The organism is Gramella sp. MAR_2010_147 (assembly GCF_900105135.1).
In the GTDB taxonomy this organism is placed as follows: domain Bacteria; phylum Bacteroidota; class Bacteroidia; order Flavobacteriales; family Flavobacteriaceae; genus Christiangramia.
The window spans coordinates 2,878,015-2,935,567 of record NZ_LT629741.1 but is presented as its reverse complement, the minus strand read 5'-3'; the positions used below and the strand labels follow the sequence as shown (position 1 = coordinate 2,935,567).

60 protein-coding genes and 2 tRNA genes (2 of these 62 running past the window's edge) are annotated in these 57,553 nt (G+C 36.7%); 38 read left to right on the top strand and 24 right to left on the bottom strand.

All coding sequences use genetic code 11. From position 1 onward, the window contains the following. Positions 1–462: the 5' portion of an NUDIX domain-containing protein gene (locus BLT95_RS13285; protein WP_089666633.1), read on the bottom strand. It extends 162 nt beyond the left edge of the window; the window shows 462 of its 624 coding nt (coding positions 1–462); the start codon lies at positions 460–462; its stop codon lies off the left edge, out of view. An 8-nt stretch (positions 463–470) separates the two neighbouring features. Between BLT95_RS13285 and pyrE the strand changes: the two genes are divergently transcribed. Continuing rightward, positions 471–1,112 (top strand): orotate phosphoribosyltransferase, encoded by a 642-nt coding sequence (gene pyrE / locus BLT95_RS13280; RefSeq protein WP_089666632.1) that lies wholly within the window; start codon positions 471–473, stop codon positions 1,110–1,112. Position 1,113: 1 nt separating this feature from the next. After that, entirely contained in the window at positions 1,114–1,506 is a 393-nt protein-coding gene (locus tag BLT95_RS13275) for an orotate phosphoribosyltransferase (RefSeq protein WP_089666631.1), read from the top strand. Between the two features lie 150 nt (positions 1,507–1,656). On the opposite strand, the gene BLT95_RS13270 is transcribed toward BLT95_RS13275, so the two are convergent. Next, the gene (locus tag BLT95_RS13270; protein WP_089666630.1) at positions 1,657–2,388 is read right to left on the bottom strand and encodes a biotin--[acetyl-CoA-carboxylase] ligase; all 732 of its coding nucleotides are present in this window, start codon (positions 2,386–2,388) and stop codon (positions 1,657–1,659) included. Positions 2,389–2,481: 93 nt separating this feature from the next. On the opposite strand from BLT95_RS13270, the gene rsfS reads away from it, so the two are divergent. The 6 genes from rsfS to BLT95_RS13240 all read left to right on the top strand — a co-directional run bounded on the left by rsfS (position 2,482) and on the right by BLT95_RS13240 (position 7,391). Further along, positions 2,482–2,853 carry a ribosome silencing factor gene (gene rsfS, locus BLT95_RS13265; protein ID WP_089666629.1) on the top strand — a complete coding sequence of 124 codons (372 nt, stop codon included), beginning with the start codon at positions 2,482–2,484 and terminating at the stop codon, positions 2,851–2,853. Positions 2,854–2,879: 26 nt separating this feature from the next. Further along, positions 2,880–4,940, top strand: a complete 2,061-nt coding sequence (gene ftsH, locus BLT95_RS13260) for an ATP-dependent zinc metalloprotease FtsH (RefSeq protein ID WP_089666628.1) — start codon at positions 2,880–2,882, stop codon at positions 4,938–4,940. A 96-nt stretch (positions 4,941–5,036) separates the two neighbouring features. Next, entirely contained in the window at positions 5,037–5,648 is a 612-nt protein-coding gene (locus BLT95_RS13255; RefSeq protein ID WP_089666627.1) for an LUD domain-containing protein, read from the top strand. A gap of 3 nt (positions 5,649–5,651) precedes the next feature. Further along, positions 5,652–6,455: a phosphatidate cytidylyltransferase gene (locus tag BLT95_RS13250; RefSeq protein WP_089666626.1), complete on the top strand. Its 804-nt coding sequence runs from the start codon at positions 5,652–5,654 to the stop codon at positions 6,453–6,455. Further along, entirely contained in the window at positions 6,445–7,101 is a 657-nt protein-coding gene (locus BLT95_RS13245) for a phosphatidylserine decarboxylase family protein (protein WP_089666625.1), read from the top strand. Before BLT95_RS13250 ends, BLT95_RS13245 begins: the two co-directional genes overlap by 11 nt. Before the next feature lie 5 nt (positions 7,102–7,106). Then, positions 7,107–7,391, top strand: coding sequence for an acyl-CoA-binding protein (locus BLT95_RS13240; protein ID WP_089666624.1), 285 nt, complete (start codon positions 7,107–7,109; stop codon positions 7,389–7,391). Between the two features lie 74 nt (positions 7,392–7,465). On the opposite strand, the gene BLT95_RS13235 is transcribed toward BLT95_RS13240, so the two are convergent. Continuing rightward, positions 7,466–10,096 (bottom strand): valine--tRNA ligase, encoded by a 2,631-nt coding sequence (locus BLT95_RS13235; RefSeq protein WP_089666623.1) that lies wholly within the window; start codon positions 10,094–10,096, stop codon positions 7,466–7,468. A gap of 136 nt (positions 10,097–10,232) precedes the next feature. On the opposite strand from BLT95_RS13235, the gene BLT95_RS13230 reads away from it, so the two are divergent. Continuing rightward, positions 10,233–10,625: a DUF1573 domain-containing protein gene (locus BLT95_RS13230; RefSeq protein ID WP_089666622.1), complete on the top strand. Its 393-nt coding sequence runs from the start codon at positions 10,233–10,235 to the stop codon at positions 10,623–10,625. Positions 10,626–10,680: 55 nt separating this feature from the next. Here BLT95_RS13230 and BLT95_RS13225 read toward each other — a convergent pair whose 3' ends face one another. Further along, the gene (locus tag BLT95_RS13225; RefSeq protein ID WP_172822596.1) at positions 10,681–11,976 is read right to left on the bottom strand and encodes an aspartyl protease family protein; all 1,296 of its coding nucleotides are present in this window, start codon (positions 11,974–11,976) and stop codon (positions 10,681–10,683) included. A 148-nt stretch (positions 11,977–12,124) separates the two neighbouring features. On the opposite strand from BLT95_RS13225, the gene BLT95_RS13220 reads away from it, so the two are divergent. Both BLT95_RS13220 and murB read left to right on the top strand, forming a co-directional pair. Next, on the top strand, positions 12,125–13,321 hold the full coding sequence (locus BLT95_RS13220; RefSeq protein ID WP_089666620.1) for a pyridoxal phosphate-dependent aminotransferase: 1,197 nt from the start codon (positions 12,125–12,127) through the stop codon (positions 13,319–13,321). Beyond that, on the top strand, positions 13,321–14,334 hold the full coding sequence (gene murB, locus BLT95_RS13215) for a UDP-N-acetylmuramate dehydrogenase (protein ID WP_089666619.1): 1,014 nt from the start codon (positions 13,321–13,323) through the stop codon (positions 14,332–14,334). Before BLT95_RS13220 ends, murB begins: the two co-directional genes overlap by 1 nt. Positions 14,335–14,386: 52 nt before the next feature. On the opposite strand, the gene BLT95_RS13210 is transcribed toward murB, so the two are convergent. Further along, a complete protein-coding gene (locus BLT95_RS13210) occupies positions 14,387–15,007 on the bottom strand; it encodes a fasciclin domain-containing protein (protein ID WP_089666618.1) in 621 nt (206 codons plus the stop codon). Between the two features lie 166 nt (positions 15,008–15,173). Between BLT95_RS13210 and BLT95_RS13205 the strand changes: the two genes are divergently transcribed. The 6 genes from BLT95_RS13205 to BLT95_RS13180 all read left to right on the top strand — a co-directional run bounded on the left by BLT95_RS13205 (position 15,174) and on the right by BLT95_RS13180 (position 21,300). Continuing rightward, positions 15,174–15,380 (top strand): membrane or secreted protein, encoded by a 207-nt coding sequence (locus tag BLT95_RS13205; RefSeq protein WP_089666617.1) that lies wholly within the window; start codon positions 15,174–15,176, stop codon positions 15,378–15,380. 5 nt (positions 15,381–15,385) lie between these two features. Then, on the top strand, positions 15,386–16,489 hold the full coding sequence (locus BLT95_RS13200; RefSeq protein ID WP_089666616.1) for a glycosyltransferase: 1,104 nt from the start codon (positions 15,386–15,388) through the stop codon (positions 16,487–16,489). Further along, the gene (locus BLT95_RS13195) at positions 16,480–17,049 is read left to right on the top strand and encodes a sigma-70 family RNA polymerase sigma factor (protein WP_172822595.1); all 570 of its coding nucleotides are present in this window, start codon (positions 16,480–16,482) and stop codon (positions 17,047–17,049) included. Before BLT95_RS13200 ends, BLT95_RS13195 begins: the two co-directional genes overlap by 10 nt. A gap of 78 nt (positions 17,050–17,127) precedes the next feature. After that, entirely contained in the window at positions 17,128–18,009 is an 882-nt protein-coding gene (gene lipA, locus BLT95_RS13190; protein WP_089666614.1) for a lipoyl synthase, read from the top strand. A gap of 7 nt (positions 18,010–18,016) precedes the next feature. Then, positions 18,017–19,024: a type I glyceraldehyde-3-phosphate dehydrogenase gene (gene gap, locus BLT95_RS13185; RefSeq protein WP_089666613.1), complete on the top strand. Its 1,008-nt coding sequence runs from the start codon at positions 18,017–18,019 to the stop codon at positions 19,022–19,024. 41 nt (positions 19,025–19,065) lie between these two features. Then, positions 19,066–21,300 carry an ATP-binding protein gene (locus tag BLT95_RS13180; RefSeq protein ID WP_089666612.1) on the top strand — a complete coding sequence of 745 codons (2,235 nt, stop codon included), beginning with the start codon at positions 19,066–19,068 and terminating at the stop codon, positions 21,298–21,300. A gap of 106 nt (positions 21,301–21,406) precedes the next feature. Here the strand turns inward: BLT95_RS13180 and lpxK are convergent, their stop codons facing one another. Then, complete coding sequence (gene lpxK / locus BLT95_RS13175; protein WP_089666611.1) at positions 21,407–22,411, bottom strand: tetraacyldisaccharide 4'-kinase; 1,005 nt, start codon at positions 22,409–22,411, stop codon at positions 21,407–21,409. A 113-nt stretch (positions 22,412–22,524) separates the two neighbouring features. Between lpxK and BLT95_RS13170 the strand changes: the two genes are divergently transcribed. From BLT95_RS13170 to msrA, 4 genes are all read left to right on the top strand, one after another. Further along, the gene (locus BLT95_RS13170; RefSeq protein ID WP_089666610.1) at positions 22,525–23,619 is read left to right on the top strand and encodes a Nif3-like dinuclear metal center hexameric protein; all 1,095 of its coding nucleotides are present in this window, start codon (positions 22,525–22,527) and stop codon (positions 23,617–23,619) included. Between the two features lies 1 nt (position 23,620). Then, positions 23,621–24,400 carry a C4-type zinc ribbon domain-containing protein gene (locus tag BLT95_RS13165; RefSeq protein WP_089666609.1) on the top strand — a complete coding sequence of 260 codons (780 nt, stop codon included), beginning with the start codon at positions 23,621–23,623 and terminating at the stop codon, positions 24,398–24,400. Positions 24,401–24,591: 191 nt separating this feature from the next. Beyond that, entirely contained in the window at positions 24,592–25,185 is a 594-nt protein-coding gene (locus tag BLT95_RS13160) for a hypothetical protein (protein WP_089666608.1), read from the top strand. Positions 25,186–25,187: 2 nt separating this feature from the next. Then, positions 25,188–25,850 carry a peptide-methionine (S)-S-oxide reductase MsrA gene (gene msrA, locus BLT95_RS13155; protein WP_089666607.1) on the top strand — a complete coding sequence of 221 codons (663 nt, stop codon included), beginning with the start codon at positions 25,188–25,190 and terminating at the stop codon, positions 25,848–25,850. A gap of 32 nt (positions 25,851–25,882) precedes the next feature. Here the strand turns inward: msrA and BLT95_RS13150 are convergent, their stop codons facing one another. After that, positions 25,883–27,226 carry an NAD(P)/FAD-dependent oxidoreductase gene (locus tag BLT95_RS13150; protein WP_089666606.1) on the bottom strand — a complete coding sequence of 448 codons (1,344 nt, stop codon included), beginning with the start codon at positions 27,224–27,226 and terminating at the stop codon, positions 25,883–25,885. Positions 27,227–27,427: 201 nt separating this feature from the next. Between BLT95_RS13150 and BLT95_RS13145 the strand changes: the two genes are divergently transcribed. From BLT95_RS13145 to BLT95_RS13115, 7 genes are all read left to right on the top strand, one after another. Continuing rightward, entirely contained in the window at positions 27,428–28,540 is a 1,113-nt protein-coding gene (locus BLT95_RS13145; RefSeq protein ID WP_089666605.1) for an alkene reductase, read from the top strand. 90 nt (positions 28,541–28,630) lie between these two features. After that, entirely contained in the window at positions 28,631–28,876 is a 246-nt protein-coding gene (locus BLT95_RS13140; protein ID WP_089666604.1) for a hypothetical protein, read from the top strand. A 74-nt stretch (positions 28,877–28,950) separates the two neighbouring features. Continuing rightward, on the top strand, positions 28,951–29,604 hold the full coding sequence (locus BLT95_RS13135) for a flavin reductase (RefSeq protein ID WP_089666603.1): 654 nt from the start codon (positions 28,951–28,953) through the stop codon (positions 29,602–29,604). After that, positions 29,601–29,753, top strand: coding sequence for a DUF2256 domain-containing protein (locus tag BLT95_RS13130; RefSeq protein ID WP_089666602.1), 153 nt, complete (start codon positions 29,601–29,603; stop codon positions 29,751–29,753). Before BLT95_RS13135 ends, BLT95_RS13130 begins: the two co-directional genes overlap by 4 nt. A 359-nt stretch (positions 29,754–30,112) precedes the next feature. Then, entirely contained in the window at positions 30,113–30,268 is a 156-nt protein-coding gene (locus tag BLT95_RS14345) for a lmo0937 family membrane protein (protein WP_011710576.1), read from the top strand. 80 nt (positions 30,269–30,348) lie between these two features. After that, positions 30,349–31,107 carry an SDR family oxidoreductase gene (locus tag BLT95_RS13120; RefSeq protein ID WP_089666601.1) on the top strand — a complete coding sequence of 253 codons (759 nt, stop codon included), beginning with the start codon at positions 30,349–30,351 and terminating at the stop codon, positions 31,105–31,107. Positions 31,108–31,146: 39 nt separating this feature from the next. Then, positions 31,147–31,818 (top strand): hypothetical protein, encoded by a 672-nt coding sequence (locus tag BLT95_RS13115; protein ID WP_089666600.1) that lies wholly within the window; start codon positions 31,147–31,149, stop codon positions 31,816–31,818. 52 nt (positions 31,819–31,870) lie between these two features. Here BLT95_RS13115 and kynU read toward each other — a convergent pair whose 3' ends face one another. Next, on the bottom strand, positions 31,871–33,148 hold the full coding sequence (gene kynU / locus BLT95_RS13110; protein ID WP_089666599.1) for a kynureninase: 1,278 nt from the start codon (positions 33,146–33,148) through the stop codon (positions 31,871–31,873). A 93-nt stretch (positions 33,149–33,241) separates the two neighbouring features. Here kynU and BLT95_RS13105 point away from each other — a divergent pair, with 93 nt between their 5' ends. Further along, a complete protein-coding gene (locus BLT95_RS13105) occupies positions 33,242–33,883 on the top strand; it encodes an O-methyltransferase (RefSeq protein ID WP_089666598.1) in 642 nt (213 codons plus the stop codon). Here BLT95_RS13105 and BLT95_RS13100 read toward each other — a convergent pair. The 6 genes from BLT95_RS13100 to BLT95_RS13075 form a co-directional block, all read right to left on the bottom strand. Beyond that, positions 33,880–34,437: a phosphatase PAP2 family protein gene (locus BLT95_RS13100; RefSeq protein WP_089666597.1), complete on the bottom strand. Its 558-nt coding sequence runs from the start codon at positions 34,435–34,437 to the stop codon at positions 33,880–33,882. The genes BLT95_RS13105 and BLT95_RS13100 overlap by 4 nt on opposite strands. 12 nt (positions 34,438–34,449) lie before the next feature. Then, positions 34,450–34,731 carry a twin-arginine translocase TatA/TatE family subunit gene (locus BLT95_RS13095; RefSeq protein ID WP_089666596.1) on the bottom strand — a complete coding sequence of 94 codons (282 nt, stop codon included), beginning with the start codon at positions 34,729–34,731 and terminating at the stop codon, positions 34,450–34,452. An 81-nt stretch (positions 34,732–34,812) separates the two neighbouring features. Next, positions 34,813–37,116, bottom strand: a complete 2,304-nt coding sequence (locus BLT95_RS13090) for a M1 family metallopeptidase (protein WP_089666595.1) — start codon at positions 37,114–37,116, stop codon at positions 34,813–34,815. Between the two features lie 63 nt (positions 37,117–37,179). Beyond that, positions 37,180–37,680 carry a DUF6702 family protein gene (locus BLT95_RS13085; protein WP_089666594.1) on the bottom strand — a complete coding sequence of 167 codons (501 nt, stop codon included), beginning with the start codon at positions 37,678–37,680 and terminating at the stop codon, positions 37,180–37,182. 190 nt (positions 37,681–37,870) lie between these two features. Further along, positions 37,871–38,734: a carboxypeptidase-like regulatory domain-containing protein gene (locus BLT95_RS13080; RefSeq protein ID WP_089666593.1), complete on the bottom strand. Its 864-nt coding sequence runs from the start codon at positions 38,732–38,734 to the stop codon at positions 37,871–37,873. A gap of 13 nt (positions 38,735–38,747) precedes the next feature. Continuing rightward, positions 38,748–39,548 (bottom strand): hypothetical protein, encoded by an 801-nt coding sequence (locus BLT95_RS13075; RefSeq protein WP_157718063.1) that lies wholly within the window; start codon positions 39,546–39,548, stop codon positions 38,748–38,750. Positions 39,549–39,632: 84 nt separating this feature from the next. On the opposite strand from BLT95_RS13075, the gene pepE reads away from it, so the two are divergent. Then, complete coding sequence (gene pepE / locus BLT95_RS13070) at positions 39,633–40,340, top strand: dipeptidase PepE (RefSeq protein WP_089666591.1); 708 nt, start codon at positions 39,633–39,635, stop codon at positions 40,338–40,340. 1 nt (position 40,341) lies between these two features. Beyond that, positions 40,342–41,256, top strand: coding sequence for a glutaminase (locus tag BLT95_RS13065; RefSeq protein WP_089666590.1), 915 nt, complete (start codon positions 40,342–40,344; stop codon positions 41,254–41,256). 124 nt (positions 41,257–41,380) lie between these two features. Here BLT95_RS13065 and rpsT read toward each other — a convergent pair whose 3' ends face one another. From rpsT to proS, 4 genes are all read right to left on the bottom strand, one after another. Continuing rightward, a complete protein-coding gene (gene rpsT, locus BLT95_RS13060; protein WP_089666589.1) occupies positions 41,381–41,629 on the bottom strand; it encodes a 30S ribosomal protein S20 in 249 nt (82 codons plus the stop codon). 30 nt (positions 41,630–41,659) lie between these two features. Next, positions 41,660–41,731: transfer RNA gene (locus tag BLT95_RS13055), tRNA-Glu, on the bottom strand. Positions 41,732–41,801: 70 nt separating this feature from the next. After that, a tRNA-Glu gene (locus BLT95_RS13050) sits at positions 41,802–41,873 on the bottom strand. Positions 41,874–41,951: 78 nt separating this feature from the next. Beyond that, the gene (gene proS / locus BLT95_RS13045) at positions 41,952–43,430 is read right to left on the bottom strand and encodes a proline--tRNA ligase (RefSeq protein ID WP_089666588.1); all 1,479 of its coding nucleotides are present in this window, start codon (positions 43,428–43,430) and stop codon (positions 41,952–41,954) included. A 105-nt stretch (positions 43,431–43,535) separates the two neighbouring features. Here proS and BLT95_RS13040 point away from each other — a divergent pair, with 105 nt between their 5' ends. Both BLT95_RS13040 and BLT95_RS13035 read left to right on the top strand, forming a co-directional pair. Beyond that, on the top strand, positions 43,536–44,630 hold the full coding sequence (locus BLT95_RS13040; protein WP_089666587.1) for a hypothetical protein: 1,095 nt from the start codon (positions 43,536–43,538) through the stop codon (positions 44,628–44,630). A 69-nt stretch (positions 44,631–44,699) separates the two neighbouring features. Beyond that, complete coding sequence (locus BLT95_RS13035; protein WP_089666586.1) at positions 44,700–46,205, top strand: outer membrane protein transport protein; 1,506 nt, start codon at positions 44,700–44,702, stop codon at positions 46,203–46,205. Positions 46,206–46,310: 105 nt separating this feature from the next. On the opposite strand, the gene BLT95_RS13030 is transcribed toward BLT95_RS13035, so the two are convergent. Continuing rightward, positions 46,311–48,149, bottom strand: coding sequence for a T9SS type B sorting domain-containing protein (locus tag BLT95_RS13030; RefSeq protein ID WP_157718062.1), 1,839 nt, complete (start codon positions 48,147–48,149; stop codon positions 46,311–46,313). A gap of 147 nt (positions 48,150–48,296) precedes the next feature. Between BLT95_RS13030 and folE the strand changes: the two genes are divergently transcribed. Genes folE through BLT95_RS13005 form a run of 5 tightly spaced genes read left to right on the top strand, consistent with a single transcriptional unit; the run spans position 48,297 to position 52,105 of the window. Next, complete coding sequence (gene folE / locus BLT95_RS13025; RefSeq protein ID WP_089666584.1) at positions 48,297–48,974, top strand: GTP cyclohydrolase I FolE; 678 nt, start codon at positions 48,297–48,299, stop codon at positions 48,972–48,974. Positions 48,975–48,996: 22 nt separating this feature from the next. Beyond that, complete coding sequence (gene cysS / locus BLT95_RS13020; RefSeq protein ID WP_089666583.1) at positions 48,997–50,481, top strand: cysteine--tRNA ligase; 1,485 nt, start codon at positions 48,997–48,999, stop codon at positions 50,479–50,481. A gap of 8 nt (positions 50,482–50,489) precedes the next feature. Beyond that, a complete protein-coding gene (gene yidD / locus BLT95_RS13015) occupies positions 50,490–50,738 on the top strand; it encodes a membrane protein insertion efficiency factor YidD (RefSeq protein ID WP_089666582.1) in 249 nt (82 codons plus the stop codon). A gap of 45 nt (positions 50,739–50,783) precedes the next feature. After that, positions 50,784–51,608 carry a prolipoprotein diacylglyceryl transferase gene (gene lgt / locus BLT95_RS13010; protein ID WP_172822594.1) on the top strand — a complete coding sequence of 275 codons (825 nt, stop codon included), beginning with the start codon at positions 50,784–50,786 and terminating at the stop codon, positions 51,606–51,608. Continuing rightward, positions 51,605–52,105: a DUF192 domain-containing protein gene (locus BLT95_RS13005; protein WP_089666580.1), complete on the top strand. Its 501-nt coding sequence runs from the start codon at positions 51,605–51,607 to the stop codon at positions 52,103–52,105. The genes lgt and BLT95_RS13005 overlap by 4 nt, the downstream gene beginning before the upstream one ends. A gap of 3 nt (positions 52,106–52,108) precedes the next feature. On the opposite strand, the gene BLT95_RS13000 is transcribed toward BLT95_RS13005, so the two are convergent. From BLT95_RS13000 to BLT95_RS12980, 5 genes are all read right to left on the bottom strand, one after another. After that, the gene (locus BLT95_RS13000; RefSeq protein WP_089666579.1) at positions 52,109–52,432 is read right to left on the bottom strand and encodes a hypothetical protein; all 324 of its coding nucleotides are present in this window, start codon (positions 52,430–52,432) and stop codon (positions 52,109–52,111) included. 91 nt (positions 52,433–52,523) lie between these two features. Continuing rightward, complete coding sequence (locus BLT95_RS12995; RefSeq protein ID WP_089666578.1) at positions 52,524–52,805, bottom strand: hypothetical protein; 282 nt, start codon at positions 52,803–52,805, stop codon at positions 52,524–52,526. A gap of 87 nt (positions 52,806–52,892) precedes the next feature. Next, positions 52,893–55,895 carry a protein translocase subunit SecDF gene (secDF, locus tag BLT95_RS12990; protein ID WP_089666577.1) on the bottom strand — a complete coding sequence of 1,001 codons (3,003 nt, stop codon included), beginning with the start codon at positions 55,893–55,895 and terminating at the stop codon, positions 52,893–52,895. A 168-nt stretch (positions 55,896–56,063) separates the two neighbouring features. Continuing rightward, positions 56,064–56,990, bottom strand: a complete 927-nt coding sequence (gene mdh, locus BLT95_RS12985; protein WP_089666576.1) for a malate dehydrogenase — start codon at positions 56,988–56,990, stop codon at positions 56,064–56,066. 94 nt (positions 56,991–57,084) lie between these two features. After that, positions 57,085–57,553: the 3' end of a DUF6588 family protein gene (locus tag BLT95_RS12980; protein ID WP_157718061.1), read on the bottom strand. 506 nt of this gene lie beyond the right edge of the window; 469 of the gene's 975 nt are visible here — the last part of the coding sequence; the start codon falls outside the window, past its right edge; it ends in the stop codon at positions 57,085–57,087.

Sequence of the window (57,553 nt, the reverse complement as noted above, 5' to 3'; positions counted from 1 at the left end):
TTCGGTATACATTTCATACCAGTAAGTCTCCTTTAACCTGAGTTTTCCCTTACGCTTAAAAACATGATAGGTACGTGTAATGAACCGGGTAATCTCCAATCCCTCTACGCCGGTCTCTTCTTCAACTTCTCTAATCGCTGAATCTTCAATAGTTTCATTTTTCTCTGTCTTCCCTTTTGGAAGGTCCCATCGATGATTGCGGTAAATAAAAAGGATTTCCTTTTTCGGATTTACCACCATTCCTCCTGCTGCAGTGATCACTTTCATTTTCTTTAATAGCAGCTTTAGAAGCTTTGTTTCATCCTCGTGATAAAGGTTTACATAATGTAGTTTCCCTTTAAGGATTTTTCTTATCACTTTTTTAAGTCGAACTGTTTTTAAAGGGAAAGAAGTGTAATTTTCCCCAATTTCTTTCTTTGTAGAAACAATTATAGGAATATCATTCACAAAAACTTTATACATTTGCAGCTATGATTTTGAATAAAGAAACAGCAAAAAAGACCGCTGAGCTTTTGTTGCAAATTAAAGCAATAAAATTAGAACCACAAGAGCCTTTTACTTGGGCCAGCGGCTGGAAGTCACCAATATATTGTGATAACAGGATCATTCTGTCATACCCGATGATAAGAAACTACGTTCGGGAAAACTTTGCCAGACAAATTGAGGAGAAGTATGGTAAACCAGATGTGATCGCTGCCGTTGCAACAGGAGCAATAGGAATTGGTATGCTGGTTGCTGAATATTTAAGCCTGCCTTTCGCGTATGTGAGACCAGAACCTAAGGGCCATGGGAGACAAAACCAGATAGAAGGTAATCTTGAAGAAGGACAAACAGTAGTTGTTATTGAAGATCTTATTAGTACCGGGAACAGCAGTCTAAATGCCGTAAAAGCTTTAAAGGAAGCTGGAGCCAATGTAAAGGGAATGTTCGCTATCTTTACCTACGGATTTTCAACTTCCGTGAAGAATTTTGAAACTGCAGCTATAGAACTTCACACGCTTAGCGACTATGAAAATCTTATAGAAACGGCTCAGAACACAAATTATATTAATATTGAAGAAGCAGGAATACTTCGCAAATGGAGAGAGGATCCTGCTAACTGGAAACCATAATATGAAATTAGAAAGCCAAAAAGTAACTGCTAATAAACGTCAGCAGGAAATGTTCCAGTTTTTAACCAACGTTAAGAACTACGAACAGATAATGCCCGAAAGCAAAGAGAAATTTGAAGTAATTTCTGACGATACCTTCCATTTCCAATTAAAAGGAATGCCAGAAATACGATTAAAGATCATTGAGACCCAGGAACCCAATTTAGTAGTACTTGGATCTACTGCTGAAAAATTTCCTTTTAGACTGAAAACTCATATTGCTGATGCAGGAGTAGAGAAGAGTGAAGTAAATATGGATTTTGAAGGTGAATTTAACGCAATGATGAGCATGATGATCAAAAGTCCGTTAAAGAAATTCATCAATGCACTTACCGAGAACATCGGTAAATTATAAGTTTTTATTATATAACTCTTAAATGGGCTGTCTAAAATAATAGTCAGGCTGCAATTGTTTCAAATCTTAGTTTGAATTGCTTATAGACAATTTATTATGATGCTGAAATAACTTCAGATTGACGATATTATCACTTTTAGACAGCTTTTTTTAATAAAGCAGCTGGATTTCTTTAAGATCATAAGTTTTAAAAACTGCATCTTCAATTTCCAGATTTAGCTTCCCTTCGGTTGTAACACCTCGAATTATACCGTTAAACCTCTCGCCTTCTTTAGAAACAAAAGTGGAGACCACATTCAGCCTAAACATATTTTCAGCATATTTTTCAAGAATATCAATACTTCTCTTATTGGGTAAACTTTTTAGTTCCTTTTCAATGGCAACAATAAAAAGTTCAAGAATCTCATCAAGGTCAAATTTTTGATTTGTAATACTCCTAAGGGAACCCGCATTAGGTAGATTTTTAAAATCTTTCTGGTTCACATTTATCCCTATTCCTATAACGCTAGCCACAATCCCTTCGGTTTTTACAATATTTTCAATGAGGATGCCACCCAGCTTTTGTTTTGCTGACAGAATGTCGTTAGGCCATTTCACCTTTATATCCGGAATTTTCATCTGTCTTAAAACTTCCAGCACAGCGAGTGAAATTGAAGCACTTAATAGAAAATGTCGGGAAACATTCAATTTATTCTGGGGATACAGAATACTGAAAGTGAGGTTTTCGCCTGCTTTAGACTCCCAATGAGCACCTCGCTGTCCTCGCCCTGCGGTTTGGGAGATCGCTCGCACGCAAACCGGTTCAAAATTAGTATCGCCCTCGTAAAATTTACGAACGAAGGAATTGGTGGAGTCAATGGCATTAACTTTGATTGTACGCATATATAAGTATAAGAGATTAAGGCGTTAAAATCTTCTTTAACAATCTCTTTAAAAGAGCAAAAAATGATAAATTTGCGTAAATAAATTAATTTAATGTCAAAAAAGGAAAAAAACAGCGATCAACTTATTGCACATATTATAAAAGGGATAGAGGAAGTTAAAGGTAATGATATTGATATCCTGGACCTTAGAGAAATAGAAAATACAGTTTGTGATTATTTTATAATCTGTAATGGTACTTCAAACACACAGGTTAACGCCATAGTAAATTCCATACAAAAAACAGTTAGTAAAAACCTGAAAGACAAACCCTGGCATATCGAAGGGAGTGAAAATGCTGAATGGGTACTTATGGACTACGTAAATGTAGTTGTACATGTATTCCAGAAGCATATCAGGGAATTTTACGATATTGAAAGCCTATGGGGTGATGCAAAGATCACTTCCATAGAAAGCAGTTATTAAATCTAAATTATTAGAAGAAGCATAGAATGGCGAATCAAAAACCGAAGAAAAAATTAGATCCCAAAAAACCTAAATTTAGTGCCTACTGGATTTACGCGGCGATCATTATTATATTTTTAGGCCTCAACCTTTTTGGTGATGGAGGGTTTTCAGAACCTGCCAAAACCAATCCTGCAGAATTTAAAGAATATCTTAGCAATGGCGATGTTAAGAAAGTAGAGATTATCAACCGTAATCAGGCACGAGTATATTTAACGGCCGAAGCAAAAGAAAAGGAAATACACAAGAAGAATATAGATCCAGATCTTTTTCCTACCGGCGAATCTCCGGTTTATACATTTCAATTTGGAGATCTGCAGAATTTTGAAAATGATATTAACGAGATCAAGAATGAAAAGAATCTTGATACAGTTGTAACCTACGATACTTCAAGCGATGTGCTTGGTGATCTATTTTGGGCCCTACTCCCTTTCATTCTTATTATCGGAGTTTGGATCTTTATTATGAGAAAGATGAGTTCTGGAGCCGGAGGAGGCGCCGGAGGTCAGATCTTCAATATTGGTAAATCCAAAGCAAAATTATTTGATCAGAATACCGATGTAAAAACATCTTTTAAAGATGTTGCGGGTCTTGAAGGTGCTAAAGAAGAAGTACAGGAAATTGTAGACTTCCTGAAACAACCGGAAAAATATACTGCTCTGGGTGGTAAAATCCCAAAAGGAGCTTTACTTGTAGGACCTCCCGGAACCGGTAAAACATTATTAGCAAAAGCCGTTGCTGGTGAGGCGAAGGTTCCTTTCTTTTCTTTATCAGGTTCAGACTTCGTGGAAATGTTTGTAGGTGTAGGAGCCTCCAGGGTACGTGACTTGTTCAAACAGGCAAAAGAGAAATCACCATCGATCATTTTTATTGATGAAATTGATGCTATTGGTAGAGCAAGAGGAAAAAGTAATTTCTCTGGATCTAACGATGAACGAGAAAATACGTTAAACCAGCTATTGACTGAAATGGACGGTTTTGGCACCAATACAAACGTAATTGTTATTGCGGCAACCAACCGTGCAGATGTACTGGATAAAGCATTAATGCGTGCAGGACGTTTTGACAGGCAGATTTACGTAGACCTTCCTGATCTGAACGAAAGAAAAGAAATATTCGATGTTCATTTAAAACCACTAAAAAAGGTTGCAGATGAATTAGACACCGATTTCCTGGCCAAGCAAACTCCAGGTTTTTCAGGGGCAGACATCGCGAATGTTTGTAATGAAGCAGCTTTAATCGCTGCAAGAAAAGGTAACAAGGCTGTTGGTAAACAAGATTTTCTGGACGCCGTAGACCGTATTGTTGGTGGTCTTGAGAAAAAGAATAAAATTATTACCCCAAGTGAGAAAAAAGCAATTGCTTTTCACGAAGCAGGTCACGCAACCGTTAGCTGGATGCTGGAACATGCCGCTCCACTGGTAAAAGTTACTATCGTACCCCGTGGACAGTCTTTAGGAGCCGCGTGGTATTTACCTGAAGAGCGATTAATTGTAAGACCAGAGCAAATGCTGGATGAAATGTGTGCTGCGCTTGGTGGTCGTGCTGCTGAGAAAGTGATCTTTAACAAAATTTCTACCGGTGCACTTAGTGATCTTGAAAAAGTTACAAAACAGGCAAGAGCTATGGTTACCATTTATGGCTTAAATGAAGCTGTAGGGAATTTAACCTATTACGATTCATCTGGACAAAGTGAATATAATTTCACTAAACCATATAGTGAAAAGACTTCAGAATTGATCGATAAAGAGATCTCCAATCTAATCGAAGATCAGTACAAGCGGGCCCTGGACTTACTAGAGCACAATAAGGACAAATTATCTGAACTTGCTGAAATACTTCTTGACAAAGAAGTCATTTTCAAAGATGACCTTGAAAAGATCTTTGGAAAGCGCCCTTTTGAAAAAGAGGAAAGAGAAAGCAAATCTTCAAAGGAGAAAAAAGCTCGTGCAAAAGAAAAAGAGAATACACTAAATCCTGAAGATTCTAAAGGTGAAGATAAAGACGAAGAAGGAAAATTAACAGAAGATAATTCGGTTAATAAGTAGTGTAGAAGTAGAAGTAAAAAATCTGAATTTAACCACTGGTTAAATTCAGATTTTTTAACTTTGATAAAATGACTGTAAGAATCATACCCAAACTCTATGAATCTATTCAAGAGGTTTCTTAATCCCAAGTCCAAAGCAGACCAGGAGCAGGATATCCCTGAGAATGCAGACAGAGGGAAATACATGCCGGAGGTAAAATTACCTACCGATGAGCGTTTTATGCTCAATTTTAAAAATAACGGGGGGAAGTTCTTATATTGTGTAAATGACACTGAAGTTCAGGAGGCTTTCGATAACATTCTTATGGAGAATGACTGGTATGAAAAGCAATGTTGCTGTTTTGATGAGAAACTTATGAGCAAGTTTAGAAACTTCAATCTTGAATTTAATAAATCTGCAAATGCAGAATTTTATTTATCAACATGCGAGTTTCTAGTGGCAAATGATGGTTCCATTTTAATTTCATCCAACCAGATCAAGGAAAGAAAACTTCATGATCTTCCTGCAAATTTCATTATATTATCCTCTACCAGTCAGTTAATTGACACTATTGGTGAAGGTTTAAGAGGCATTAAGTTTAAGAACAAACAGCAGATCCCTTCCAATATCACTACCATCAAAAATTTTGAGACTCAAAAAGAAGGTGATTTTATGAGTTACGGAAGTAGCACAAAAAACCTATATTTGCTGCTGCTGGAAGATCTGTAATTTATGAGGGAAACCATTATTCGTGCTGTTTCAGGATTGTTGTATACATCCATACTGGTTGCATCTATCCTATCCTCAGAAGTGATCTTTATTATTCTCTTTTATCTTTTAAGCCTGGTTTGCTTAGTAGAAATGCAAAAGCTTTTGCGATTAAAAAGCTACGCGCTTTATTTTTTACAAGCCATCCTTTTTTATCTTTTCAGTTTTTTAAAGTTCAACCAGGATGCCACCATATTACTGCTCCTTATAACGGTATTTGTAAATCTATTCCTGGTAAAAGATCTTCTTGTAGTGAAAAAAATTCCGGTGTTTGAAAAGAAGAAATATATCATCATTATATTTTATCTTATATCATCTACAATATTCCTGACGCTTATTCCAACCATAGAAGGGATTTTTATACCAAAACTGGTTATTGGAATATTCTTTTTAATCTGGACCAATGACACTTTCGCGTATCTCGTAGGTAAAAATTTCGGAAAACATAAATTATACGAAAAGATCTCACCGAACAAAACCATTGAAGGCTTCCTTGGAGGACTCGTATTTAGTGTTCTAATGAGTTATGCTATTTGGTATTATACGCATTTCCTAACCATGTGGACATGGGTGGGAATGGCAATAATCTTAAGTATTTTTGGCACCTTAGGAGATCTTATCCAATCAAAATTTAAGAGACAGGCTGGTGTTAAAGATAGTGGAAAATTAATGCCAGGTCACGGCGGATTGTTTGATCGGCTAGATAGTATTATCTTTGCAAGCCCATTTATTTATGCTTATTTATATATATTAAACTATGTTTCATAAAGAAGGATATAAAATAATGACTATTACTGCGATTATCCTTATCGCAATAAATATCATTACATACAGTTTAATTAATGTATACTGGATAAAATTTGGAATTTTTGCAATCTCCATTTTCTTTTTCTTATTGATCATTCAGTTTTTTAGAAATCCAAAAAGAACAACCAGTTTAAGCAATGAACATATCATAGCGCCGGTAGACGGAAAAGTAGTTGCTATTGAAGAGGTTTATGAAAAAGAATATTTTAAAGATAATAGATTACAAATATCCATTTTCATGTCTCCTATAAATGTGCATGTCACACGTCATCCTGTAGGCGGAAAAGTGACCTACAGCAAGTATCATCCCGGAAAGTTCCTGGTGGCCTGGCATCCAAAATCCAGTGAAGAAAATGAAAGGACTACGGTAGTTGTGAAAAATGAGACTGCAGGAGAAATCCTTTATCGCCAAATTGCCGGAGCTCTGGCAAAAAGGATCGTTAATTACGCAGAAGTAGACACAGAAGTAGTTCAGGGAAGCGACAGCGGATTTATAAAATTTGGAAGTCGTGTTGATGTATTTGTTCCTGTTGGAACAAAAGTGAATGTTGAGATCAATCAAAAAGTAAAGGGTGGCGTTAGTGTAATCGCTGATGTAGCTTCTTAAATATTATGATGGCAGAAGAAAACGCGAAGTTTCTAAAAGCCTATGAAATGGCAAGTAGCACAGATCAGCAATTTCCACCTGATGTGCTTTTACACTTCTATGCTCTTTACAAGCGGGCTACAGAAAGAAATGGATTCTACATCCCTCCAACAAATCAGGGAGACCTTAGAAGTGCTTTTAAGATAAATGCACTTGTACAGGTAAAGGACCTGAGTAAGAAGGAAGCAGAAGAAAAATATATTGAATTGGTAGAATTTCACATAGGAGATATACCTAAAATAACAGAATAGAAGCCATTAATACAAACTAAAAAAAGAGGACGAAACGTCCTCTTTTTTTTAGTTTCAAAGATCAAAATTATTTTTTAACCTAAGCTTTTCAGACTTGCCCTCAAAGCTTCAATCTTAGCTTCGGCATCCGTTTTCTTAGCTTTTTCAATCGCAACTACCTTCTCTGGCGCATTGTTAACAAAGCGCTCATTAGATAATTTTTTATCTACAGATTTTAAGAAACCTTCGGTATAATTCAATTCCTCCTGTATTTTTTCCCTTTCCGCTTCAATATCTATAGCGCCTACAATTGGAATAAAATATTCGTTAGATCTTACTCTAAAGGAAAGTGCTCCATCTACAGACCCGGTTACATATTCAAGATTAGAAATATTTCCCATTTTCGAAATCACACCATCGAAAGTTTTGGAAGTATTCTCATTATTAAGAATATTAAAATCTATTTCATTTTTAAAGGAAATATTCTTGTCTTTTCTAATTTTTCTCACACCGGCAATTACTTCAGCAGCATGAGAAAATTCTTTAATAATTGTCTCATCAAATTCCTTCTCTTCGGGCCATTTTGCAATAATTAAAGCATTTTCCGGAGTTCTTTCGGTAATTTCCTGCCAGATTTCCTCAGTAACAAAAGGCATAAATGGATGAAGAATCTTCAGATTATCCTCTAAAATGGATATTATCTCCTTATACGTCTTAGCGTCCATAGGCTGGCCAAAGCCCGGTTTTACCATTTCCAGAAACCAGCTACAGTAATCATCCCAAATCAACTTATAGGTAGACATCAAAGCATCACTAATTCTATATTTAGAATAATGATCTTCTATCTCCCTGATCGTCTTTTGGAACTTCGCCTTATACCAGTTTATTGCTATTTTTGCTGTTTCAGGTTGTTCTATTTCTTCTGAAACTTCCCATCCCTGAACTAAACGGAAAGCATTCCAGATTTTATTTGAAAAACCACTCCCCTGTTTACAAAGATCTTCATCAAACATTAGATCATTACCGGCAGGTGAGCTTAGTAACATTCCAACACGAACCCCGTCAGCTCCATATTGCTCGATAAGCACGAGAGGATCTGGTGAATTTCCCAGAGATTTTGACATTTTTCTTCTTTGCTTATCCCTGACAATTCCTGTTAAATAAACATTTTTAAAAGGTCTTTCTCCTCTATATTCATACCCGGCCATGATCATTCTGGCGACCCAGAAGAAAAGAATTTCCGGTGCTGTAACTAGGTCATTGGTTGGATAATAATATTGAATTTCTTTATTGTCTGGCTCAAGGATTCCGTTAAAAACGCTCATTGGCCAAAGCCATGAAGAAAACCAGGTATCCAAAGCGTCCTTATCCTGTGTGAGATCTGAAGCCTGTAAATCATTATTACCAGTGACTTCTTTAGCCTTTTCAAGGGCCAAATCCGCACTTTCAGCTACTACAAAATCGTTTTTGCCATTTCCGTAGAAATAGGCGGGAATTTGATGCCCCCACCATAACTGACGAGAAATATTCCAATCGCGAACATTCTCCATCCAGTGACGGTAGGTATTCAGAAATTTTTCCGGAACCAGATTTATATCATCTCCCAGCACCGCTTCAATCGCAGGCTGAGCCATTTCCTTCATTTTTAAAAACCATTGATCGCTTAGCTTTGGTTCTATAACCGCGCCAGTTCGCTCACTGGTTCCCACTTTATTTACGTGATCCTCTACCTTATCTAAAAATCCAGATAATTCCAGTTCTTCTACAATTTCAGCACGAGCCACAAAACGATCTTTTCCTTCATAATGGAGTCCGTAACTATTTAAGGTTGCATCATCGTTAAAAATATCAATGACTTCAAGGTTATGCTTATCACCAAGATTTTTATCATTTTCATCGTGAGCCGGAGTTACTTTTAAGCATCCGGTTCCAAATTCCATATCTACGTACTCATCTTCAATAACAGGAATCGTTCTATTACAGATAGGTACAATTGCTTTTTTACCTTTTAAATGAGAAAATCTCTCATCGTTCGGGTTAATACAAATAGCAGTATCTCCCAAAATCGTTTCAGGTCTGGTGGTAGCGATAGTTAGATAATCTTCACTTCCTTCTATTTTATATTTTAAATGGTAAAGTTTTCCGTTTCTTTCTTCGTAATTCACTTCTTCATCAGAAAGTGTGGTTTTTGCCTGGGGATCCCAGTTTACCATCCGGTAACCACGATACACCAAACCTTTATTATAAAGATCAACGAAAACTTTTATTACTGAGGCAGACATATCCTCATCCATGGTAAATTTGGTACGCTCCCAGTCACATGATGCCCCAAGATGCTTTAATTGCTGAAGAATAATTCCCCCATGTTTGTGTGTCCAATCCCAGGCGTGCTGTAGAAATTCCTCACGACTAAGATCATTTTTATCTATTCCTTCAGCCTTAAGTTTAGCAACTACTTTAGCTTCGGTGGCAATAGAAGCGTGATCTGTTCCAGGAACCCAACAGGCGTTTAAACCTTTTAACCGGGCCCTTCTTACCAACACATCCTGAATAGTATTATTTAGCATATGCCCCATATGCAATACCCCAGTTACATTGGGCGGTGGAATTACAATGGTATATGGCTCTCTCTCATCTACTTCTGAATGAAAGTAATTATTCTTCATCCAGTAGTCGTACCACTTATCCTCTACTTTTTTCGCATTATATTGTGAAGCAATTGCCATTTCTTGGTCTGATTTTTGAAATAATGGCAAAAGTAATTATTAATGTAGGATTATGAAAGTTACTGAAATGATTAAAATTTTTGAGATTTGAACTATTTCAGCTTATCTTTACTTTTCCGCTTAAAAATTTAAAATTATGAAAAAACTAATTGCAATAGCCATATTCGTATGTGTAGGTCTGGCAACAGCCCAGGCTCAGAAAACAGCGAAAATAGAATTTAAGTCTGAAACTATTGATTATGGTGAAATAATGAAAGGCAGCGATGGCCTTAGAGTATTTGAATTTACAAACATAGGTGATGCGCCTTTAGTGATCGAAGATGTAAAATCCAGTTGCGGATGTACGGTACCTAAGAAACCGGAAGAACCTATTATGCCCGGAGAAACCGGGAAAATTGAGGTGAAATATGACACTAAAAGAGTTGGCCCTATCAGAAAAACAGTGACAGTTTATTCAAATGCTGATGAACCAACGAAAGCTTTAAAAATAAAAGGTCTCGTGAAAGACGAAGCTGGAGACAGCAAATAGATTGCTTATATATAAGCTTATTAAAAAAACGCCTTCCTTTTTGGAGGGCGTTTTTTTATAAAATTCTTTCTAAACGAAACTCGACCTCAACAAGCTTCCCATTTCGCATAATTTCAAGTTTAATCTTTTTTCCTTCTTTAGAGGAAAGAACTTGTATTATCTTATGAATATTGAACTTATAGACTGGTCTTCCGTTTAATTTAATAATTTCGTCCCCAATCATAAGTCCGGCAAGAGCAGCAGGTGATTCCGGCCTAATTTCAGCTACTTCGTAACGGGATTCTAGGGAATAAAAAACATTTCTACTGGTAGTATACGCATTAGTTATTCCGTTGGAATCTCTTTCAATTTGAAAATCTGAAGTAGAAGTATCTCCACTTTTCACAATGCGATATCCGTTATATTGAACCACTATACCACTCATATTATATTCAAATGGATCTTTAAAATTTCCATTTGGCTTTAACCTTAAGTTCTTTTTAGAATAATCTACCACCGAATTAAATCGTTTTAAAACCTGCGCACCCACACTTCCATCTCTTTCTTCAAAAGAATTTGCTGCAGAAATAAACAGGCTGTCCGGGAAACTCACGGTAATTTCATCTAAATCATATTTCTTAAGCGACAAACTTGAAATTCTACTTCTAAACCCATAAACACTCCCGGTGATACCAAAACCCAAAAAATCTTCAAAAGATTTATCAGGAATATGAAGGTTGAGCGCTGAATTCTCGAATAACCAAAGCGCATCGCTAGACCCACTATCTACCAGGAGGTCTACTTTTACTGAAACTCCATTATTTAATTCTACATTGGCTTCTATGTAAGGTTTATCCTTATAAAATTTTAAGGGCAAATCAATGCATCTACTACAATTTCTATAATTATAAACTTCATTATTGTAGACTTTCATCAATTTCCTTTTGTAATTAAACTCAATTACAAAATTTTTAAAAAAATCATAACCTAAAATCCCATTTACTGATACACCAATTCGATTGGAAATATTTATAATCCCTCCTTCTATTATATAAACACTATGATCTTCATTAACAGCCTGACCTATTTTAACAGTATTATGATTAGATTTCAATGCCCTTAAGGGCTTGCCAACTCCTAAGCCTTTTAAATAGACAACTTTTGGATTATTTAACAAAGTAGTGTCTGTCTCTGTCAGACTAAATAGAATTGTTGAATTTACGCCCGTATCTAAAAGAAATGAAAGTTCCCTCCCATTTATTTCAACAGGTACAATCACCAGATCATTAGCCAATTCAAATCTTTGTTTAAACTTTCCCTTTTCATCTTCAATTATAAAATCATCTTGCGCAAAAACATTTGTAAAAAACATCGAAAGAAAAATCGAAATGACCCAGAGGTATATATAATTTCCAGATCTCATACCATATTAAATTACGAAAAATCACGGATAATTACCTATAGATTATTATTGATTACTATTTTAATTTTGCAATTTTGCAGCGCAAAAACTTTAAGCTATGCCTAAGATCTCTAACAAAGGGCTTGAAATGCCTGAATCACCCATAAGAAAACTTGTTCCTTTTGCTGAAGCTGCAACTAGAAAAGGACGGACTATTTATCAATTAAATATTGGCCAACCCGATATCAATACTCCGAAAGCTGCACTAGACGCAGTTAGAGAGCATGATATTGAAGTGCTCTCTTATAGTCATTCGGCAGGTTTTGAAAGTTACAGAGAGAAATTAGCAGGCTATTATAAAAAAACATCGCTCCCGGTAAGTAAAGAGGATATTATTATTACCACAGGTGGATCTGAAGCTTTACTTTTTGCTATGGGGAGTATTACAGACCCTGGAGACGAAGTGATTATCCCGGAGCCATTTTATGCAAATTATAATGGTTTTGCTACTGCTTCTGGCGTTCAAATAAAACCTATTCAAGCGAGCATCGAAAACAATTTTGCTTTGCCCCCAATTTCGGAATTCGAGAAGTTAATATCTGAAAAGACCAAAGCAATTATACTTTGTAATCCTGGAAATCCTACCGGCTATCTTTATACGAGGGACGAAGTAAAGCAATTGGCTGATCTTGCTCTAAAGCATGATCTCTTTATAGTTTCAGACGAAGTGTATCGTGAATTTGCTTATGAAGGAGCAGAACATCATTCTATAATGAGTATTCCTGAACTTGCAAATAATGCAATCATGGTAGATTCAGTTTCAAAAAGATATAGTATGTGCGGAGCGAGGATAGGATGTCTTGTCTCAAAAAACAAAGAAGTAATCGCTACAGCCATGAAATTTGCTCAGGCGAGATTGAGTCCACCTACTTTTGCTCAGATTGCCAGTGAAGCGGCTTTAGACACTCCTCAATCATATTTTGATGATGTTATTAAAGAATATACCTTTAGAAGAAATCTTCTTGTAAATGGCCTGGAAAGAATTGAAGGAGTTAAAGTAGCGAAGCCAAAAGGAGCTTTTTATTGTATAGCTGAGCTACCGGTAGAAGACGCCGACGACTTTGCCAGATGGTTGCTGGAAGATTTTGAAGATAATAATGAAACCATTATGGTTGCACCTGCTGCTGGATTCTATTCTACGCCAAACACAGGAAAAAACCAGGTAAGGATTGCTTATGTTTTGAAGAAAGAAAATCTTGAAAGAGCCATAGACATCCTTGAAAAAGCTTTAAAAGAATACAACAAGAAGAATTAATGCGCGTTCTGCGGAATTTTTCCCTTAAAGATCATAATAGCTTTGGCATTGATGTTAGAGCGGATAAGTTTATTTCTATTGAAAATCTGGATAATCTAAAAAGTATACTTCGCAAAAGCTATGCATCAGAATTATTCATACTTGGCGGAGGAAGCAATATGCTGCTAACAGGTGATATACATAAGATGGTACTCCATATTGCCATAAAGGGAAAGAAGGTGGTCTCTGAAACAGACAACCACGTAATTCTAGAAGCCGCAGCGGGTGAAAACTGGCATGAATTTGTTCTATGGACCCTCAAGCAGAATTACGGAGGATTAGAAAATCTCTCCCTCATTCCTGGAAACGTAGGCACTGCACCTATTCAAAATATCGGTGCGTATGGAGTGGAGCTTAAAGATAGCTTTGTTAGCTGCATCGCATTGAATATTCAAACGCTCGAAGAAAAAGAATTCAGCCTTGAAGACTGTAACTTTTCTTATCGAAATTCAATCTTTAAGAATCAGTTAAAAGGCCAGTATATTATCACATCGGTAAAATTTAGATTAACAAAGAACCACCATCAATTAAACATTAATTATGGTTCTATAAGAGCTGAACTTGCTGAAAAAGGAATTAATTCTCCTGAAATTAAAGATATTTCTAATGCTGTCATAGCTATACGACAATCTAAGCTCCCAGATCCAAAGAAAATTGGCAACAGCGGAAGTTTCTTCAAAAATCCTGTTATAGCAAAGGATCAGTTTGAAGAACTCAAAAGAAAATTTCCCGAAATCCCATCTTATGAAGTTTCTGAGGAGGAAATTAAAGTTCCTGCAGGATGGCTAATTGACACCGCTGGATATAAGGGCTATAGGCTTGGCGACGCCGGAGTACACAAAAATCAAGCGCTGGTGTTAGTGAATTATGGAGAAGCTACCGGAGCCGAAATACTGAATCTTTCGAAGACGATACAAAAAGCAATAAAGGATAAATTTGGCATTGACCTGGAAGCTGAGGTAAACATTATATAAAAAAAGGGAACCCAAAATTGAGTTCCCTTTTCTTTACAATTTTTCTAATTTATTATGAAGCTTTCTTCATTACAACTGCATCGATAATATGAACTACTCCGTTAGAGGCATCAACATCTGCCTGAACAACGGTAGCTTTATTACCATTCTCATCAGTCAGGATTACCTTATCACCTTCCAGTGTAGCATCAAGTTTTCCACCACCTACAGTATTGATAGAATATTTCCCATCATTATCATTTATCATTTTCACAAGGTCTGATGCCATTACTTTTTGGTCAACAACATGATATTTCAAAATACCAGCAAGTTTAGCCTGGTTTTCTTCCATCATAAGTTCTTCCATTGTCGTCTCATCTACTTTACTAAATGCAGCATTGTTAGGAGCAAAAACGGTAAATGGACCTTCTTCAGTTTTAAACATTTCTGCAAGTTCCGCAGATTTTAGAGCTTCTACTAAAGTACTTAAAGTATCTGTAGCCATTGCTTTTGCTGCAATACTATTAGACTCCATCTCCATTTTTTCTTTTTCAGCCTGCATTTCAGCCTCTCTTTCGGCTTCCATTTGTTCCATTCGTTCTTTTTCTGCCTCTTCTTTCTTCTTATTGTCTTCACATGATGTGAATATAATAGCTGAAAGAGCTAGAACAGTAAATAACATTTTAATTTTCATAATTGTAGTTTTTCCGTGATTAACAATGCAAGATATTGCGCAAAAGTCAGTTATTATGAAGCTTTCGATTAAAGTTTAGTTAAATAGTGTAAAGATTATACTAATGATTCCCGGGATTTTCAGATACCTTATTTTATTATTATTTTTGTACCAGAATTACAAGAACATGAAACTATTTATTATAAGTATCATTTTACTAGGTCTTGCCTTTGCGGGGATTGCCATAAAGATCTGGGGTAAAAAAGAAGGTAAATTTGCCGGCACCTGTGCCAGCCAGAATCCCTACCTGAATAAATCTGGTGAACCTTGTAGTTTTTGTGGAAAGCTGCCAGATGAAATAGAAAACTGCGATGAAACCTCAACCACCAAATAGATTGAATGGGAACAATATTACTGGGAGTTTTCATTTTTGTAAGCTTAATTAACTTACTCTATTTCTTCTCATTTTTTTCTTTCTCAACTTCTGGACTAAAGAATAAATTACATCCGAATGTTCCAGTATCTGTAATTATATGTGCTAAAAATGAACAGGAAAACCTTAGGAATTTCCTGCCTTCTATTTTGGAACAAGATTATTCTAACTTCGAAATCATTATTATAAACGATGCTTCTTCAGATAACACCCTGCAAGTAATTGAAGAGTTTCAAAAAATAGATGCTCGAATCAAAATTGTAAATGTTCAGAATAATGAAGCTTTTTGGGCAAATAAAAAATATGCACTAACACTCGGCATCAAAAAAGCAAAAAACAAACATTTACTTTTCACCGATGCCGATTGTGCCCCCCAATCCAGAAACTGGATAACCGAAATGTCTCGCAATTTTCAACCGGGTAATACTATAGTTTTAGGCTATGGAGGGTATTTTCAACACACCGGGTCTTTTCTTAATAAATTAATTAGGTTTGAAACGCTTCTTACTGCAATTCAATATTTTTCCTATGCAAGATTAGGCTCTCCTTATATGGGAGTGGGAAGAAATCTCGCCTATACCTCCAGCCAGTTTTACGAATTAAAAGGCTTCGCCAATCATTTACATTTACGATCTGGAGACGATGACCTTTTTGTAAATGAGGCTGCCACAGCTGAAAATACGGCTATTTGTTTTCACCCAGATTCTATTACCAGAAGCGTTCCGAAGCGGAATTTCTCAGAATGGTTTCATCAAAAGAAAAGGCACGTATCTGTTGCTGGTAATTACAAGACGAAGCATAAGGTGCTATTGAGTGCTTTTTATATTTCCAGGGTTTTATTTTGGTTATTATTAGCTAGTCTTTTAATCCTTCAGGTATATCCTAGAATAGTTCTAGCAATTTTAGGAGTTAAGTTGATCACAGAAGCTTTCGTGTACATTAAAGCAGCCCACAAGCTGAATGAAAAGGATGTGATCTGGCTCTTCCCGTTTCTTGATCTATTTTTAATTTTCATGCAATTGGCTATCTTTATCTCCAACCTCATTTCAAAACCAAAACATTGGAAATAAATCCGGAACAACTCCTTAAAAAAATCAGGGATGCAAAGGAAGGAAGCCAAGCGGCTTTCAATTATCTTCTGGATAGATACTGGAATGATGTTTACGGGTTTCAGCTAAAGAAAACCCGAAATGAATATGAATCTGAAGATATTACCATTCAAACTTTTTCAAAAGCTTTCAATAAAATAGACACTTTTGATGAGAATTATTCTTTCACTACCTGGTTAATTGCCATTTCCAAGAATATCCACATAGATCAGGTACGAAAAAAAAATGCTTCCATTTCTTCCAGAACTTCTGTAGACGATGAAGATCGCGTATATGAAATTGTAGACGAAACTCCTGGAATTGAAGATAAGTTGATCAAAGAACAAAACCTGGAACAATTACTTTCAGATATTAAGCAGCTAAAACCGCATTACCAGGAAGTGATCAATCTCAGGTTTTTTCAGGAAAAATCATATAAGGAAATAGCCAATAGCCTTAACGAACCCATGAATAATGTAAAGGTTAAATTACTGAGGGCTAAAAAGTTACTTTCTGAAATTATTGAATCCCGAAAGACTTAAGTAAGGAATTAAATCCTGGCGGGTCTAATTTATGCAGTTCAGCTTATTATTGTATCTTTGAACCACTAGATTTTTGCTATGAATACAGACGTTGCGCCCGTAAAATCAAAAACCGAAAGAAAGCCAAAACCAAAGTGGCTTCGTGTTAAACTTCCTACCGGAAAAAAATATACCGAATTACGAAATCTTGTAGATAAGTATGATCTTCATACGATCTGTACGTCTGGTAGTTGCCCTAATATGGGGGAATGCTGGAGTGAAGGAACTGCTACTTTCATGATCTTAGGAAATGTATGTACAAGATCCTGCGGATTTTGCGGTGTGAAGACCGGAAGACCAGAAACGGTAGACTGGGACGAACCTGAAAAGGTAGCTAGGTCTATTAAACTTATGCAGATCAAACATGCGGTGGTAACCAGCGTAGATCGTGATGATTTAAAAGATATGGGATCTATCATCTGGGCTGAAACTGTAAAGGCCATTAGACGAATGAATCCTGAAACAACTCTGGAAACATTAATTCCAGACTTTCAGGGAAATGAAAGAAATATTGATCGTATTATAGAAGTGGCACCTGAAGTTGTTTCCCATAATATGGAAACAGTGAAAAGGTTAACTCGTGAAGTAAGAATTCAGGCGAAATATGACAGAAGCCTGGCTGTATTAAAATATCTAAAAGACAACGGTATAAGAAGAACCAAATCCGGGATAATGCTTGGCCTGGGAGAACAGGAAGAAGAAGTGATCCAAACGCTTAAGGATCTTCGTGAAGCCGGGGTAGATGTGGTTACAATTGGCCAGTATCTGCAACCGAGTAAAAAACATTTACCGGTGAAACAGTTTATCACTCCAGATCAATTTCAAAAATATGAGAAAATAGGTCTTGAATTAGGATTTAGACACGTAGAAAGTAGTGCACTGGTAAGATCTTCTTATAAAGCTCAGAAACATATTAACTAGTCTGTAAATGGCTAAAACTATTAATATTGCCATTAACGGGTTTGGCAGGATTGGAAGAAATCTTTTTAGAATTCTTCTGGATCACCCTGGCATCAATGTGGTTGCCGTTAATGATCTTCATAATACAGAGAGTCTTGCACATCTCCTTAAATATGATTCAATTCATGGGAGACTTAAAGAGGAGGTTTCATCAACTGATGCTGGAATTGTTATTAATGGCCAGACATTTCCTTTATTAAATTTCAGTAATCCCTCCGATATTCCCTGGAATTTATACAACGTGGATTACGTAATAGAAGCTTCAGGAAAATTCAAAACCCAGGATACACTAGGAGGTCATTTTAAAGAAGGAGTTAAAAAAGTAATATTATCGGTGCCTCCTCAAGATGATTCAATTAAAATGATCGTTCTTGGAGTAAATGAACATATTCTGGATGGTTCTGAAAGAATTATCTCTAATGCTTCCTGTACAACAAATAATGCGGCACCAATGCTCAAGGTGATAAACGATCATCTGGAAGTTAAACAGGCGTATATCACAACCATACATTCTTATACATCAGACCAGAGTTTGCATGATAAACCGCACAAAGACCTAAGAAGGAGTCGTGCCGCCGCACAATCTATCATCCCCACAACCACCGGTGCAGCGAAAGCATTAACCAGTATTTTCCCAAATTTAAGTGATGTGATTGGAGGCTGCGGAATTAGAGTTCCGGTTGCCAATGGTTCTTTGACCGACATGACTTTAAATGTAAAAAAAGACACTTCTATCGCCGAAGTAAATGCGTTATTTAAAGAGGCGTCTCAGGGATCTTTAAAAAGAATTATTGAATACACTGAAGATCCTATAGTTTCTGTAGATATTTTAGACCGTAGCGCCAGTTGTATTTTTGACGCTCAAATGACTTCTGTCATCGGGAACAAGCTGGTGAAATTGATAGGTTGGTATGACAATGAAATAGGATACTCTAATCGTCTTATCGATTTAATTTCACTCATTAACGATAAATAGCTATATTTAACCACATTAACAGCTTCTAGCTATTTTCCCGAATGAAGAACTTAAAGCTTATTGTTTTACTTTTTTGTTGTTTTATCACCTTTGGTTTCCAGGAATCAGGGGAAGATAGCATCAAACCTAAGCCTGAACAGATCAGGGAGTTGTTGGCCAAAGCAGAAAATTCTGTCGATATGATGGATTTTGATAAAGCGCAGCAACAATTAAATAAATCTCTGGAGTACGCCAAGGAAATAGACCATAAACGTTACATAGCACTTACAAGTGGAATCCTTGCAAGGATGTATCAGGTCAGACATAAATACGACGAGGGTATTACCCAGCTGGAGAGGGCTATTTCTATACAACGCGAAATTAACGATCAATCAGGATTAGCTTATTCTTATGTACTCTATTCCAAGATCCTTAATTCTAAAGGTGAAACAGAGCGGGCATTAAAATATCTTGATCTTGCTAAAACCTATTATGAAGCTGAGGAAAACGAGGAACAGTTAGGCATTATTTCTTTAAACAAGGCCGTAATATACCTGAATAAGGACAATTTAAGAAATAGAGCTTTATCTGAGTTAAATAACGCCGAAGTTTACCTTGAGGACAGCGATAACAAATATGAACTTTCAAGACTTTATTATTTCTTAGCCAGGGCTTACTGGTACGAGGGGCTTTTTGAAAAATCTGAAAAAGCTGCATTAAAGGGTTTAGAACTTGCGAAAACTGGCAAGTATACAGGGATGACCATGTATACTTATGGTCTTTTAAGTGAGATTTCTGAAGAAAGAAATAACCATGCTGCAGCTCTGGACTATTTACAAAAAAATAATGAAGTCCGGGAATATGTATTCAATATCAATAAAGAGGCGCTTCAAACAGAAGCAAATGAACGAGCTGGAGTAGATGCCTTAAAAAGCACTCTGGATGAGCTCACTATGCAAAATGCTGAACAGGAAAGAACCCTGAAGGTGAATAAACTTACAACGATTTTAAGTGTTGCGCTTATCACAATTCTCTCTTTATTAACCTTATCACTTTATAAGAATAATAACCTGAGAGCAAGAGCCAATGAGCTGCTTCAAAAGAAAAATTCAGAGTTAATTCTAGCCAAAGAAAACGCAGAAAAAGCCTCCCTTGCTAAAGCTCAATTCTTAACAACCATTACACATGAGCTAAGAACTCCCTTATATGCGGTAACAGGCCTTACGCATCTTCTGCTCGAAGAAAGCCCCACAGAGAGCCAGAAAGAACATCTAAATTCTTTAAAGTTCTCTGGAGAGTATTTATTATCTCTCATCAACAATATTCTGGATCTTAACAAACTTGAAGCAAATAAGGTTGAAATTGTAAAATCTAATTTCGATCTGGAAAAAAGAATGTCTGATGTACTTATTGCTCTAAAAAATTCTGCGGACGAAAAGAATACCAAGATCCATTTCGATTTTGATGAAAAAATTCCAAAGAAACTGGTTGGAGATCCATTAAAAATATCTCAGATCCTTATCAATTTACTAGGAAACTCTATTAAGTTTACTGAGGACGGGGACATATGGATTTCAGTAAAACAAACAAAACAAAGAGATAAGATAGTTTCTCTCTTCTTTGAGATCAAAGATAATGGAGAAGGTATTGGTAAGGAGAAGCAAAAAGCTATTTTCGAGAATTTCACTCAGGGCTCTACTCAGATCAACAGAAAATTTGGCGGGACCGGCTTAGGCCTTTCTATTGTTAAAAATCTGCTAAGTCTTCTTAATAGTGAAATTGAGCTTGAAAGTGAACTGGGTAAAGGCTCCAAATTCACTTTTGAACTTGATTTTGAAGCACCGGAAGCTGAAGCTATAAATACCGTACTACAGGAAACAGCAAAAATTGAAGATCCAAAGCCAACAAATGAGATCATGAAAAACAAGCGAATTCTTGTTGTTGAGGATAACAAGATCAATCAAATGATCACCCGAAAAATTCTTGAAAAGAACAAGGTAATTTGTGATGTGGCTGATAATGGAAGTATTGCTATTGAAAAGGTAAACAATAATGATTTTGATCTAATTCTTATGGATATTCATATGCCTGGAATTAGCGGGATTGAAGCAACCATTGAGATAAGAAAATTTGATACCGAAATCCCTATTATCGCCTTAACGGCGGTAACTCTTGATGATAATCTGGATGAATTCTACCTAAATGGATTTAATGACATTATTCCAAAACCCTATAAGACTGAAGAATTCTTTCACAAGATCAATAAATACTTAGCAGCCAGAGAAACAATGGCTTAGACTATTTGGCACGGGCTTTGTAAACAAAAAGGCTAGTAGAATTATATAGAGAAAAATGAGTATATAGTTTGAATTAGCCAGAAATAAAATGAGGTGTTTTCGCACCTCATTTTTTATTTATAAAGTTTAAAATTTGAGAATTAAAACCTTCCTTATCTTTTAAAAAATTTACCCGTATTGGAAGATAGAACAGGGTTTTAGAAACCAGCTTATCCTTTAATCTCATATAATCCTTTTCTGTAGTAATAATTCCCGGCAGATGCTTGAGTTGCTTTAATTCTTTAGCACTAAAATTATGGTGATCTGGGAATTTTTTATGTTCCAGCTTAATCCTTTTTTCTTCAAGATAGCTTATTAACGGTTTTGGATTTGCAATTCCGGTAACAAGAGTATAGTTATAAGCTTTAATATCCTCTAGAAGTAAACTTTCTGTTTCTGAAAAAATCTTATCTGAATAACCTATAGAAGTGAAATATACTTTTTGATGAGGCAGAGGTTTTAATAGCCTCTCTATTTTATCCATATCTTCCATCGAAAGATCTTCTGGACACTTTGTAACTACTATTACTTCAGCCCTGCTGGCACCGGAAATTGATTCTCTTAAATTTCCACCGGGCAATAGAAGATCATTAACGTACAGATCACTGTATGAAGTTAATAAGATATTAAATCCCGCCTCTACTTTTCTATGCTGGAACGCATCATCTAAAAGAATAACATCTGGGAAATAGTTGATCAGTTTTTCAATTCCCTCCCTCCTATTTGCATCAACCGCTACAATGCTCTGCGGAAATTTATTTTTGAACTGAAGGGGCTCATCTCCAGTTATTATAGCAGCATCTTCAATTTCGACTAACCTAAAACCTTTACTTTGCCGCTTGTAGCCCCTGCTCAATATTGCTGTTACATGATCTTTTTTCAGAAGGTCCAACAAATACTCTATCATTGGTGATTTGCCGGTACCGCCCGTATTCAAATTGCCAACGCATATTACAGGAAAATCATAAGATTTAGATCTAAGTACATTCCGGTCATACAAAACATTCCTCATCCCGGTAATTCCATGATACAAAACTGAAAAAGGATAAAGTAATTTTCTGAGATTCGACATGAAAGGCTTTCTATAATATTTATCTTTGAAAGATCAGAGAAAAATGAAACATGTAGTTATTTTACACATTCTTTTTTCTCATACGGGCAAACTGAATGCTAAAATATTAAATTATGATCATACAGGAGGTAATTAGTCTAATTGAGGATTTTGCTCCTATAAAATATGCCGAAGATTTTGATAATGTAGGCCTGCTAGTGGGCGATTCTTCAGCAGAAGTAAAAGGCGCACTCATTACTTTAGATACATTAGAAGCAACCGTAGAGGAAGCGATCTCAAAAGACTGTAATTTGATTATCAGTTTTCACCCGATAATTTTTTCAGGATTAAAAAAATTAACCGGTAGAGATTATGTTGAAAGAACAGTGCTTAAGGCCATAAAAAATGATATTGCTATTTACGCTATTCATACAGCTCTAGATAATCAGTACAAGGGTGTAAATGACATGATTTCAGAAAAATTGGGACTTGTAAACAGAAAGATCCTAATTCCGCGAAGAGATTCTATAAAAAAACTCACCACTTTTGTTCCGGCTAAAAATGCTGAAGAAGTACGAGAGGCTCTTTTTAAAGCAAATGGAGGAAGCATTGGTAATTATGACAATTGCAGCTTTAATATTTCAGGAAAAGGAAGTTTTAAAGGAAATGAGGTATCAAATCCGGTGATAGGAGAAAAAGGAAAAATTCATTTTGAAGAAGAAATACAGATTGGAATCACATTTTCTTCTCATTTAGAATCGAAAATCCTAAAAAATCTTTTTATTGCCCATCCTTATGAGGAAGTCGCGTATGAGATACATTCTCTGGAAAATAAAAACCAGCATCTTGGAATGGGAATGATTGGTGAGCTTAACTCCCCTGCCGATGAAAAAAACTTTTTAAACCATTTAAAAGAGACTTTTACAACAGGTTGTGTAAGGCACTCTAAATTATTAGATAAACCTATTAAAAAAGTGGCAGTACTTGGTGGAAGTGGTGCTTTCGCCATTGAAAATGCCAGGGCTGCAGGTGCAGATATTTTTATAACCGCAGATCTCAAGTACCATGATTTCTATAAAGCCGAGGAAAAGCTGGTACTGGCAGATATTGGACACTATGAAAGTGAACAGTTTACAAAAAATTTACTATATTCTTTTCTTAGCAAAAAAATTAGTAGTTTTGCACTTATTTTAGCAGATACAAATACCAATCCAATACATTATTTATAATATGGCGAAAAAAAACGATGTTACTGTAGAAGAGAAGTTAAGATCACTGTACGATCTTCAGTTGGTGGATTCGCGAATTGACGAAATTAGAAACGTGCGTGGTGAATTACCTCTGGAAGTTGAAGATCTGGAAGATGAAGTAGCAGGTTTAAACAGGCGCCTGGAAAAACTGGATGCAGATATTGAAGTTATTGACAATGACATCAAGAACAAAAAGAACCAGATTGAGGAGTCTAAGACTACCATCAAAAAATACTCTGACCAACAGAAAAATGTTCGTAATAACAGAGAATTTAATGCACTAAGTAAAGAGGTGGAGTTTCAGGAACTGGAAATAGAACTTTCAGAAAAGCACATCAAAGAATACAAAGCAAAGATCGAGCAGAAGAAAGAAGTGATCACTCAAACAAAAGAGAAACTTTCTGAGCGCCAGGAGCACCTTAAGCATAAGAAGAGTGAACTTGATGAGATCTTAAAAGAAACTGAAAAAGAAGAGCAGGCACTTATTGATAAATCTCAGGAATACGAGAAGAACATCGAAGAAAGACTTGTGACTGCTTATAAAAGAATAAGAAGCAACGTTAAAAATGGACTGGCGGTAGTACCGGTAGAGCGTGGGGCTTCAGGAGGTTCTTTCTTTACGATCCCTCCACAGGTGATCATGGAAATTGCGGGTCGCAAAAAGATCATTACCGATGAGCACAGTGGAAGAATCCTTGTAGATGAAGATCTTGCAAAAGAAGAACAGGAGAAAATGGCTGGTATGTTCAAGAAGTTCTAAGCTTCTCCTGAAAATTTAAAATCTTAAGCTGCCTGAAAAATAACAGTAAGATCTGAGGATCTGAAGCAAAAGTTTTTCAGGCAGTTTTTTTTTTGATATATCTATTCCCCCCTTTATTTTATTGGATTAACAAGTATTTCACAATAAACGCTATTATATAGGCTATCTTTAGCTAACCCAATTCGTTTATTATGAGAACTTTATTAATTATTTTGTGCTTTTTCTTTTCACTAACCGCCTGTAATGATTCAAAAAAGGACGAGGCTTCTGAAAATAAGCAGGAACAAAATGAATCTACTTCATCTCAAGATGATTTAGATTATACTTTAGAAGATCAAAAGATAAAGTCAGATTCTTCTGAATCTGAAGATAGCGAAAGCAAAACAGATCGCTTAGAAAACAACGATCAAACCTCTAACAGCATTTCAGGTCTTTACGTTAAAAATGATGAACAGGAAGATTTTAACTGCAAATGCTATTGTATTGATGTTAATATAAACGGCACTTCAGAATTATGTCTTACAGAGGGTGAGTTATATATTAATGGCCGCTTCGAGCAAAACGGGAATAACATAGGCATTTACTACTCAGGTAAATCTTCTGGCAATACTGATACGGAAATTCCATGGGACAAATTTGAAACTGGTACGCCTATTGCAGTCTTAAGTCCCAGTCCCAATGGATTTAAACTTGACTGGAAAGGTTTTTCTATTGATGGAAAAATAGCTGTTGATTATGCCTTATATGGTAAAAAGACACTTGAAGGAACTTACAAAAAGAAATAATCATGAAATTCTTATTATTAAATTTTATCAGCCTCGTTGTATTAGCTTGTGGAAATCAAACAAAAGACAATGTTGTTACAAATCCCGAAATCGCTAATGCAGAACCAGTTAGTGTACCTGCTGAAAACGGTATGGAGAAAGCCTATTTTGCAAGTGGCTGTTTTTGGTGTGTTGAAGCAATTTATGAAAGCGTGGAGGGTGTCCAGGAATCTATTTCCGGCTATGCCGGTGGTCATACCAAAAATCCTACATATGAATCTAGCAATACCGGTAAAACCGGACATGCGGAAGCAGTTGAAGTTATTTATGATCCAGAAGTAGTAAGTTTCAAAACTCTGGTTCAGGTTTATTTTGGCTCCCAGGATCCAACTCAGGTAAACGGTCAGGGACCAGACAGAGGCTCGCAGTATCGCTCTATCATATTTTTCCAGAATGCTCAACAAAAGAAAATTATAGAAGAAGTAAAAGCTGAAGTTGCAAAAAATTATGATAAACCAATTGCAGCAGAGATTTTACCTTTTCAAAAATTCTGGATAGCAGAAGACTACCACCAGAACTACGAAAAGAACAATCCTCAAAACCCATATATTCAGGGAGTCTCTATTCCAAGATTAAATAGATTTAAAGCTAAGTTCCCCGATATTTTAAAGGAGGATGCTCATTAAAAATTAAAAGCTGCCAAATGGCAGCTTTTTTTTTATTTCTTAATAAGATCTATCATCCTATCCTCTACTTCTTTACTGTCCCACTTCTTCTCTATCTGGGATATTTTCATTACCTCATCCATAATTCCTCGTTGATAATCACCAATTTTCAGAGCTTCTGAATATGCTTTGTCTGAAAATGTAACCCTGGAGTATAAAGGTGTCCAAAGCTCTGGATGATCCTGAGCAAATTTCTTCTCGATCTTTTTACGAAGTAAGAATAGTGGATCTGCAGTCTTACTGCTCATTTCCACAAAATTTCTATAGCTCAGTTCTGCAATTGCATCGGCATTGGGTTTTCTTTCCGTTTGATATTCCTCAAAAATCTGTTCCCAGTCGTTTCCGTATTTATTAATCTTTTCATTAAGTACTGAAATATCTTCAAAACCAGCATTCATCCCCTGTCCGTAAAATGGCACGATTGCGTGGGCTGAATCTCCAACGAGCGTAATTTTATCAAAATAGGACCATGGGAAACATTTAATTGTAACCATAGCACTGGTTGGGTTCTTGAAGAAATCCTTTTTTAAATTAGAGATTTCATCTTTTATGTCTGGAAAGTAATTCTCGAAAAATGCATCTGCTTGCTGTTCAGTTTTTATACTTTCAAAAGAAGTTTCACCTTCAAATGGCATAAACAGGGTACAGGTGAACGTACCATCAAGATTAGGCATGGCTATAAGCATAAAATTTCCCCTTGGCCATATATGGAAAGAAGAATCATCTAATTTATGCGTCCCGTCCTCATTTGCAAGAATGGTAAGTTCTTTGTAACCAACGTCTATAAAGTGCTGTGAATAATTAAACCTGCTCTGTCGTTGCATCTTGTGACGGACTCTGGAAAAAGCACCATCTGCTCCAAATATGAGATCAAACTGATATTCTTTCCAGACACTTTTTTCAGATTCTCCAGTATAAAGCTTTGCAGCCTTCATATCTACATCCCATATCTTTTCTTCAAATCGAAAATCGGCGCCGGCAGCCTCAGCCAGATCTATCATTTTTCTATTTAAAACACCTCTCGAGATTGAATAAATAGCCTCCCCCTCTTCACCGTAATTTTGAAAGTAAACCGGCTCATCTTCTACATGCATAGCTCTTTTATCTAAAGGTAGTGCCAGATCCCTGATCTCATCCTCTATCCCAGCCTCACGCAATGCCTTCCAACCCCTGTTAGACATGGCAAGATTAATAGACCTTCCAGAAAATTGAACCTTTCTTACATCTGGTCTTCGATCAAATACAGTGACTTTATGCCCTTGTTTTCTCAGGAAAATAGCCAGTAGCGATCCCACAAGTCCTGATCCTACAATTGCTACATCTTTTTCTTTTTGCATGAATTGGTTTGAAAGTACATCCCGGCAGAGGTTTAAAAATTGCCTGGAGATTGCAGTTATTTCTAGTTGCGAAATTACTTAAATATTATGAAACAGGCTTACATCTCTTCATATTAGGAATGCCAGAAGACCTGTTCTTCATTTATAATTTAATTAACAGCGAAGAAGAATGAGAACTGCTAATTTTAAGAGAAAAAAGATATGAATACAGAACAACAAGCACTTTTACAGACTTTCAAACTTGGAAACCTCACTCTAAAGAACAGAGTGATCATGGCTCCAATGACCAGAAGCAGGGCAGATAATCCAAAAAACGCTCCTACAGATATGCACGTAAAATATTATACTCAAAGAGCGGGCGCCGGACTCATTATCACCGAAGGATCACAGGTTTCTGAAAGAGGTGTTGGATATGTGAACACGCCGGGAATTCACTCGCTGGAACAGGTTGAGGGCTGGAAAAAAGTGACAGAAGCTGTGCATGAAAAAGATGGCAAAATCTTTATACAGCTATGGCATGTTGGACGTATTTCCCACCCTAAATTTCATAATGGAAACAAACCCATAGCTCCAAGTGCCATAAATCCTAATGAGCAGGTATATACTCCAGAAGGTTTTGAAAAAACAACAGAACCTAAAGAAATGAGCATTCAGGAAATACAGGAAACCATTCAGGAATTCAAGCAGGCAGCTAAAATGGCTAAAGATGCAGGATTTGATGGGGTAGAAATACATTCTTCAAACGGATATCTTATTCATCAATTTTTTAATAAAAACGCGAATCAACGAACAGATGATTATGGGGGAAACATCCCGAATAGAGCCCGGTTTTTCTTTGATATACTGGAAGCGATAAGCGAAATATGGCCTGAAAATCAAATTGGCTGTAGATTCAACCCATCTCTTCATAAATCCTTCGGTATTGTTGCCAGCGAAGAAAGTATTCCCACATTCGATTATATTATTGAAAAACTGAATGCTTATGATCTTGCTTATGTTCATCTTTCTGAACCTTTTACCGATGTAAGCCATGTCCCATATCTGGAGACTGAAATTGCCAAGCATTATCGAAAAATTTATAAGGGAACCCTTATGATAAATGCTGGCTTTGACCGTGAATCTGGAAATAAAGTGATTGAAGAAGGAGATGCAGACCTGGTTTCTTATGCAAAATGGTTTATCTCTAATCCCGATCTTCCAAAGCGATTTGAAAATAAATGGCCATTAGCAGAGCCCGATCAGGATACTTTCTATACGCCCGGTAAAGAAGGATACACAGATTATCCGGCTTTTAAAGAAGAAAAAGTATCATAATTTTTTTATAAAGCTGTTTTAAAACCTGTTAAGAATCTTTGGACCCTCTAAATCTAGCGGTAAATTAGAGTAACTAAAAACAGATAAATTATGGATCAGGCGAAACTTGACCACATGAGGTCTACCTTAAATAGACTGGAAGATATCAAGAACACTCAAAGTAGTATTATTGATAAAATTAATCATGTGATCACAGATTTATTTGAGCACCCAGACAAAAACCTTGAAAAGGTAATGGAAGATGCTCACCAGAAAGCTTCAGACAATATTGATGCGATTAGAGAAGCAATGGAAGAATATGAGATGGCCATTAATAAAATGGAAACTCAGGATTAATTTAAAAATACATTAACAGCTGTTTCAGGCTGTTTTCAATAAATTAAGGTCAGTTAAAAAACTGACCTTTTTTTATGAAGCATATTAGCGCGAATGACATCAAAGAAATGGAAAAGATCTTCCGTTTAAATTTAATAAATAGCTGTACAGGTTATAAATCTGCAAACCTCATTGCCACAAAATCTAAAAAAGGTACTCCAAATGTCGCCGTTTTTAGTTCGGTAACCCACATGGGCAGTAATCCCGCTATGCTCGGTTTTGTGACCAGACCTCTAAGCGTAGCAAGAAATACATATAATAATATCAAAGAAACTTCTTACTTCACAGTGAATCATATTCACGAGAAAATGATTGAAAGAGCCCATCAAACGGCAGCAAAATATGAAGAAGATATTTCTGAATTTCATAAAACCGGACTCAACGAAGTGTATTTGAACAATTTTCATGCTCCCTATGTTCAGCAGTCTGAAATTAAATTAGGCTGTACATACCTCAACGAATATGAAATAAAAGAGAATAATACTCTCCTAGTGGTAGCGGCAATTGAACATATTTATTTTGACGAAGGAATTCAAATGCCAGATGGCTGGCTTAGACTGGATGATGCCGGAACGGTAGCGGTAAATGGATTAGACGGCTATTCCTTACCAAGTCTGCTGGACAGGTTTCATTATGCTCGCCCGGGCCAGGAAGTAAAATCATTTTTCAGCAAGGAAAATGAACAATGAGAAATGTAAAAAAAGAAAACCTCCCCGAGAAAATATGTCCTGTATGTCAAAGGCCTTTTACATGGCGAAAGAAATGGGAGAAAAACTGGGAAATTATAAAATATTGTAGTGAGAAATGCCGAAAAAATAAAAATGAGCAATTATTGTAAAAAATATCATTATAATGTAAATAAAAAGACGCGAGAAGATTCCTGTCCTTTTAACAGTCTTTATTGGAATTTCCTCGATTCCAAAAGAGAAAAATTTAGAGATAATCAACGAATGAAAATGATGCTGAGCCTAATGAACAAGAAGGATCCGGAGGAAATAAAAAAAATACGAGAGAAAGCCCATAAAATTATTTCTAATCCGAAGACTTTTTAGCAACTAAAGTTAAATCAAGGTTAAATGAGCCCATAGCGCTCCATCAATTATCTAAATTAGTAAGAGAATTGATCAACAATTTAACTAACTAATATTTAATATTAACCAACGGCAGGCCTTGTGCATGCCTAAAAATCAACCTGACATGAGAGATTTAATTTGGCTTATTATCGTTTTACTGGTAATTGGATGGCTTGTGGGATATTTTGCATTCCCAGACCTTGGAAGTATTATTCACATTTTAATAGTTCTGGCCGTTATTCTTATACTTTATAAGTTACTAACCGGAAGACGACTTTAAAATAGTTGAAAATTTTATACAACCCTTTGAGCGATCAAAGGGTTTTTTATTTCACTTAAATACACCATAACGTTTAGCTTATGTGGAAATTAAAAAATAAAAAAGCACTTATTACAGGAGGTACAAAAGGAATTGGCAAGGCTACAGTAATACAGTTTTTAGAGCTGGAAGCTGAAGTTCTATTTACCGCCAGGAATGAAGAGGAAGTACAATTACTAGAGAATCAACTTAAGAAAGAAGGTTACAAAGTAACGGGAATGGTTGCAGATTCAGCAAAAAAAGAAGATATAACGAAAATTGCAGAATGGATCACTGAAAACTGGAAAATTTTAGATGTTCTGGTAAATAATGCTGGAATCAATATTAGAAAGCAAGCCAAAGATTATTCAGACGAAGAATTTAGAGAAGTGCTTGAGATCAACTTAGTAGCTCCTTTCCAAATTAGCAGAACCTTATATCCATTCTTAAAAGAATCGCGGAATGCATCTATTATCAACGTGGCCTCTTCCGCAGCTATACAGGATGTTGGCACGGGAACACCTTACGCTATGTCCAAATCTGGATTACTACAGCAATCCAGAAGCCTTGCGGTAGAATGGGCTAACGATGGTATTAGAGTAAATGCTGTTTCTCCATGGTTCACTAAAACTCCGTTAACTGAAGGTTACCTCCATAACCAGGAGAAAATGGATTCAATTCTAAAAAGAACTCCCCTAAAAAGAGTAGCGGAAGCTGAAGAGATTTCCTCTATTATTACGTTTTTAGCAATGGATAAATCCTCATTTATAACGGGACAAAATATAATTGCTGATGGCGGCATGAGTATCAATGCGTTATAAACTGCATATTTAGTATCTTTAAAAAAAAACTAACTCTCAATGAAAAAATTAGTATTTGTAGCGATCATGAGTGTGCTTATGATCTCCTGTAATGAAAACAAAAAAGAACAGGAAAAAATAAAAAAAGATCCAAATCTTGAAGTACATGAAAAAATTGCCATGGCCAATGGTTTTGAAAATTTTGACAGTATCAGTAAACTGAAATTCACTTTTAATGTAAAAGTAAATGACACGATCCGTTCAGAAAGATCATGGGCATGGAATATTAAGAGTGGCAAGATAAGTCTAACAGAAAAAGACTCTACCATGAGTTACGTAAAAAAGGATAGTCTGGCCAAAGACAAAGAGTATATAGACCAGCGTTTTATAAACGATTCTTACTGGCTGCTTTTTCCATATCAGCTTAAATGGTCTAATGCAGATTTAAGTGAAGTTAAAACAGCAAAAGCTCCAATAAGCAACGAAGAAATGCAAATGCTAACGGCAAGTTTCCCTGCCGAGGGAGGTTATACACCAGGTGATAGTTATGATATCTACTTTAACAAGGATTATATGATACAGGAATGGGTATATAAAGCTGCTGATGGAGATAGAGAAATGGCAACAACCTGGGAAGATTATGAGGATTTTAATGGAGTTAAGATCTCCAAAATGCATAAATCTGAAGATGGTAATTTTCAGCTTTATTTTACAGATATTTCTGTTGAATAAAGATCATATCTATTAAAAGAAAAAAGGAGGCTGGAGCCTCCTTTTTTTTATACTACTTATTCAAAATCCCTTTTTTTAAGATCTGTCCAAACTCATACATATCTTCAAAAGAACAATAAAAAGGTGCGGGAGCAAGTCTAATAACATTGGGTTCCCGCCAGTCGGTAATTACACCTTGCTTCATTAAATAATTGAAAAGCTCTTTGCCTTCACCATGTAAGAACACTGATAACTGTGTCCCCCTCTTATCCTGATCTACAGGAGTAATAATTTCAAAAGTACTCTCTACATCTTTGTCAATTTCGTGAAGCACAAATTCCAGATAGGCCACAATTTTATTTCTCTTTTCGATCAAAGCCGGCATTCCCACTTCATCAAACATCTCTAATGATGCTAAATAGGGCGCCATAGCAAGAATAGGGGCATTGCTTATCTGCCAGGCATCTGCGGTAACCTCAGGTTGAAATTCTGGTTCCATTAAAAATCGACGCTCCTTATTATGACCCCACCAGCCTTCAAATCTTGGAATATCCTTCTTATTATGATATTTCTTATTAATAAAACATCCCGAAGCATTTCCAGGACCGGAATTCATGTATTTATAGCTGCACCATGCAGCAAAATCTACGTTCCACTCGCTCAATTTAAGCTCGATATTTCCGGCAGCATGGGCCAGATCCCAACCAACGAAGGCGCCAATATCATGGCCGGCCTCTGTTATGGCTTCCATATCAAATACCTGTCCGGTATAGTAGTTTACACCTCCAATTAGAACAAGAGCACACTCCTCTCCTACTTCTTCTATTTTTGCTAGAACATCTTCTGTTCTAAAATTATTTTCTCCGTTCCGTTTTTTAATTTCCACAATCGCATCTGAAGGATCGTAGCCATGGAAACGCACCTGACTCGAGATCATATATTGATCGCTTGGAAAAGCCTTTTCTTCACAAATAATTTTATACCGTTTGCCTTCTGGCCTATAGAATGAAACCATCAGTAGATGAAGATTTACAGTAAGTGTATTCATTACGGTGACTTCAGAAGCATTTGCCCCTACCACTTTTGCCAGCTTTTCAGAAAAACGTTCATGATAATCCCACCAGGATTTATCAGCATAAAAATGACCCTCAACAGCAAGTTCTGCCCAGTCTTTCATGATCTCATCTACATATTTCTTTGCCGATCTAGGCTGAAGCCCCAGTGAATTTCCAACAAAATAAATTACGTCTTTGCCATTCACTTTCGGAAAAATAAACTCATCCCTATATTTTGAAATTTTATCTTCCTTATCTAGTTTCCTGGCAAATTCCCTGGAATTCTCGAATTGCATAGTTGAAATTTTTCGTAAAAATACAATTTCGTTTTAAAAGACACAGGACGGAAACACCGCATAAAATCTTTAATTTTGTCAAAAAATTACAGCATGCATTTTTTACCCGAAGCCATAGATGATTATATAGTAGCTCATTCACAAGCTGAGCCAAAGTTGCTTGCTCAATTGAATAGAGAGACCAATCAAAAAGTAATGCAACCAAGGATGCTTAGCGGCCATTACCAAGGTAGAGTGCTAAGTCTTCTCGCTAAAATGAAAACACCAGATGCTATTCTTGAAATTGGCACTTATACCGGTTACTCTGCGCTATGTCTTGCTGAAGGATTAGCTAAGAACGGACTACTACATACGATAGACGTGAACGAAGAACTTTATGACTTTCAGAAAAAATATTTTACCCAATCTGAATATGCATCGCAGATCAAACAGTATTTAGGAAATGCAACTGAGATTATACCCAATATCGATTCGAAATTTGATCTGGTTTTTATTGATGCAGACAAGCCAAACTATTCAAAATATTTCGAACTGATCATTGATAAAATGAATCCCGGAGGCATTATTTTATCTGACAATGTTCTTTGGTCTGGAAAGGTAGTAGAAGAAGTAAGAAATGATGACGAGTCTACCCGGGCGCTACTGGAATACAATAAATTACTAGCAGAAGATAAGAGAGTAGAAAGCGTTATACTACCAATTAGAGACGGACTTACCCTAACACGTGTACTTTAATAAAGTCTTCTTCCTGATCTTTCATAAAGTCTATAAAAGATAATTGCCATTATAATTCCCACGATCATTCCTACGATAATATCACCGGGATAATGTACTCCCACATAAATACGGCTCATCACAAATATTATTGGCCAGATATAAGCCAGGGATATCCATCTCGTCTTTTGGGTGAGTACGAGAACTATAAAAGTGGTGGCTGCAAAAGAAGTGGAGGAATGCCCCGAGAAAAAACTATAATTGGTGGGTTCCTGGAGTATTCGAATAACATCGATCAATTCAGGAGTATTATTAGGTCGCAGCCTAACAGCAATTCCCTTAACCAGATTGGTAAATCCCCAGGTAGTAAATACGGTTGCAAGCAAAAACATGGATGAAAACACAGCTTTTTTCCAGTGAAAGGCTAAAAAGAAAAATAGAAAGAATAATAAATAAAGAGGAATCCAATGTCGAGGATCGGTAACAAAGATCCAAAAGGTATCATACCTTTCAATACCTAGGCTATTAAGATATACAAAGAGCTCTCTATCCCATTGCTGAATTTGCTCCCACATCTAAACTAAAATTTAGGGCTTACGTCTTACTGAACCGGTAATTTCATCTATATCTTCCTTCACCTTATCTATCTCTCCTCTAACATCTTTAGTGAAATCTGTATTAATGCCCTGTTTATCGGCACTTTTTTGAATTTCACTTTTAATATCATTTGAGGCATTTCTAATAGATTTCATGCCCTTTCCTAAGCCTCTGGCGATATCCGGAATCTTATCAGCTCCAAATACCATTACCAGGATAAACATGATAAAAGCAATTTCAGCTCCACTAATAAATAAAGGTAACGTATGCATAGTGTGACAAATATAAATACAAATCTAAGCATAAAAAAAGCCGACTCGTTAAAGTCGGCTTAAATATTATTACCTCAAAATTTAGTCCTGAGTAGAATCTTTGAATTCTTCAAATTCATCCTTATTCTCATTTTTAGGCCAGCTATTGTTATTAACGTCAACATCTGCCGTTTCAAGGTCTGGATCTACTGTAATACTTTTTATTTCTTTATTAGAAGGGATCACTTTACTTATCACTTTATCATTCTTTCTCCAGATCTGTACCGGATAGGTGATCTTTTCTGAAGTACCATCAGCATAAGCCACTTCAATAATCAATGGCATCACAAGTCCACCTGGTTTTTCAAAAACAACCTGATAGAAATACTTTGGCGCTTTAAGATTTTTTCTTTCTTCTTCACTAAAGTTATCCATCAAATAAGCCTGAAGCGTTTCTGAATTTTCAGTTAAAGATTTATTTTTCATGTCTTCACTAAATTCTTCATCATCTTCGGTAACTACATAAAGTGCTTTTGTTTCTTCAGGAGTTGTACCATATCTCTTCAACATTTCTTTTCCGGCTTTTGTTGGAGTATCGGTGACATAATACTTATTCACTTCTTTAATTCCTATATCTACATTATCTGTAGTGTAGAACCATCCTCTCCAGAACCAGTCAAGATCTATACTTGAAGCATCCTCCATAGTACGGAAAAAGTCTTCAGGAGTTGGGTGTTTGAACATCCATCTGTGAGAATACGTAGCGAACGCATAATCGAAAAGTTCACGCCCCATTACAGTTTCACGAAGAATATTCAGCGCCGTTGCAGGTTTCCCATAGGCGTTGTTTCCTAATTGGTGTACCTGTTCCGGGTTAGACATAATTGGAGAAATATAATCCTGGTTTCCTTTCATGTAAGGAACAATCTTACTTGGCTCTCCTCTTCTTGAAGGATATTTGCTATTTGGAGCAATTGCCTCAGGGTACGCTTCTGCAAATTCCTGTTCTGCCACGTATTGAACAAAAGTGTTTATACCTTCATCCATCCATCCCCACTGGCGCTCGTCTGAATTTACGATCATTGGGAAGAAATTATGTCCAACCTCATGTATGATCACACTCATCATTCCAAATTTAGTACGATCACTGTAATTTCCTTCTTCATCTGGACGGCCATAATTCCAGCAGATCATGGGATATTCCATCCCCTGATTCTTCGCATGAACTGAAACTGCTTTGTGATATGGATACTGGAACGTGTGTTCAGAATAACTTTTTAGTGTGCTTGCTACTACCTTAGTAGACCATTCTTCCCAAAGTGGATTTCCTTCCTTAGGATATAGAGAAACAGCCATCACATCTTTCCCCATCACATCTACTGCCATCATATCAAGAATGAATTTTCTGGAAGTTGAAAATGCAAAATCACGAACCATGTCTGCCTTGTAGGTCCAGGTTTTTGTTTTGTTCGAAAAACCTTTTTCTGCAGCTTCTGCTTCTTCCTGGGTAACGATCATCACAGGCTTGTCATAAGATTTTTTAGCCTGCTCATAACGCTTCATCATATCTTTAGAATACACGTCCTTTCTATTCTGAAGTTCCCCTGTGGCCTCCATCACATGATCTGCAGGAACTGTGATATTCACTTCGTAATCTCCGAATGGAAGTGCAAATTCACCATTACCCCAGAACTGATAGTTTTGCCAACCTTCTACATCATTGTAAACCGCCATTCTAGGAAAGAACTGTGCGATAACGTATGCTTTATTCCCGTCTTTATCAAAAAATTCATACCCAGAACGCGCACGATTAGTTACATGATTATTAACATTGTAGGACCAGTTGATTTTGAAGGTATAACTTTCGCCAGACTTTAATGGTTGCGCCATATCTATACGCATCATTGTTTGATGAATGGTGTATTTTAAAGCAGCACCGTCTTTTGAAACTTCTTTGATATTGAAACCACCGTCAAAAGCTTCTTGCATATAATTACTCGCAAATCTTGCAGGTGTATTAACAGGAGACATACCATCACCATCTTTTTGAAGGGCTGGAGCATCTTTTTTACGAATATTTTGATCTAACTGAACCCAAAGATATTCAAGGTTCTCAGGAGAATTATTATGGTAAGTAATCGTTTCTTCTCCCGTAAGCACTGAATTTTTATCATCAAGAACGATATCCATTTTATAATCGGCCTCATTCTGGTAATAAGCTGGTCCCGGAGCTCCGGAGGCAGTCCTGTATTGGTTTGGAGTGGCCATCTCCTGATACATTTGCCTGAATTTGTTCTGGTTTGTGTGCCCCTCTTGTCTTGTTTCCTCTTGTTCAGTATCCTGTGCAGATACACCAGCGAAAACAAACATTAAAAACACAGAGCATAACATGTTTAATCTCTTCATTTACTTTGTTTTAATTTAAGGTTGCTAAAAATAAGTATTTTTAATTCTATGGAAGAAAGCTTTTTAAAAAATAACGCTACTGTTGCCTTTCGCTTTGGTAAGTAGCATACTTTCAATCTTCTCTCCTTTTTTTACGTGTGTTATATTCTTTTGGCTATCAAAAAGATCGGTAAGAATAAGATTTTCCACACTCACTTTTTTAAAATCATCAACACCGGTAGCTTCAATAAAAAGTACAATTTGATCTGCATCAAACTTACTACCTAACAGTTTTAGATCCAGAATCTTTCCGTCTACCGTTATTTTTAATTTCTTATCAAGGTATTTCTCCATAAGACCTTTATGCGTTTCCAGATCTGCCTTATAAGAAAGACTTATATCCCTCTGGTATCTTTTATTTAGAACATCTTCAAAATCATCGATAAAAACCCGGGAAATTACCTGAAGACTCTTTTTGGGCTTATTATATTCAATTTCTGTGACACTTAAATAAGTCTCATGATCTTTTGTTGTAAAAGAAGATAAAAATATAAGTGCAAATAAAAGAGCAAAAGTCCTTTTCATCTAATTTTTTAATTCGTTTATCATAGCGGGGAAATGCAAATTGCAAATATTCAATTTTATGAATACCAAACTTGATTCTGGCGATTTTACATTGTCACTAGTAGTTTAAAGCAAATACCAAACCAAAATAGAATTCAATAGTTGCACTTGTATGACTTTAGAAAGCTAAAATAGTTTAATAACTTTTATATTATCCCGGAATTTGCGTGGAAGCATTTAAAGAAGAGCCTCGTCTGTCCTTAAAATCATCAATTTTAGTCTGAAAATATTCAATAAGTACAAAGGCATTATTATTAATTACAAGCCGCTTAAAACGACTGTCTTCAGTGCAGAAGTACGCGAAATTACAGATCTCGTTTTCATTCAAATTAAGATCTTCCCTGAAAAATTCATGACCAACAATTTCAATACTTCTATTCGCAAGTTCTTTGGGAGAATAATATCTTGGGCCATCTGCATTCTTAGAAAGTTTATCAATTACCGCTCCCGCTATCTTATCTATTCTAATACCCCCGGCTGGATTCGGTGTGCCGTACGGATTTAGTTTTTTATCCTTTGCAATAAAACTATTTAAATCATTTTGAAGCTTATTCTTCCTTTCTACATTCTTTACCGATATTTTAGTAAGGTCGCTTGCCAAATATCCCGAAAGTTTTATATCATCTATCACCACCTCTGCCAGCTCATTCATTTTATCCTGAAGTACGATCTTAAGACTTTTTGAGGCGATCATCTCTTTTGTCACCACCACCGTTTTATTTTCAAATTGAACCGAAGAAATATAAAGACTGTCATTCTCATTGGCAAGAATCTGAAAATCGCCATTAGCATTTGTAACAGCTCCTTTTTCAAGATTCAGATTAATGACATGTATCTTTTCAAGATCGGTATTATTTGCTTCTAAATTTCCCTGGAGAATTGAAGGTTCCTGAGCATACGTTTGTAGACTAAACAGGAAAATAAAACTTATAAGACTAATGGTCTTGAAAGTATTTAAATCGTGTAATTTCAAATTTTGAATTTTATAGATATTCTTGATTAATCTTGATTTCACAAAAGAAGCGATTTTAATCCAGTTCTCGCAACTCTTTAAAAGAATCTACTTTCTTTTCAAAAAATTGCGACAGTTTCAAACCACTTTCCCTGAAAAGCAACTCTTTATACCTTGCATCTTCCGAGCAAAAGAATAGAAAATTTATAATTTCATCCTCATCGATCTCTAAGTGATTTATGAAGAAACTTTTCCCTACAAGATTCAGGCCTTTATTTACCAAAATGGAAGTTTGGTTGTTTTTTTCAGATTTCTCCAAACTTTTGAATGTTCCGTTTATACTATTTATTAGTGTTGTAATGTTCCCTCCATTGTAAGCAGAATGTGAAGTTAATTCAAGACTCGTTCTTCTAGGCTTGGGAAAAGACCATCCAAGTTTTTCATAATTAGATTTAGGCATTCTGGTAATATCTTCTGAAAGTCTTCCGGATAAGCTGATATCATCTAATTGAATCTCATCCAATTCATTGCGGGCCGGAATTAGAGTAAATACTATGTATCCTGAATTGTACATTTTCTGGGTAATAAGAATTTCCCTGTTTTCAAACTGAACCGATGAAAATAAAATACGATCCCCTTTAGCTGCATAGATCTGAAATTTTCCAGAGCTATCGCTCGTAGTACCATTTTCAAGATCAAGATTTACGATATGGATATTTGAGGGCGAAATAGAATCGGAAAGAATTTCACCTTCAAGAAGCCGGACTTCCTGAGAGGATGCATCAAAAACTACCATTAGTAGCATGATAAAAAATAGCCATAGCCGGTTTAGAATTTTTATGATCAAGACGAATTGGTTAGTATTCGTATAGATCATTAACGAAGAAATTTAAGATTTCGCCTTTAAACAGAGGTAAACTTTTGTTAATGCTTCCATTTCTCTAAATTTACAGTAAAAAACATGATCCACGCGATACTTGCAAGTACCTCTACATTACACAACCAGGATTATCTTGAGTATTTAATACCACACCTGCCTAGACTATATAAAAATGTTTCTGAAGTTTTATTTATTCCTTATGCGAGACCTGGCGGAATCTCTCATGCTGAATATACCGCGAAAGCCGCCGCAGCATTTTCTAAAGCGGGCATCAATATAAAAGGAATCAACGAATTTGATGATCCTGAAAAAGCGGTGCGGGAAGCAGAAGGAATTTTTACCGGAGGAGGAAATACTTTTTTACTTGTTTCAGAATTATACAGAAATAAAGTGATGAATGTGATTAAGGAGGTAGTAAAGGCCGGAACGCCATATATGGGCACCAGCGCAGGAACAAATATCGGGGGTTTGAGCATGCAGACAACCAACGACATGCCTATTGTTTATCCACCATCGTTTCAAACACTTGGCCTGGTACCTTTCAATATTAATCCTCATTACCTTGACCCAAATCCAAATTCAGAGCATAAAGGAGAGACGAGAGAAACAAGAATTAAAGAATTTCATAGTTTAAATTCACAACCTGTGATTGGCCTTAGAGAAGGTAGCTGGCTGGAGATTGGCGATAATAAAGTTACGTTAAAAGGAACTCTTAAAGCACGGCTATTCAAAAAGGATCAAGTACCTTTCGAAGTAGAGACAGGAACAGATTTAACCGATTTGAATTAAGATGGATTACCAGCATATTCTTGATACTATTCACGATGAAATAAGCTACCGGGATGTTACCGGAAAAGTTGCTTCCTATATCCCGGAGTTGGCAAAAGTTGACCGGAAAAAATTTGGAATGCATGTTTATTGTGGGGATCAGCAACATTTTTCATTTGGAGACAGCGAAGAAGATTTTTCTATACAAAGTATTTCAAAAGTTTTTACGCTGGCAATGGCCATGCGATTGATGGGAGAAGATCTGTGGGATCGCCTGGATGTGGAGCCTTCCGGTGATCCTTTTAATAGTTTAACTCAGTTAGAGTATGAAAGTGGCATCCCCAGAAATCCTTTCATAAATGCGGGTGCTCTGGTGATTTCAGATATTCTGGTAGATCAGTTAGATGATCCAAAGAAGGAATTATTAGAATTTGTACGAAAAATTACGGGTGACGAGAATATACATTATGATGAAACAGTAGCCGCTTCAGAAAAGGCCACGGGTTATAGAAATATTGCCCTCGTAAATTATATTAAAGCTCTGGGAAATATAAAATGCGATGTAGAACCTATCGTAGACTTCTATTTCTATCAATGTTCACTGGCAATGTCCTGCAGTCAACTTTCCCGCGCTTTTATGATCTTTGCTAATAAGGGCAGGATTCTAGAAACTGGAGAAAAGATTCTAAAGCCCAAAACTGTAAAAAGGATCAATGCTTTAATGCAAACTTGTGGGTTCTACGATGAAGCGGGAGAATTCAGTTTCCAGGTAGGATTACCTGGAAAAAGTGGCGTAGGTGGAGGTATAGTGGCGATACATCCAGACAACTATTCTGTAGCCGTTTGGAGCCCTATTCTTAATGAGAATGGAAATTCAGAATTAGGTATGAAGGCACTGGAGCGATTCACTACCTTAACGGGAGTTTCAGTCTTTTAACCGGCATATCTAAAATAAAAAGCCCGAAGTATTTTCATACCGGGGATTTCACTAAATATTAGTAACAAAAAAATGCCTTCCGAAGATCGGAAAGCATCCTTTTATAAATTGAACACTGCTAAAATTAAAGTGCTGCGACGTGCTTAGTCAAATTTGACTTTAAGTTAGCAGCTTTATTATCATGAATGATATTTTTCTTAGCCAATTTGTCTACCATAGAAATTACAGAAGGCAACATTCCTTCAGCTTCTTTCTTATCGGCATCACGCAATTTTTTGATCGCGTTTCTTGTAGTTTTATGCTGGTAGCGATTTCTTAGACGTTTAGTCTCATTGCTACGAATCCTCTTCAACGCTGACTTATGATTTGCCATTTCAATTATTATTTAAATGTTTTTTAAAAGTAGTCCGTAGGGGAATCGAACCCCTGTTACCAGGATGAAAACCTGGCGTCCTAACCCCTAGACGAACGGACCATAATCTATTTCAAAATGCAACGCTATTTGGTTGCTTTAATTCAACACAATATTCCAGTGTTTCACTTCGTAGTCCGTAGGGGAATCGAACCCCTGTTACCAGGATGAAAACCTGGCGTCCTAACCCCTAGACGAACGGACCATTTTTGTTTCAAATGCGGATGCAAAAATACAACTATTTTTCAATGCCGCAAATGTTCGACAAAAATTTTTAAAATTTTTAATAGGCCTTCGCAAACAAGACTCTCCCTACAGACGTATTACCAGTTAATACACACTTTCCAGACTCCTCTTTTCTTTCAAAAGGCACACACCTAATTGTTGCTTTCGTAAGATCCTTGATCTTATTTTCGGTCTCAGGAGTACCGTCCCAGTGAGCAGAAATGAATCCTCCTTTTTCTTTTAATACTTGCTTAAAATCATCAAAAGAGTCTACTTCAGTAATATGTTCATCTCTATAGCTCCTTGCTTTATTAAATAAAGTGTTTTGAATTTCATCCATAAGAAGCCTGATTTTCTCAACCACTTCACTCCTATTTACAAATTCTTTAGTTAAAGTATCTCTTCTTGCAAGCTCAACCGTTCCCTTTTCAAGATCTTTTGGCCCGATAGCTATTCTCAAAGGAACTCCCTGTAATTCGTACTGAGCGAATTTCCATCCTGGTTTTTGATTATCATTATCATCAAACTTCACAGAAATCCCAACAGCTCTAAGCTCTTTCACTAACTGATTTGCAACATCCGATATTTCGGATAATTGCTCATCATTCCTGTAAATTGGTACAATAACCACCTGTATTGGCGCAAGGTTTGGAGGTAATACAAGCCCGTTGTCATCACTGTGCGTCATGATCAACGCACCCATAAGCCTGGTTGAAACCCCCCAGGATGTTGCCCATACATGTTCCAGTCCGCCTTCTTTAGTAGCGAATTTAACATCAAAAGCCTCTGCGAAATTCTGTCCCAGGAAATGTGAAGTCCCAGCTTGTAGCGCTTTTCCATCCTGCATTAAAGCTTCAATACAATAGGTTTCCAAAGCTCCTGCAAAGCGTTCACTTTCAGTCTTACTTCCTTTTACCACAGGCATTGCCATAAAATTTTCAGCAAATTCCGCATAAATATTATTCATCAATTCAGTTTCCTGAAGAGCCTCTGCTTTGGTAGCATGAGCTGTGTGTCCCTCCTGCCATAAAAATTCAGCAGTTCTTAAAAACAATCTTGTTCTCATTTCCCAACGAACCACATTGGCCCATTGATTGACTTTTATTGGAAGATCTCTATAAGATTGAATCCAGTTTTTATAAGTATTCCAGATAATAGCTTCAGAAGTTGGTCTTACTACTAACTCCTCCTCTAGCTTCGCATCTGGGTCTACCATTAATTTCCCGGGCTTGTCAGGATCATTCTTCAACCTATAATGAGTTACCACAGCACATTCTTTCGCAAAACCTTCGGCATTCTTTTCTTCGGCTTCAAACAAATGCTTGGGAACAAATAGAGGAAAATAGGCATTTTGATGCCCTGTCTCTTTAAACATACGATCTAATTCAGCCTGCATTTTCTCCCAAATCGCATAACCATATGGTTTGATGACCATACATCCGCGTACAGCTGAATTTTCGGCCAAATCGGCTTTCACAACCAATTCGTTATACCATTTTGAATAGTCTTCGCTTCTCTTCGTTAGATTCTTTCCCATCTCTTGTTATTTGGCATAAAACTTGTATCTTTTTTGGTGTATAATACTAACCGTTCGGGCAAAACTAACTATTTTTAGCATGCCCAACAATAAAAAGAATTACCAATGGAACTTTACTACACTCTAAGAAATAAATTAAGTCTTCTGCTCGCGCCGATGGCTGTTTTCGCATTGGTTTCCTGTGGTTCCTATCAATATTCAGGGTACGAAGCCGATGGAATTTATGGAGAATCCAGACCAGGAATCCTTGAACAGCCAGAACAAGAGGCAACGGAAGTTAGACCTAACAGTAATAACTCTTATTATAAGAATCTTTTTTCTGAACAATCTGAAATGGTTGGAGAAGTTCTTGAAAGCGCTGTTTTTACTGATGTAGACAGCTATAGCTCTAATGACAGGTATGAAAATTACTCTGAAATTGGTGGTGACGTGGCCTATGTTGGTGGAAATGCTCCTTGGGGCCAAGATCCAGATACCTATACGGTAAACATATATAATAATGGTTTTTACGGAGGGTTTTATTCCCCGTGGAGATATGGTTATGGTTTTGGATTCCCTCATCATTACGGTGGCTGGTATGATCCTTACTGGCCAGGAAACTTCTGGGGAGGATACGGACCTTACGCCTATGGTGGATCCAGATGGAATATAGGATTTGGTCTAAATTTCGGGTTTGGTTTTGGTCATCGTTACGGTTACGGTGGTTTTGGGCCATATTATAATCCATATTACCCACACTATTACAACAATTACGATTACTACAATCCTTATAATACCCGTGTTGCACATAATAATGGTAGAAGAAATTCCAGAGCGACTTATAGCGAAGGACCTAGCCGAAGAAATTCCTATTCTCAACGAATTAGAGATATAAGAAATTCCAGATCTTCAGATTACGGAACCTCCAGAGTTCGAAGTAGCGCCGGAGATAGTGATGCCAGGGTGTACACAAGAACAAGCCGAAGAACCGCGCCTGCCAGAAGTTACGATACTGGTAGCAATAGAAGCAGTTCCCCTACTTATGAAAGATCTTCCAGAAGTAGCAACAGCACATATCGCTCGTCCAGTTCAAGAAGAAGTTCAAGTTCTTCAAGATCCGGTTCAGTGAGAAGCTCAAGTAGTTTAAGCAGAAGCTCAGGCACCACAAGAAGTTCTGGTGGAAGATCCTCATCAAGAGGTGGCCGTGGCGGAGGTCAATAAAAATTAATGAATCTACAATTGAACCTTACAGGATTGAACCTGTAAGGTTTTTTTATAAAAATATAATCAATGAAAAGAATACTATCCCTTATTGCACTTATAGCAACAATTTCATGTGTTGAAGGTCAAACACTACAGGATGCCTATCGCTATTCAACATCAGAGCTTTCGGGAACTGCAAGATTTACAGGAATGAGTGGTGCTTTTGGAGCACTTGGTGGAGATATTTCCGCAATATCGCTTAATCCTGCTTCTTCAGCCGTTTTCTTATCGAGCAGCGCTACGGCAAGCCTGTCTTTCAGAAATCTTGAAAATAATTTTTCTTACAATAATGGTCGCAGTGCCAGTGATAATTCAGACGTAGACCTGGATAATATTGGGGGTGTATTTGTATTTACTACTAGCAGCGATAGCAATTGGAGAAAAATTTCACTCGGGCTTAATTATTCCACTCAAAATAATTTTGAAGAAAATTATGTCGTTAGAGGAAATTCAACTAATTCTATAGATCAGTATTTTCTAAATTATGCGAATGGTGTTCCTCTGGATCTTCTCCAACTACAGGGATCTGAAAATATCTCAGATCTTTATTCCTTTTTAGGTGAAAACTATGGATTTGGCGTACAACAGGCTTTCTTAGGATATCAGGGCTTTGTTATTGAGGCTGAAAGTGATGCTCCTGAAAACACTGAATACTTTTCCCTGATTGATGAAGGAAGTTTTGACCAGAGATATGCTTATGCTGCGACGGGGTTAAATGGAAAATTGACATTTAATGCAGGAACACAGTTCAAAGACTTTCTATACCTAGGACTTAACCTGAACTCCCATTTTATTAATTATGAGAATTCAACTGAATTCAGCGAATTCAATAATAACCCGGAAAGCCTAACCACCGAGGTCTATTTTGGGAATAACTTAAGCACCAACGGAGACGGATTTTCATTTCAACTTGGAGGAATCGCAAAATTAAATGAAAATATTAGAGTAGGATTAACCTATGATTCCCCAACCTGGTTTAACATAAGAGAGGAAACATCTCAATATTTAGAAACAAATAGTCCCATGGATGAGTTTGTAAGTGTTGCTCCCAGAATTGTAAATATATATCCTGAATATCGTCTTCAGATTCCCTCAAAAATATCAGCTAGCGCAGCTTATTTATTTGGAAAACAGGCTTTAATAAGCTTTGACTACGGTAGAAAAGATTACTCTAATACAAAATTCAAACCTGAGAATGATATAGACTTTCAAGATCTTAATAACACTATCTCCAATAGTATGAAGGCTGCATCTACCTACAGAGTTGGCGGAGAATACCGACTAGCGAATTTTAGCTTAAGAGCAGGTTATAGATTTGAAGAGAGTCCATTTGTTAATGACACTCGTGTTGGTGATCTCACCGGCTACAGTGGAGGAATTGGTTATTCTTTTGGAAGTCTCAATTTAGACCTGGCATATAGTAATGCCAGTTATGAAGAGGCAACACCTATCTATAACGTAGGCTTAACTGATCCTATAAATACAAACAGGGACCTTTCTAAAGTTGTTCTATCCCTAACATTTGGATTATAAAATACAAATTTAGCAATCACACGAAACTGTTTTAAAAGTAGTAGAAACAGTCATTCTGAATTTTGTTTCAGCCTGGCGAAAAACTGATTTTTTGAACAGTGTCTTTTATCTCATCAGGGTGAAATTAGACATGTATTCCCGATGGTCTCCTGTTTTTTCGTCTACAAATTCAACTCTAAACCAATAGTCGTCTGCAGGTAGCGGCTTTCCATTGTAAGTACCATCCCAACCCTTACCCTGAGCAGTATTTAACTCTCGAATGAGTTTACCATATCTATCAAAAACATATAATTTTTTGATCGTTATAAATGTATCTGTGATTAAATTCCATGTATCGTTATATCCGTCTGAATTAGGACTAAAAAAACGAGGGTATCCCACCAGGAAAAAACTTTCACTTGCGGTTTCTCCACAACCATTAATTTCTCTGGCAACCACCACATGACTACCCGGCGGCACTTGATTAAAGATATTACTCGCCTGCCAACTGCCATTATCAAGCCTATATTCAAATTCGGCATAAATTTCACCTATTATATTTTCTGGTGTGGCAGTTACCGTATAACCCTCCCCAAAATCTGAACCTGAGATAGAAATCGACAGTATTTCAGGACGGGAAACTTGCACCGGATTGGTTTCAAACTCAAGTTCACAACCAGATTCGGGATGAGAAATAATTAACTTTACTTCTGTTGACAACGGGAGTTCATTAAAAGTTACAATTGCTGATGTACTAATCAATTCATCCCCATCAAACCATTTGTACAAATATCCAGCCCCCAGGTCTTCACCTATAGATACCTGACTTATCAAATTATGCTCTTCATCTACACAAAAGATCAAATTTTCAGGAAGCTCATACTCAGGAAAATCAAAAGTTATGAGTTCAAAAGATGTGGTTGGGGAAAAACAACCGCTAACTATATCACGTACTTGTGCAAAAATTGTCTTCCCTAATTCAAAAGAATAAGTCTGCGGAGATGGTATAGGTGTAGCTTCGTCTACATCTTCAATAGATTCGTAAAAAAACACTTCATAATTAGCTAAATCTCCATTAGGGGATATTAGGTCTTCAGCTGCCTGTCTTAAATTGATAATTTCTGTATCATCAGTACAAACAGCAAGCTCGTCAAGCTCTCCTATTGTTGGGGAATCATAGAAATTTACTGTGACATCGTCTTGTTCAGATTTATCTTCAATGGGATCTGTCACTATCAATCTATAGTCACCAGATTGGGTAACATTATATGTTGGCCCATTTTCATTAGGAATAGCCTCATATTGAGAAGTAGTTTGATTAAAAACAAACCATTCATAAGTTGCATCTTCATCGGTTGTTCCATCTAGCAAATATTCATCATCATCACATACAGAAATAACTCCTCCCAGATCCAGATCAAGAATTGAACAATCTGTAGAACCCTGTCCCCCATTTGTTTGCTCCAGGCTTATAAACCCCGGCACTTGCTCAAAGTTTGTTATTACCACTACATAAATATCGTTAGCTTGTGCATTCGGAATTGACATAAATTCTACAGCATCTGGAAGGTAACTACAGTCAACAATTTTATCCTCATTTAATGAAGTACCGGAGCAATAATCAGCTTCACGATCAAAAGGCCCCCATACTACAAAATCTACATCCAGTGCTGCACCAGTACCGTTTTCATTTTGATATTGAGATATCCTAAACCTTAAATCTCCTGGATTTTCAATTTGCAAAAAGAACCATGCGGGATATGGCTGATCGTCAAGACATCCGTAATCAGGCCCCAGCTCTCCATTGGTTTGTGAGCTGTTTCTAAAGTTTGCATTTGGAAATGTTAACCGCTCATTTCCGGCGCAAAACGGCTCAATATCGGCACACCTTGTTCCCTGAGCATTTATTGAATCAACAAAAAATAGCCCTGGCAGAAAGATCAATAATATTTTAATTATTCTCATTCCAAACAACATCTTAACTCGTGTAAATTAGGAAATAATGTCTAAATAGCCAGTTAAGGCTTATCTAATTTTGACTAAGGCCAAAACCTTATAAATATGTATCTTTGCAAGCCAATACGGTTTTTACCGACTATTATTGCAAAAAGCATGAAAGTAGATAAGATTTTGAATGAAATTGAAGAGATGGGCGATGCCCATGCAGGGAGCAGCGCAAACAATCCATTAAGAGAAGATGCGTTCCATTTAAGTGATGAAGAAAAAATTGACCTTATTAAAAAAGATGTGAAAAGCATCCTTAATACTTTAGGTTTAGATCTTGAAGATGATAGCTTGAAAGGCACCCCGCAGCGAGTAGCCAAAATGTTCATAAATGAAATTTTTTCAGGCCTGCACCCTAAAAGAAAACCGAAAGCCTCGACTTTCGAAAATAAATATAAATACGGTGAAATGCTGGTAGAGAAAAACATTACTGTTTATTCTACCTGTGAGCATCATCTTCTTCCAATCGTTGGAAAAGCCCACGTTGCGTACATTTCTAACGGAACTGTAGTGGGACTTTCTAAAATGAACAGAATTGTAGATTATTTTGCAAAAAGACCTCAGGTACAGGAGCGAATGACGATGCAAATTGTACATGAACTTCAAAATGTTTTAGGCACCCCTGATGTCGCCTGTGTGGTAGATGCTAAACACCTTTGCGTAAACAGTAGAGGAATTCGTGATATTGAAAGCAGCACCGTTACCAGCGAATTTGGAGGGTCATTTAAAAAGAAAGAAGTTAGAAGAGAATTTCTTGATTATATTAAATTAGACACATCGTTCTAATAAATCAAAATACATTTATTACATGGCGCTTTACCAGGAACAAAGCCTGAAACTTTATAATTCAATGAGCGGTGAAAAGGAAATTTTCACCCCGATAAATGAAGGAAATGTAGGCATGTACGTATGCGGACCTACAGTTTACAGCAATGTACATTTAGGAAACTGCAGAACATTTATCTCGTTTGATCTTGTTTTTAGATACCTTAAACATCTTGGCTATAAAGTACGTTATGTGAGAAACATTACCGATGCCGGCCATCTTGAAAATGATGCCGATAGCGGTGAAGACAGAATTGCTAAAAAAGCCAGGCTGGAACAAATTGAACCTATGGAAGTGGTTCAAAAATATACTGTTGATTTTCATAATATTCTGAATAAGTTCAACAACTTTCCTCCCAGCATCGAACCAACGGCTACGGGGCATATCGTTGAACAAATAGAGATCATTAAAACCATTCTTGACAATGGTTTTGCTTACGAAGCAAACGGATCGGTTTATTTTGATGTGATTAAATTCAATAAAGAACATTCATACGGAAGACTAAGCGGAAGGGCGATTGAAGATATGATCGCCAATACCCGTGAACTTTCAGCCCAAAGTGATAAAAGAAATCCGCAGGATTTTGCACTATGGAAAAAAGCAGAGCCACAACATATTATGAGGTGGCCATCGCCCTGGAGCGACGGATTCCCCGGATGGCACCTGGAATGTACGGTGATGAGCACTAAATATTTAGGTGAAGAATTTGATATTCATGGTGGCGGAATGGATCTAAAATTTCCCCATCACGAATGTGAGATCGCACAGGGAGAAGCTGCTACCGGAAAATCTCCAGTGAATTACTGGCTGCATGCAAACATGCTTACCCTTAACGGGAAGAAAATGGCAAAAAGTACAGGTAATTTTATTCTTCCAGAGGAAATATTTTCTGGAAATAACGATGTGCTTACAAAGGCATTCTCACCAAATGTGGTGAGGTTCTTTGTTCTTCAGGCTCATTACCGTAGCATACTTGATTTTTCAAGTGATGCATTAACAGGTAGCGAGAAAGGCTTTAACCGTTTGATGGAGGCATATTACGCGATTGACGAGCTACCGGTTTCAGAAAATTCAGATTTTAATTTAAAAGACTGGAAACAATCCTGCTATGATGCGATGAATGATGACTTTAACAGCCCCATTCTTATCGCTAAATTATTTGATGCCGTTAAGCTTATTAACGGGATTAAAGACGGCTCTATTTCTATTACCGAAACTGATAAAGAGGAGTTCAAAACTACAATGAACGCATTTATGTTTGACATTCTTGGACTGGTTGATGCAGCTCCGGGAAATGAGAATGGTGAAGAAAAATTAGCCGGGACCATTGAACTTTTAATAAAACTAAGAGCAGAAGCAAGAGTGAATAAGAACTTTGCTTTAAGTGATCAAATAAGAGATCAGTTGCAGGAGTTAGGAATTCAACTTAAAGACGGTAAGGAAGGTACTTCTTTTTCCGTAAAATAAGCTCCACGATGCTGAACCGCTACTTTGGTTACCTAATAACCGCCTTGGTTCAATTCTACAAGAAATTTATTTCTCCGCTTACCCCTGCAAGTTGCAGATACGAGCCTACATGCTCAAGCTATATGCTTAAGGCCATTGAAATTCATGGGGCTTTCAAAGGATTTTGGTTAGGATTAAAAAGGATCTCAAGATGCCATCCCTGGGGAGGTTGTGGTTATGATCCTGTTCCGGGAAAATCCGATAACAAATCGAGCTAAAGAACTCCCAAATATGTATATTTACGAACATTCAAATAAATAAGTATGCTTCTTAATGCCATTCACTGGAATCCGTCAGAAGGACTGGACCTGGGAATTATTACCCTTCACTATTATAGCTTAATGTTCATTATCGCCTTTACGCTTGGGTGGTATATTATGAAAAACATTTATACCCGTGAAGGTATTGACATAGAAAAATTAGATTCTCTCTTTATATATACTGTTCTTGCCACCCTAATTGGTGCGAGATTAGGCCATGTGATTTTTTATGACTGGGAATATTTTCAGAATCATTTACTGGAAATTTTTCTTCCAGTTCGCTTTGAACCTGAATTTGAATTTACAGGATTTAGAGGTTTAGCCAGTCATGGTGCCGCTATAGGGATTATCATTGCCATGTACCTTTATGCTAAAAGAATTATTCAGAAACCAGTCTTATGGATCCTGGACAGGATCGTGATTCCTGTTGCCAGTGGAGCTATCTTTGTTAGAATAGGAAATTTCATCAATTCTGAAATTATAGGAAAACCAACAAATTCAGATTACGGGATAGTATTTGAAAAACTGGGCGAAGACTTCGCCAGACATCCGGCTCAGTTGTACGAATCAGCCTGTTATCTGGCAATTTTCCTTATTTTATGGTTCTTATACTGGAAGACAGAAAAACGCTTTAAAACAGGCTATATTTTCGGGTTATTTCTTGTATTATTATGGACAGTGAGGTTCTTTATAGAATTCATTAAAGAACCACAGGTTGGCGAACGCGCCAACTGGCTGTTAAATACCGGACAATGGTTAAGTATTCCATTTGTAATAGCGGGGTTATATTTTATGTACAGACCTCAAAAACAAAAAACGGTGACATGAGCAAAAGAATCTTAAGCCTGGCTGTTTTTACTTTACTTATCGGTTTATCATTCAGCGGTTGCGGTGATAATGATAAGAAAGTAGAGACCATAGAAACAGAACCCATTACTTTCACTAAAGAAGGTGTGCTCTATTTAATTAAGGCATCTGGAGATACCATACAAAAACTCGATATTGAACTTGCTGAAAGCGATTATGAACACCAAACCGGTCTAATGTACCGTGAAAGTATGAAAGAAGACCAGGGAATGCTTTTTCTATATACTTCTGAAAGGGTGCGCAGCTTTTATATGAAAAACACCTATATCCCATTGGATATTATTTATTATGATGCCGATAGTAGCCTTGTTAGTATTCAGAAAAATGCGACTCCAAGAGATGAAACCTCCTTGCCATCTGAAGGCCCTGCGCAATATATCCTGGAGATTAACGGTGGATTATCAGATCAATGGGGACTTGAGAAAAATGATACGTTTAGTTTTGAAAGAATTGAATAGCATTTAATCCCAATTTAAAAGATCCTGCTTTTCATTCTTCAGGTAATGAGTTCTTAGACTTGCCACTACAAATACAAAAAGAAGAACAGAGAATATAATCCAAACCTGGTTCACTTCCCTGAACTTTTTACTTAAGACCGATAACACAAGGATTGCAATTTCAATACACCCAATGACCCATAGTAATTTTTTATTCGAAACAATCCGCGTTTCTATCTTCTTAAAATAAACAGATTTTAAAATTTTGTCTTTTAATACTTCAGAAGAAGTATTGGAATGGTATTCTGAAACTTTTAAACTAAGATTTTTAAAGATTTCACGTTCCAAAGTCCCTGGTATTGAATATCGAAGATTTTAAATTGACTACCTCACCAGGTTTTAAAATAATAATGATGGCATCTGGCCCACGGCTACTTGTTTAGTACTTCCAATAAATAATACTGGAATATTCAATTATCTTATTCCCAAAAGAACAGAGAAATGGACGCCTCACCCAACAAATAGACAATTCGCTATCATGCATTGCGAAGCATATTTTTCCTCTAAAAATAAGGTAAAGTAACGCGATAAATGGCAGCGTATAATAAATAGCATCTGCATCGAATCCTATGGTTCTCTGTAGTAACAAACACATAAAAAACATCACAAAAATAGATGCTATAAATTTTCCAATTTCAATAGTTCTAAATTCAGTTTTCATTATGTAACTCCAAATATCTATAGAAAGATCATTAAAAAAGGCTTCCCAAAAATGGAAAGCCTTTTTATAAAATTATATCTACTAAACTTATGCAGTAGCAGTCTCTTCGGTCTTCGGCTTTTCTTTCTTCTGAATGGAAGACTTTTTCTTAACGCTATCAACCATTACAGGAGTTGCAATGAATAACGAAGAATAGGTACCCACAATAACACCAACTATAAGTGCGAACATGAATCCTCTAATACTTTCTCCTCCAAAGATGAAGATCGCTAGAAGAACCACCAAGGTAGTAAGCGAGGTATTTAATGTTCTGCTCAACGTACTGTTCAGCGCTGCATTTACTGTCTTTTTAAGCGGCCAGGTAGTATGCTCGTTCACAAATTCCCTGATACGGTCAAATACCACCACGGTATCATTAAGTGAGTAACCAATTACAGTAAGGATCGCAGCAATAAACGCCTGATCTATTTCCATGTTAAACGGCATCACTTTATAAAGTAAAGAGAAGATACCTAATACTACAAGTACATCATGAAATACTGCAGCTACAGCACCTAAACTAAATTGCCATTTTCTAAAACGCAATAAGATATAAAGGAACACTACGATCAACGAACCTAATACTGCCCAGAAAGAAGCATTTTTAATATCATCTGCAATGGTTGCGCCAACCTTCATAGATTTCATTACTCCCACCTGTTTGTCATCTGCTCCATCTGTAAATTCCTCATAAGTAATATCTGCAGGCAGATAAGAGCCAAGGGATTCATAAAGTGATCTTTGAATTTCCTCATCGACTTCAGCACCTTCCTGATCAACTTTATATTTAGTGGTAATTTTTAATTGATTGTTCGGGCCAAAGGTTTTTGCTTCGGCACTTCCAAAGGTAGCAACAAGATCGCTTTGAACTTCCGTAGGATTCACATCTTCAGCAAATCTTACCGTATAAGTTCTACCTCCAACAAAATCAACACCCTGGTTAAGTCCCTGTACGAAAAGTGAACCAACACTAATCAAAATGAATAATCCTGAAACTACATAAGCAATTTTCCTTTTCTTAAGGAAGTCGATATTCATATTGGTAAACAGGTTCTTGGTAAGAGAGGTCGCAAATTCTAATGATTTGCCTTTAATACCATATCCGTCAATAAACAATCTTGTAATAAAGATCGCCGTAAACAAAGAGGTAGCGATACCAATTAATAAAGTAGTTGCAAAACCTTTGATAGGTCCTGTTCCAAGAAGGAATAAAATTAGACCTGTAAGACCTGTAGTGATGTTCGCATCAAGAATTGAAGATAATGCATTGTTGAAACCATCTTTAATAGCATCTCTTTGCATTTTACCTTTAGCCAGTTCTTCTTTAATCCTTTCAAAAATAAGTACGTTAGCATCTACAGACATACCAATAGTTAACACAATACCGGCAATACCAGGTAATGTAAGAACGGCACCAAGACCTGCCAGAATACCAAATATGAAAAGAATATTCACCACAAGGGCGATATCTGCAAAAATTCCTGCTTTTCCGTAATAAAGGATCATCCAGATCAAAACAAGGATTAAAGCAATCACAAATGACATGATACCGCTGTCTATAGCTTCCTGACCTAATGATGGTCCAACCACCTCACTTTGGATGATATCTGCCGATGCAGGAAGTTTACCCGCACGTAATACGTTTGCTAAATCCTGACCTTCGGTGATCGTAAAATCACCAGAGATCTCACTTCTTCCACCCGAAATTGCTCCGGTAGAAACACCTGGCGCAGAATAAACAATATTATCAAGTACAATCGCGATCTGGCTTTGTTCGTTAGAAGCCTTACCGGTCATATCTTCCCAGATCTTAGCTCCGGTACCATCCATTTGCATGCTCACAGCAATACGCCCTAACTGGTCGTATGTTTGCTGAGCATCGGTAATTACGCTCCCACTCAATGGTGGCTCCATGTTACGGTTACCCTTTAAGGCATATAATCCGGTAGTCTGTGTATCTTCATCAGCAACTCCCCAAACAAATTTCGCATATCTCATTTCCGAAGGAAGTAGCGATCTAATTTGTGGATTCTGAATATAATCCATCACCTTCGCTGTATCCTGAACTTTAAAAGTTGCGAGAACTGGACCTCCCTGATAACCTGGAGATACAATAAGGTCAAAAAGTGGATTATTTCCTGTTTCAACTTCCGTGCTGTCTTCAGCATCAGCTAAAAGCTCATCAATTTCACTATCACCAGAAGTGGCAGTAGAATCGGTTTCTTCTTCTGAAGTAACCTCTTCTGATCGTTTCATTTCTGCGATTCTGTTATTCGCCTGAACAAGGAAATTTCCTATTTCATTGTTTTTATATACATGCCAGAATTCTAACTGAGCTGTACTTTGAAGAAGGTTTTTAACCCTGCTTATATCTTTAGCACCAGGTAATTCAACAAGAATTCTTCCTGAATTTCCAAGACGCTGAATATTTGGTTGTGTAACACCAAATTTATCAATACGTTTTCTCAATACTTCAAAAGCTGAAGTAATGGACTCATCAATCTTTTTTCTAATAATTGGCTCAACTTCTTCATTGGTCATATTGAAGTTCACCTCATCGCTTAGCGTCTTATTAGCAAATACATCTGGAGATGCCAGTTTAGCATTAGGAATATCATTGAATGCCTCAAAGAAAAGATCTACGTAGTTTTCCTGACTGTCAGTTTGAGCTTCATCAGCCTGAGCAATTGCTTTTCTAAAAGCCGGGTCTCTTGTGTCATTAGCTAGTCCGCTTAAGATATCTCTAACAGAAATCTGAAGGATCACATTGATCCCTCCCTTAAGGTCAAGTCCCTTATTTAGCTCCTTGTCTTTAGCATCATTGTAAGTAATTCCAGCTATGACATCGTTATTACCGATAGAATCTAAATACCTGGCTTCTGCCTGGTCACGTAATTCTGAGTAATTCTCTACACTTTCGTCAATTTCCTGTACGGCAAACTCCTCAGCATCAGTCTCAACATTATTTGTTATAAACGTAAAAGACAGCTGATAAAGACATACCAGCCCAAACAAAATTGCAAAAACTTTAATCAGTCCTTTATTCTGCATTATTCCTCAAATTATTGATTATAGGTCGATTTTAAAAACGGACAAATATAGGACTTCATAATTCAAATCCCAATATTTTTTTTTGGATAATTTTAACTTTTAAATCCAACAAAAAAGCCACAGAAACTGTGGCCTTCAAGAGTATTTTGAATGAATTTTACTAAAAAATTACACGTCAAGTAATCCGTTGGTTTTTTTCACACCTTCAGCACTCTCCTTCATTTTTGCCTTTTCAGCATCATCCAGTTTCAATTCCACAATTTTCTCCAAACCATCTTTTCCAAGAATAGCCGGCACACCAATACAAAGATCGCTTAGTCCATACTCACCTTCTAATAAGGCTGAACATGGGAACATTTTTTTCTGATCGCAAGCAATAGCCTGCACCAATCCCGAAACAGCAGCTCCTGGAGCGTACCAGGCACTAGTTCCCAATAATTTTGTAAGGGTTGCCCCTCCTACTTTAGTATCTTCAGAAACCTGATTCAGTCTATCTTCTGATAAAAAAGCGGTTACAGGAACAGAATTTCTTGTAGCAAGCCTGGTTAGAGGTACCATACCGGTATCACTATGACCACCTATCACCATTCCATCAACGTCTGATGGAGGGCATTCCAGTGCCTCACTTAATCTATACTTAAAACGAGCGCTATCTAGTGCGCCACCCATCCCAATAATCTTATTTTTAGGAAGCCCTGTAGTTTTATGTACCAGGTAAGTCATCGTATCCATAGGATTACTTACAACGATTAAAGTAACATCTGGTGAATGTTTAATAAGGTTCGCAGAAACTTCTTTCACAATACCTGCGTTGATCCCAATCAATTCCTCTCTTGTCATTCCCGGTTTACGAGGAATACCGCTGGTAATAACAGCAATATCAGAATTTGCAGTTTTAGAGTAATCGTTTGTACTTCCTGTTATTTTTGTATCGAAGCCATTAAGAGTTGCTGTTTGCATAAGGTCCATTGCTTTACCTTCAGCGTAACCTTCTTTAATATCAAGCAATACAACTTCTGAAGCAAAATTTTTGATGGCAACATATTCCGCACAGCTGGCACCTACCGCACCTGCTCCTACTATGGTAACTTTCATGTTAAAATATTATTTAATTTCTATTAATAATGACAGCGAAATTACGAATAATGAGGCAGTAATAATAATAAGGAATGGTTAAATCATTATAGGTTTACAATAAGAAGTGCAAGCCGATATTTAGATTCACAAATTTACCAGCAGTCGCCATAGTACTGATTTTAAACTTTTCAAAGTAAAGATTGAATCCAATATCACCTTTAAACTGAGCTTCCTTGTCATTTAAAGTTGCAAGATTTGAATTAACTAATCCAAGAGCAATACCATCACCCCCAAATTCATATTCAAAATCTGACTGAGCAACACCTAAAGCCCCGAAAATTTCGAAATTTTCATACTTCTTGGAAGCCATCACCTCAGCCATCCACACACCGGCACTTACATCTATTAGATCAAGATTTACCAGATTAGGTACACTTATTTGCTGAAATTCGTATTTAACATCAAAAATATCATAGGCTATAATCCCTGCAACCTGAAGATCTTCCTCATCGTTAAATCTAAAATACTGGCTAAAATTATGCTTTAGACCTACTCCATAGGTGCTGAATTTTGAACCATCT

Bases quoted from the DNA above. Each gene is read 5' to 3' on its own strand.
- folE (WP_089666584.1), top strand. From the start codon at position 48,297: ATGAAAGTAGATAAGATTTTGAATGAAATTGAAGAGATGGGCGATGCC.
- BLT95_RS13120 (WP_089666601.1), top strand. From the start codon at position 30,349: ATGTGGAAATTAAAAAATAAAAAAGCACTTATTACAGGAGGTACAAAA.
- BLT95_RS13180 (WP_089666612.1), top strand. From the start codon at position 19,066: ATGAAGAACTTAAAGCTTATTGTTTTACTTTTTTGTTGTTTTATCACC.
- BLT95_RS13145 (WP_089666605.1), top strand. From the start codon at position 27,428: ATGAATACAGAACAACAAGCACTTTTACAGACTTTCAAACTTGGAAAC.
- BLT95_RS13170 (WP_089666610.1), top strand. From the start codon at position 22,525: ATGATCATACAGGAGGTAATTAGTCTAATTGAGGATTTTGCTCCTATA.
- BLT95_RS13040 (WP_089666587.1), top strand. From the start codon at position 43,536: ATGGAACTTTACTACACTCTAAGAAATAAATTAAGTCTTCTGCTCGCG.
- BLT95_RS12995 (WP_089666578.1), bottom strand. From the start codon at position 52,805: ATGAAAACTGAATTTAGAACTATTGAAATTGGAAAATTTATAGCATCT.
- BLT95_RS13030 (WP_157718062.1), bottom strand. From the start codon at position 48,149: ATGAGAATAATTAAAATATTATTGATCTTTCTGCCAGGGCTATTTTTT.
- BLT95_RS13255 (WP_089666627.1), top strand. From the start codon at position 5,037: ATGAATCTATTCAAGAGGTTTCTTAATCCCAAGTCCAAAGCAGACCAG.
- proS (WP_089666588.1), bottom strand. From the start codon at position 43,430: ATGGGAAAGAATCTAACGAAGAGAAGCGAAGACTATTCAAAATGGTAT.
- BLT95_RS13005 (WP_089666580.1), top strand. From the start codon at position 51,605: ATGAGCAAAAGAATCTTAAGCCTGGCTGTTTTTACTTTACTTATCGGT.
- BLT95_RS13090 (WP_089666595.1), bottom strand. From the start codon at position 37,116: ATGAAGAGATTAAACATGTTATGCTCTGTGTTTTTAATGTTTGTTTTC.
- BLT95_RS14345 (WP_011710576.1), top strand. From the start codon at position 30,113: ATGAGAGATTTAATTTGGCTTATTATCGTTTTACTGGTAATTGGATGG.
- msrA (WP_089666607.1), top strand. From the start codon at position 25,188: ATGAAATTCTTATTATTAAATTTTATCAGCCTCGTTGTATTAGCTTGT.
- BLT95_RS13250 (WP_089666626.1), top strand. From the start codon at position 5,652: ATGAGGGAAACCATTATTCGTGCTGTTTCAGGATTGTTGTATACATCC.
- gap (WP_089666613.1), top strand. From the start codon at position 18,017: ATGGCTAAAACTATTAATATTGCCATTAACGGGTTTGGCAGGATTGGA.
- ftsH (WP_089666628.1), top strand. From the start codon at position 2,880: ATGGCGAATCAAAAACCGAAGAAAAAATTAGATCCCAAAAAACCTAAA.
- BLT95_RS13130 (WP_089666602.1), top strand. From the start codon at position 29,601: ATGAGAAATGTAAAAAAAGAAAACCTCCCCGAGAAAATATGTCCTGTA.
- BLT95_RS13105 (WP_089666598.1), top strand. From the start codon at position 33,242: ATGCATTTTTTACCCGAAGCCATAGATGATTATATAGTAGCTCATTCA.
- BLT95_RS13095 (WP_089666596.1), bottom strand. From the start codon at position 34,731: ATGCATACGTTACCTTTATTTATTAGTGGAGCTGAAATTGCTTTTATC.
- BLT95_RS13230 (WP_089666622.1), top strand. From the start codon at position 10,233: ATGAAAAAACTAATTGCAATAGCCATATTCGTATGTGTAGGTCTGGCA.
- lgt (WP_172822594.1), top strand. From the start codon at position 50,784: ATGCTTCTTAATGCCATTCACTGGAATCCGTCAGAAGGACTGGACCTG.
- BLT95_RS13245 (WP_089666625.1), top strand. From the start codon at position 6,445: ATGTTTCATAAAGAAGGATATAAAATAATGACTATTACTGCGATTATC.
- pyrE (WP_089666632.1), top strand. From the start codon at position 471: ATGATTTTGAATAAAGAAACAGCAAAAAAGACCGCTGAGCTTTTGTTG.
- BLT95_RS13275 (WP_089666631.1), top strand. From the start codon at position 1,114: ATGAAATTAGAAAGCCAAAAAGTAACTGCTAATAAACGTCAGCAGGAA.
- BLT95_RS13165 (WP_089666609.1), top strand. From the start codon at position 23,621: ATGGCGAAAAAAAACGATGTTACTGTAGAAGAGAAGTTAAGATCACTG.
- BLT95_RS13235 (WP_089666623.1), bottom strand. From the start codon at position 10,096: ATGGCAATTGCTTCACAATATAATGCGAAAAAAGTAGAGGATAAGTGG.
- cysS (WP_089666583.1), top strand. From the start codon at position 48,997: ATGGCGCTTTACCAGGAACAAAGCCTGAAACTTTATAATTCAATGAGC.
- mdh (WP_089666576.1), bottom strand. From the start codon at position 56,990: ATGAAAGTTACCATAGTAGGAGCAGGTGCGGTAGGTGCCAGCTGTGCG.
- secDF (WP_089666577.1), bottom strand. From the start codon at position 55,895: ATGCAGAATAAAGGACTGATTAAAGTTTTTGCAATTTTGTTTGGGCTG.
- BLT95_RS13205 (WP_089666617.1), top strand. From the start codon at position 15,174: ATGAAACTATTTATTATAAGTATCATTTTACTAGGTCTTGCCTTTGCG.
- BLT95_RS13225 (WP_172822596.1), bottom strand. From the start codon at position 11,976: ATGTTTTTTACAAATGTTTTTGCGCAAGATGATTTTATAATTGAAGAT.
- BLT95_RS13140 (WP_089666604.1), top strand. From the start codon at position 28,631: ATGGATCAGGCGAAACTTGACCACATGAGGTCTACCTTAAATAGACTG.
- rsfS (WP_089666629.1), top strand. From the start codon at position 2,482: ATGTCAAAAAAGGAAAAAAACAGCGATCAACTTATTGCACATATTATA.
- BLT95_RS13270 (WP_089666630.1), bottom strand. From the start codon at position 2,388: ATGCGTACAATCAAAGTTAATGCCATTGACTCCACCAATTCCTTCGTT.
- kynU (WP_089666599.1), bottom strand. From the start codon at position 33,148: ATGCAATTCGAGAATTCCAGGGAATTTGCCAGGAAACTAGATAAGGAA.
- pepE (WP_089666591.1), top strand. From the start codon at position 39,633: ATGATCCACGCGATACTTGCAAGTACCTCTACATTACACAACCAGGAT.
- BLT95_RS13135 (WP_089666603.1), top strand. From the start codon at position 28,951: ATGAAGCATATTAGCGCGAATGACATCAAAGAAATGGAAAAGATCTTC.
- BLT95_RS13085 (WP_089666594.1), bottom strand. From the start codon at position 37,680: ATGAAAAGGACTTTTGCTCTTTTATTTGCACTTATATTTTTATCTTCT.
- BLT95_RS13240 (WP_089666624.1), top strand. From the start codon at position 7,107: ATGATGGCAGAAGAAAACGCGAAGTTTCTAAAAGCCTATGAAATGGCA.
- murB (WP_089666619.1), top strand. From the start codon at position 13,321: ATGCGCGTTCTGCGGAATTTTTCCCTTAAAGATCATAATAGCTTTGGC.
- BLT95_RS13100 (WP_089666597.1), bottom strand. From the start codon at position 34,437: ATGTGGGAGCAAATTCAGCAATGGGATAGAGAGCTCTTTGTATATCTT.
- BLT95_RS13210 (WP_089666618.1), bottom strand. From the start codon at position 15,007: ATGAAAATTAAAATGTTATTTACTGTTCTAGCTCTTTCAGCTATTATA.
- rpsT (WP_089666589.1), bottom strand. From the start codon at position 41,629: ATGGCAAATCATAAGTCAGCGTTGAAGAGGATTCGTAGCAATGAGACT.
- BLT95_RS13220 (WP_089666620.1), top strand. From the start codon at position 12,125: ATGCCTAAGATCTCTAACAAAGGGCTTGAAATGCCTGAATCACCCATA.
- BLT95_RS13150 (WP_089666606.1), bottom strand. From the start codon at position 27,226: ATGCAAAAAGAAAAAGATGTAGCAATTGTAGGATCAGGACTTGTGGGA.
- BLT95_RS13115 (WP_089666600.1), top strand. From the start codon at position 31,147: ATGAAAAAATTAGTATTTGTAGCGATCATGAGTGTGCTTATGATCTCC.
- BLT95_RS13160 (WP_089666608.1), top strand. From the start codon at position 24,592: ATGAGAACTTTATTAATTATTTTGTGCTTTTTCTTTTCACTAACCGCC.
- BLT95_RS13065 (WP_089666590.1), top strand. From the start codon at position 40,342: ATGGATTACCAGCATATTCTTGATACTATTCACGATGAAATAAGCTAC.
- BLT95_RS13075 (WP_157718063.1), bottom strand. From the start codon at position 39,548: ATGATCTATACGAATACTAACCAATTCGTCTTGATCATAAAAATTCTA.
- lpxK (WP_089666611.1), bottom strand. From the start codon at position 22,411: ATGTCGAATCTCAGAAAATTACTTTATCCTTTTTCAGTTTTGTATCAT.
- yidD (WP_089666582.1), top strand. From the start codon at position 50,490: ATGCTGAACCGCTACTTTGGTTACCTAATAACCGCCTTGGTTCAATTC.
- BLT95_RS13035 (WP_089666586.1), top strand. From the start codon at position 44,700: ATGAAAAGAATACTATCCCTTATTGCACTTATAGCAACAATTTCATGT.
- lipA (WP_089666614.1), top strand. From the start codon at position 17,128: ATGAATACAGACGTTGCGCCCGTAAAATCAAAAACCGAAAGAAAGCCA.
- BLT95_RS13200 (WP_089666616.1), top strand. From the start codon at position 15,386: ATGGGAACAATATTACTGGGAGTTTTCATTTTTGTAAGCTTAATTAAC.